Genomic DNA, 56,746 nt, shown 5'->3' with positions numbered 1-56,746 from the left:
AACGCAAGTGGCTGGGTCTGGACGTGATGCAGGTTTGGGACCGCAACGCACCCCTGCCGATGGAAGACACGCGCATCGTTAACTGGGCCGAAGCCGAAAAAACGGTGATGGACGCCTATAACGCGTTTGACCCGCGCATGGGTGAGATTGCAGCACCGTTCTTCTCAAAAGGCTGGATCGATGCCGCCGTGAAACCGGGCAAAGCCCCCGGCGCATTTGCGCATCCAACCGTCACCGAGGTGCATCCTTACGTAATGCTCAACTATCTGGGCAAACCGCGAGATGTGATGACTCTGGCGCACGAACTGGGCCATGGCGTACATCAGGTGCTGGCCGCAGGTCAGGGCGAAATGCTTTCGTCAACACCTCTGACCCTGGCCGAGACCGCTTCGGTGTTCGGTGAGATGCTGACCTTCCGCAAGATGCTGGATCAGGCCGAAACGCCAGAACAGCGCAAGGTGCTGCTGGCCGGTAAGGTCGAGGACATGATCAACACCGTCGTCCGCCAGATCGCCTTCTACGACTTCGAATGCAAACTGCATGCCGCCCGCCGCGAGGGCGAACTGACACCGGACGACATCAACGCCCTTTGGATGAGCGTTCAGGCCGAAAGCCTTGGGCCTGCGTTCGAATTCATGGATGGGTACGAGACCTTCTGGGCCTATATCCCACACTTCGTCCACTCGCCCTTCTACGTCTATGCATATGCGTTCGGCGACGGTTTGGTGAATGCTCTTTATTCCGTTTACGCCAGCGGCTCGGAAGGGTTCGAAGACAAGTATTTCGAGATGCTGCGCGCCGGCGGATCGAAGCACCACAAGGAACTGCTTGCACCGTTTGGCCTTGATGCCAGCGATCCCAAGTTCTGGGACAAGGGCCTCTCCATGATCTCTGGCTTCATTGACGAACTTGAGGCGATGGAGGGGTGAGCACCCAATCCAAAGGGCGTTGGGCCGCTTTGAAGGCGCGCCTACGCCCTGCCATGAACCGAATTCGCCGAACCGTGCCACGCGGCTGGCGGATCATCGTGGGCATCTTGCTGATACTCGGCGGTGTTCTTGGGTTTCTTCCCATTCTGGGCTTCTGGATGATCCCGTTGGGCATCATGGTGGCAGCAATGGACATCAACCTGTATCGGCGATGGCGTCGCAAATCTCGCTAGGTTTTTCCCTAGTCTTTCTCATTTGATTTGGTCGTGAGGAATATGGCCAGGACGATCAGCGCAGCGCCTATTGCAGCCAGCGGTGTGATGGCCGCCCCCAGAAACAGTGCTGAGTTGATGAAGGTGAACACCACAGAAGCGGCGAACATCAAAGTGGCGGTGAGGGTCGAAACCCGCGCTGCCGCTTCGTACCAAAGGTAGTAAGCCAACGCCGTTGGCAACACACCAAGAAGTACCAGAAAAACTGCATCGCTTGCTGTCGGCATCTGAATTCCGAACAGGGAAAGCGGCAACAGAATAACGCCGGAACAGATGAATATCCCAAACAGGAAATTCAAACGTTCGGGCGTGGATTCAGAGGCTCTCATAGCCCGGCTGCTGGAAATCAGGAACACGGCCCAGCTTAGGCCAGCACCGATTTCCATCACATCGCCAAGCAGAGGCTCTCCGCCACCTTTGAAATCCTGGTAGACCGTCAGAAACACGCCAAAGATCGCCAATACCGTCGCGAGGACTTCGGTCCGGCCAACTGGTGTGTCCGCGAAAAAGTAGAGAAACACCAGAACGAAGAAGGGCGCTGTGTTTTCCAGCACCATCGCGTTGGCCGCGCCTGTATGCTCCAATCCGATGTGGAACAGAATGTAGTTCACCACCGTCGACAACACAGCCAGACGGAAATTCCAGTCCCCAAACCGGATCGAAACTGACGCCCCCATCGCACGCAACATGCAGTAGATTGCGAACGCGGCGATGAACAACCGCGTCGTGGCGATCTGCATTCCACCCAGATCACTAGTCAGATAGCGAACGATAACGCTGTGTGTGCCCCACAAGAACGCAGCCAAAAAGCCAAGGACCAGACCGTTTTGTAGGAGGGATACGTGCTTGGCAGAGTTGTCTTGCAAGGGGCCGCTCCGCTGGAACCTACTTCAGCTGACTGTCTTTCGACCCGCGCCGATTGATGCCGCTGCGGGTTTTGAACGCCCCGTCACGTTCCTGCTGACAGTCCAGGCACAGTTTCACCCCCGGGATCGCATTGCGCCGTTTCTCGGGAATTGGCTCTTCGCATTCGGCACAATGGGTCAGGCTTTCACCCAAAGGGCGTTTTTGCGCCTGCATCCGTGCAAGCTCATCGGATATTGACGCCTCAATCTGTTCACTTACCGCGCCATCGCGCGCCCAACCACCAGCCATAGGGCACCTCCTGAATGGGTACCCGACAGGCTAACCGAGGCTCGCCATGGTAGGCAAGTGGGTGGATCAGAGTGGTACGGCCAGACTGAAAACCTGATCGATCATTTCTTGCGTTCCCCGCGAGAACTCAAGCGGGCATGGGTAGTCAGCCCCTTCCCGAACAGACCGGCAGAACGCTTCGACCTGGAGTTTGTAGTGATCATCCGCCGGGAAACGCGTGACCTGCACTTCCAGCCCCGGGCGATGCAATTCGACACGGGCCTCGCCAAAGACCCGGGCGTTGAATGGCGCTGTCAGCCGGATCACGCCGCCTTCGCCATGAAATACCATCTCCTGATGCGGGTGCATGCGGATCGAAACATAGCTGGAATATGTAAAGTCAGGGAATTGCGCCCGGATTTCCGTAAACGTGTCGATACCGTCCTGCCAGCGAATTGCCGATTGTACCGAGACAGGCTCTTGCCCCGTCGCAAAACGTGCGCCGCCGATAACGTAGACGCCAATGTCCCGCAATCCACCACCCCCCGTTTCCGCGCGATTACGGATGTTCGTCGTGTCCGCCCGGTTGTCGAAGCTGAAGGCCCCGGTCACATGTGACAGCTTTCCGATCGCCCCGTCGGCAATCAACCTTTTCGTGAACTGCCACTGAGGGTGGTGCACGATCATATAAGCTTCGGCTGCTAACAAACCGGTCTGATTCCGTTTTCCGATCAGGGCGTCGAATTCTTCGCCCTTCATGGTCATCGGCTTTTCGCACAACACATGTTTTCCGGCATCAAGGGCTTTCAGGCTCCATTCGACATGCAGGTGATTGGGCAGCGGGATGTATACCGCGCCAATCTCAGGATCCGAGAGAAGCGCAACGTAGCTGTCATAGACCGCCAGATCCGGGCAGAACTGCTGAAACGGCTCAGCTTTGGCAGGGTCTGAGGTTGCCAGCCCCGACAGTCTTGCCCCGTCTGCGGCATGAATGGCAGGTGCCATAAACTGCCGTGCGAATTTGGCGGCACCCAGAATGCCCCATTGAACCGGCTTTTGCATCGTGAACTCCGAATACTGTCCTGCTGAAATGTTGCAGCCTCGTCGCAAGGCTGGGTTCAGCCTGTGTCGGTGTACCTTTAGCAGTGAATCACACCCAAGTCAGGCAAATCCAGCCATTTTCTAAGCTGCAGAATTCGAAACCGGGGCCTGCAGCGCGGGCACGAAAAAACCGGCCGGAAAATTCCGGCCGGTCCGCTAAGGCTGTCCGGTCAGCTGTAGCTGTTTCCAAGCATGCCCTTTTCACGGGCCAGCTCGCGCATCTTTTTCTGCAGCTTCTCAAACGCCCGGACTTCGATCTGGCGAATGCGTTCGCGGCTGACATTGTACTGCGTGCTCAACTCTTCCAGAGTCACGGCCTGATCCATCAGGCGCCGCTGGGTCAGGATGTCCTTCTCACGATCATTCAGCACGTCCAGCGCAGCGCCCAGCAACTCGCGGCGCGCTTCCAACTCGTCGCGGGCTTCGTAGTCACCGGCCTGGTCGGCATCTTCATCCTCAAGCCAGTCCTGCCACTGCATGGTACCTTCGCCTTCGGACCCAACGGTCGCATTCAGCGAGGCATCCCCACCGGACATGCGGCGGTTCATGCTGATGACTTCCTCCTCGGTCACGCCCAGATCGTTGGCGATCTGCGCAACATTTTCAGGACGCAGGTCGCCTTCTTCCAGCGCACCAATGCGGGCCTTCGCCTTGCGCAGGTTGAAAAACAGCTTTTTCTGCGCCGAGGTGGTGCCCAGTTTCACCAGCGACCAGGACCGCAGGATATATTCCTGGATCGAGGCGCGGATCCACCACATCGCATAGGTCGCCAGACGGAATCCTTTTTCCGGATCAAAACGTTTCACGGCCTGCATAAGGCCCACATTCGCCTCGGAAATCACCTCGGCCTGCGGTAGGCCATAGCCGCGATAGCCCATGGCGATCTTGGCCGCCAGACGCAGATGCGATGTCACCATCTTATGCGCCGACTCGGTATCCTGTTCTTCCACCCAGCGCTTGGCCAGCATGTATTCTTCTTCCGGCTCAAGCAGGGGAAACTTGCGAATTTCCTGCATATAGCGGTTCAGGCCACCCTCAGGCGTCGGCGCGGGGAGATTTGCGTAATTTGCCATGTTCATGTCCCTCCGACAAATGTTTAAGTATTTAACATAGGATATGGGTAAGGAACCCTGCCCATTCAAGAGGTGCTGCTAACAGTTTGAGATTAAACTTTGATAAAGGAAAGATAAGAAACTCTTACTCACAGGGGTTTGCTTATTGTGTCAGCGGCGCGCGCAGCCGTTCTATCAGGCTTTCCATATCATTCGGCAAGGCCGCTTCGAACCGCAGGTTTTCGCCACTGACCGGGTGTTCAAACCCCAAAACCGCGGCATGCAGTGCCTGACGCGGAAAAGCGCGGACAGCCTCGGCCGTCGCCGGATCAAACGCGCGGGCGGCCAGTTTGCGCTTACCGCCATAGACCGGATCGCCGACCAACCCGTGGCCCGCATGTGCCATATGCACGCGAATCTGATGTGTACGACCGGTTTCCAACCAACACTCGACCAGGGACAGAGACGCGGGCGCGCCAAATGTTTCGACGACCCGGGCGCGCGTGACGGCGTGGCGGCCGCCGTGAAAGTACACGGCCTGCTTTTGCCGGTCCGTCTTGTGCCGGGCCAGTTGCGTGGTCAGGCGCATGACATTGCCCGGTTCGAAACTGACACCTTTGACGCCGCGCAGGCGTGGATCGTTGGCGTCCGGCACTCCGTAACAGATCGCGCGATAATAGCGCTCGACACTGTGCGCTTCGAACTGCGCCGCCAGACCGTGATGCGCCGCATCCGATTTGGCGACGACCAGCAACCCGCTGGTTTCCTTATCGATGCGATGCACAATGCCCGGCCGCCTGACACCGCCGACACCGGAAAGATCAGTGCCGCAATGAAATAGAAGCGCGTTCACCAACGTACCACTGGGCGAACCCGGTGCCGGGTGAACGACCATGCCCGCAGGTTTGTTGATCACGACCAGATCAGCGTCCTCGTAGATGATGTCCAGCGGGATGTCTTCGGGGCCGATATGACTGTCTTCGGCTTGGGCAACGGTTACAACAACCTGCGCGCCTTCCGTGACTTTTGCCTTGGGATCGGCCACCACGACACCATCGACCTGCACCGCCCCCTCGTCGATCAGACGCCCCAGGCGTGTACGGGACAGGTTTTCTTCCGCTGGCACATCCCGCGCAAGCGCCTTATCAAGACGTGGCGGCGGAGCGGCCGCGATCTGAAACTCAATCTGCCGGGTGCCCATGGCTGTCCCTTCCGAACCCCAAGAACCGCAGGAAACGCCCCAGCTTAAGCTGCTGCGGCGCATGGTCATGTTGCTGACCGTGGTGATGATTGGCGGGGTTCTAGTGACATTCGCGCTGATTGTCATCCGGCTATCAGACCGCACCCCCACCCTGCCCGACCAGATCGAACTGCCGGACGGCGCCAAAGCGCAGGCCGTGACCATCGGAAACAACTGGTACGCGGTTGTAACGGATGACAACCGGATATTGATATTCGACAAGACAACCGGGCGGCAGAGGCAGGAAATCGTTGTCGAATAGGCGCGATCACTCTTCAAGCGCCATTCGGAAAACAATCTCTGACGCCAACCGCAGTGCTTCATATTCTTCGGGCGAGTCGCGGCGGAACTGTAAATCGGCGTCACTCAATTGCACGGGCGGGAACAACTGATCGCGGTCCGGGAAAAATTCCTGCTGAAAATCAGTGTCCTGTGCGGCCAGATGTTCGTCCAGCCACAAACGCTCTTTCGGTTCCAGCACGTCATTTCGCCGGATCATTACCGGATCGTCGACAACGAGCCGCCGCAGTTGTCGGGTTCGCTGGCGTCCGATGGACCGGGCCAGAATCCCGAAAGCCTCGCTTGCCGCGCGGGACTGTGAAGGATTGGACGGCAGATTTGCCGTGCTACCCTTGGGAAGCGTGACACCAATGCGTGACATGAAATCGTCCACGACATTCCCGTTGGCCATTACAGACCGATCATACAGGAAAGGCGCGACCGTCACGCCGGGAAACGCGCTTCGGATTCGGGTCAGCATGGCGCTGTAACTCAGCCGCTCGGGGTTTTCGGCGATCTCGTCCAGACGAGCGCGGATGTATTGCGTTCCGCCAGCGGGCAAGCGACCATTCTTTGCCCGCTGCTTATAGTCCGCCTCCCAAAAGTCGGAATATCGCCGACAGTAGAAGGTAATGCGCATCTGCCGAGCCGGAATATCGGAAAAAATCTGCGCCAGCCGGTCCAGATCTACCGAATAAAGCATCTCGGACGAGACCAGGCAGGTTTTATCCTTGTGCGCCTCGTATTCCAGAGCCATGGCTTCGCGGAACCCGTCTGTCGGCTGCTGCGTCTGGTTTATGTGGAAGGCGATGATATTGTGGCTGATCGTCAGCCGGCTGTTTTCGTGGCGCCGGCGACCGGTTTCCATGTATCGCAGCCCGGCCTTTTCCAGCATTCCGCCGTTCGTGCGAACAAAACCCTGCAAGGCGGTTGTGCCGGTCTTGGGCATCCCGATATGAAGCCAAAGCATCAGGCGCCTCCGCAAACCTGAAAAAGAACCGTCATCACACCTTCCCGGCTACGGCACCGTCAGTCATCTGCTGCATCAGATCCTGCATCTCGGGGACTTCCCGCAGCTGCGCGATTTGCTGACGGTGAAGATCACAGGTCAGGTGATGCAGTCGGGCGGTTTCAGGGTCAGAAAGCATGTCGTAATAGAATTCGCGTTTGCGGTCAGCGACGACGTCGATCGCGCTGTCCGTCTCGGCATTCTGGTTCATCATGTTCCAGTATTCCATCCCCAGGCTTTCACCCAGATGATGAGCGCGACCGCGCATCTTCTTGACCAGATAGCTTTCGCAGGACTTCAGCGCGTAATGGTTGACCTGAACGAACTCGTACCCGACGGAATCGCGGGCGGACCGCCAGCTTCTTTCGTAATACCGATCGGGCATCAACTGACCCGATCCGTTGTACCAGTGGCATTCCGCCATGGTTTCGACCGTCGGGCGCTTGGGCCGGTGAACCCCCAACCCGTCCCAGAGTTCGCGCTGAAACATGGTCTTGAATCCCCACGCCTGAAACGGCCGGATGGTCATTTCGCGCGCGGCCTGTCTGAACTGATCCGACAGGAACCGATCCTCGTAGCGCACAACACCCGCATTTCCGAACAACCGCCATGTCATCGAAATCGTGCGGGCGTCCGGAATAGCCTCGGTCAGGGCGCGCAGGGTGTGATCTCCGGTCTTGACCACGATCTGTTCATCCGCGTCGATCACGACAACCCAGTCTTGCGGGCGGGCAACTTCCATTTTCAGGAACGTGTTATAGGCCCGTTTCTGCGGGCTGGTCTTCCGGCGTGAATTGTTGTCGACATGGGTCAGAATACCACGCTCGTCCAACCTTTGCAGCAAAGCGTCCGTCCCGTCGGTACAGTCATTGGTCATAACCACTTGATGATCGACACCAATGGCCCGGTTATGCGCCACCCATTCCAGAACAAACGGCCCTTCGTTCTTCATCGGGGTCACGCTGACAAAGCGTGGGTCCTGTTCATTCATGACTGACTGCCCTTTGTTGGTTTTATTGTCCCGGTTTCGGCGGATACATCACCTGTTAGTCCTACACGAGTTTTCACATATTTGAACCTGCCTTCAAGCCGCCCAAACGCTGTCATCCTCCCGCCCGGTCAGGTTTCTGTTCGTTTTAGTTGATTGGCGAACCGCTTGTATGGCGGGCAGAGGTCCCTTGCCTTGCGCAGATATCCGGCGGCTTTTTTCTTGTCCCCCCGCCTCAGCAACAACTGACCGGCCGCTCCCTGAATCGCCGCTGTATTGTCATCCAGATCTGCCGCCTCGAGGATCTGGTTTTGCCCCTGCTCGGACGCGCCAATCCGTTCCAGCAAGCCACCCATGGCAAACACCAGAAATGGATTTCCCGGATCATTTCCAACAGCCTCAGCCATCTTGAGCCGCGCCTGAGAATAGTCTCCATCTGCCTCATAAAGTTCAGCCAAACGTTTGAGATACAGCGTGTTTTCAGGGCGAAGGCTTGATACGCTCCGGGAAACATCAATTGCTTTTTCCAAAGGCAGATCATCCAGCCGGTACCGAAGGATTGTAGAAAAGCTCTGGTACTCCGGGCTATCCAGCGGCACCTGCATCTTCTCCGACAGGTTTTGCATGTTGCCCAGCCAATCCTGCAACATAACCAACCTGTCCCTGCTCGAATTCAGCCGGCGCGCCTTTTGGTCGAGTGCGAGATCGCTCCAGTCCAGCAAGATCACATCAAAGTTGCAGGGAAGGCGTGATAATACCCGACGCTGAGCGACATGGGCATTGAAGTTGAACCAGGATCTGCGGACCGCTTTTTGAATGGTCCAGTCCACAGGCGGCATCGCCCGATAAGAAACCTGATCCCGAAACACAAGTCGCGATCCAAATATGATGACGTCGGGCCTCAACGGTTTTGCCCAGAAGGCCCGAGTGAAAGCCTGTGCTGCAAGCCACCGCTTTTTCTGACTGCCCAGAATTGCGGCCTGCAATGCGCAGGCAACGGCGTGATCCTCGGGCCAGATATGGGGGTTTGCCAAGGCTTGTTCTGTCAGCTTCAACGCCTCTTTCCAGCGGCGCAGGTAAAAGCAGTTCAGCGCATTCAACAAAGGCAGGAACGCGTTGTCCGCCCCGGCTTCAAGCAAAGACTCCGCAAACTGGCGTGACTCTTCTGCCCGGTCTTCAGCCTGGAGCGAGAACAAGTGGAAGGTCGCCTTGGCGTAGATATGTGCAGCCTCTGACGTGTTGATAAATCCGTTCGCCCCCTTGCGCAGCCGATCCACTGTCTTTTCGTTGGCCTCACTTATTTCCTGCGGGGACAAAACATCGCGAAACATCTTGTTCTCTTGCCCGGAAAGCCTGGCCGCCGCCATCGAAAATGCCGACACGGGGGGGGCAATCACTTGGTCCGCCCGGGACATTGCATAAAGCTCCAGAAAGTCCCGCTTGGCCCGGGTCTTCTCTGAAAGATCTGCGATGTCCGACATGCGCATCAGTTGCGGATAGCGCTTCTGAAACCTGGTGATCAGCTCCGGCTGATCCGAAAACATGATCGCTGGTTTGTCGGCGAACTTGTCCAGATGGGCTTCGTACAGCTCCTCGGTCTCAATCTTCGCGGGCCAGGTCGAGTGTTTCCACGGCAACCCGTTCAGAATGTCGCCCCGGCGGATGTGGTAGGCTGACACCCCCTGCCCCGACAACGCCTGGTCCGCACGGTCCATGATGGTGCGGATTTCGTTGGTGAACCCAATCCGGTGAATGAACTCTCGATAGCGGGGGCGGATCGTTTCAATGTCTTCCCAGGGGAACGCAAGAATCTGGAACCCCTCCTCGACCAGAACCGCACGCCCGGCATCCAGATGCTTGATCAGCCGGTCCGGTGTCTTGTCGTTCTGAAATTTCCAGATCGGTTGGGCTTTTTGTGACAGCGCCTCGAACGCGTCGGTATCCAGGAAATGGTCCGCCATCCACGCTTGGGAAAACAGTTCTTGTGGATGTTCCAACTCGGGTGCATCCGCGCCTTTCGGGAACCAGTTCACCCGCAAATCAGTATCGAAATCCTCGGCCAGGCGGATACATGTCAACAACATCAACAGGCGCGCGCCCATCCTGTCCTTGCGTTGACCGATAAAGACCCCCCTGCCTGGGGTCATGAGGTTGCCTGGGCAGTGTCGGCAGCCGCTTGCCTGCGAAGTGCACGAAATCTCTGACGTGCTGCGTGTGCCAGTTTCGGATGCCGGTCACGGCTCATCTCTTCCAGTCTGTTCATGTAGACCGGCAAACGCTTGCGCGCCCGGATCATCCGAAAAAAATCTGCGGCCTCAAGCGAGCCGTCCATCGCCCCCAGCATAACCGGTTTGAGCAAATCGAGCTTTCGCAGCATCGGGGCCGCGAAATGGTTCGAACACCAGGTCTTCAGCGGGATGACATTTCCCCCCTGCAAGCGCGCCGCCTGCTGCCGGTCCAGATCGAAAAAGGGATCAAAGGCCACATAAACCCGTTTCGCGGTTTTTATGGTTTCGGCAGTATCGCTGAGCGGCAGATTCCAGTCCTGAACCCGACCGAAGCGGTATCGGGTTTCCCACGGTACCAGCCGTTCGTCCAACGTTGTCTGCGGGTTGAAGGCAATCACCGTCGACCCAGGCACCAAAGCGGAAAACGCCAGTGCGCCGTAGCCCCCCATGGATGCACCGGCAAAAACCACCTGATCGAACTGGGCAAAAAAACCTTCGCGGGCCTTTCCTTCCAGATACGAAATGATTTCCGTGTCGCGATACCAGGCCTTGGTCCGGGCAAACACCCCAAGATGAGACCACCCTTCGTCCCTGAAAAACTTCCAGCCCCATGGTTCGCGCGCAAAGGACAGGTCGTTGGCGTTGGCGATGTTGTCAAAGCTTACAATCAGGCGAGAGGTCGATCGGTGGTGAAACAGAAACGCGTGGCGTTCAAGTTTCTGCAGAAAGCCCCTGCCTTCGCCGCCCGGATACAGTTCCACAAACCATGGCGGTGCGGGGTCGGTCAGGATGCGTTCGTACCCTGTCTTGCGGTCAGGGTGTTCGGGCTTCAGTTGCTCTTTGGACAGGTCGGTCATGATGCTCAAACAAGATTGTCCGCAAGCCAGGACCGGAAGTCCACCCAGTCCTTGCGCATTTTGATTTCCTGAACTTTCGCCGTGTGCCAGTTGCAAGCCTGTTCGTGCAGGCGGGCCAATTCCTCATCCGCCTTCAACTCGGTCAGCAAGGGCGCGGCGCGGCGGGCCGCCGGCAGGATGGACTGATCCATCTCTTTGTTGGCATTCATATCCATCCAGTAGGATTGCCCCTGATCCACCTTGATGTGATTGGTTCTTCCCCGATCCCGCTTGATCAAAAAACCGTCCATCGACCGGACCGAGTAGTGGTGAATCCGACCAAAGCTGTGATCGAAGTTTCGCCAGGCTCGCCAGCCGACCTTCGCCGCAGGGAACAGATTGCCGCTGGCATCCGACCAGGCAATGTCGTCCTCTTTTCCTGCTTCGATGCCTTTTGGTCTGTGTGGACCGAACCGGGTGAATTTTCCGTTATTGCGAAACAGCGTCTTCAAGCCGAAAGCACGGCTGGAGTGATACGGGAATTCCATATCCGCCATCACAAATGCCTCGGTCACGGGCCGGTCTTCAAAGCTGATGTTTCCGGCGCTGCCAAACAGCTTCCACGCGAACGAGATTGCATCCACTGGCTGCCCCGCGCGCTGTTCCACCTGGGAAATCAGCGCGCCAAAGCTGTTGTCACCGCAACGGATGTTCCAGAATTCATCGACATCCAGACACAATAACCAGTCAGACTCCTTGACTTTGGGCTGGCGCCGCGCCCGCCGCAACATCTGGTGCTGAGGGTTTCCCCCTTCTTTCACCTCGTTCGACACATGTGTCGCAAGCCCCAGATCCTGCAACCTGCGGGCCATTTCGTCAGTACCGTCCTCACAATCGTTGGTGAATATCACGAAGTGGTCGATGCCCAGACTCCGATGAAAAGCCACCCATTCAAGCATATAGGGGCCTTCGTTTTTCATCGTCGTAAAGATGGTAATGGTCTGTGACATTCAAGCCGTTCCCAATCTGAATTGCCCACTGTCTTACACAAGCACGCAGAACGGGGCGAGACGGGAATCGAGCAAACCGGCAATCCCGAACAAACTGATGCACCTTCGCACTCGCCTTTGAAAGGGATTGGGTGCCAAAAGAATCCCAAGCAGCCACCAGATCCATAAGATCTGCACTCAGCCAAAAACAGCACCAAACGTTCATCAAATCGACAAGGTGAAAGCCTTCAGATTGTTGCTCGGTGTACTTTGCTCTAACGCACGCCTTGAACCGAAGTCTCAATGCCGCGTGGGGATTGGTGTGTCTGACCCGGCACCAGCAAAGCCGCCACATTGCGCCCGAATTCGCGGGTTCGCGATTCAACGGTATTAAAACTGAATTCGATGATCAATCCAAACGGAGCAACGCAAAGCACGACCAGAACCGCGATAGGAACGGAAAAATTGCTTTCAACGCCGGGGTAAATTTCAACCCACATCGCTTTGACCAGCGAGAATATCAAGATGTGCCACAAGTAAATAGTATAGGATCGGGACCCCATATAGTTCACTGCCCGGACTGGCCACCCGGTGAATTGCAAAGCTCGCTCATTAATTATTGCCGTGAACACGCACAGCGCGCACCCGATGCTTGTGAGCGTGCTGGCAAATGGTCCGGCTCCGAATACAGCAGGGCCACCCAGGGCCATTAGCAAACCCAGTCCCGTGGTTAGAACAGCCACGACCCTGTTGCGCGGGATTTGGTAGCGTGCCTTTAGCACAGGGACTGTGAAATAGAGAAAGCATCCCCAGATCACGCCGTCCAACCGAAACCACCATGCCAAATCGTAAACATCCGTCCGCTGTAAAAAGGAAAATACGGCCAGAAAAATCGCACACCCAAAAACCAGACGTTGCTTGCGCAGCACCACAACAACCAATATGGGCCAAAAAAAGTAGAACTGTTCCTCCAGCGACAAGCTCCAAAAATGCGCAAGCAGAGAGATTGGTTGCCCATTTTCAATCTGCACAAACCCCCAAAGGTTCAGCCATTGGGTCAAGGCGGCAAAAGCCGCGTATCCTGTATGCTCGATGCCGCCATACTGTGTGTAGAAGTCTGACCCGGACAAAAGAACAACCGAGGCGAATGTCACCAAAACGACGATTGCCGCCGCAGGAATTAGGCGGAAAAACCTTCTGATCCAAAACCGAAGCAACAACTCCTTGGCCGAGTATTTTCCGGTTTCCAGTTCTTTAAAAATGGAAAGTGAGATTACGTACCCGCTGATTACGAAAAACAGATCAACGCCAGCACCGAACTGCAGTCGAGAGGTATAGTCATAGGTAAGCTGCGTCCAAGGCATCAGAAAGGGCAGGTGCGCGATCAGGACCAAAAATATCGAAATCCCTCGAAGGGTCTCGATATCAATGTTCTTTTGAACGGAGTGCTCCATTTTCGCCTCAGTAAGTACTGCTTGGTTTGTAGGTTTCGCGATGCCCGTTGCCCATAACCGACAGTTGCAGTCAACACCAGTCTTTCAGGCTTCCGGATACACATCATTTCGCGAGTGCGACGAAGTCTCTTTGATCGTCGCACCAGAACACAGAGAAGGCTCCTATTTGACCAGATTGCCTGTCAAATAAAGCCTAAACCGGGTATTTTTCAGATGGAGAAACTGTAGGGTGGCTACAGGTTGGTCCGCAACAGCGCAAATGAACGTTAGTTATTGTAACTTATCTATTTTCGTTGAAAAAGTGGTGCGATCGAGAGGCACCATGTTACCCCCGCTAAATGTTGCAAGTAACCCTTACCACTTTGCTGCGGTGTGTTTTGCGGATGCCGACCGTCTCGGATTGGGTCAACATGTAGCAACCAACCTCCCACAAGATGGGGGCCTGGATGGCATAGCAATCAGCAGCACATATCAAGAACACGAAGAACGGCACGATACTACAGAACGGTGACGGCCTGTTGTGCTTGAAGGGCCAGAGCAATAGCAAGCGGGGACACGGGCAACCTCTCGACGGTAGCGGATCAAAATCGGGCTGGGTCCTCACCCCAAAGTCTCACTTACGAAAGCCCAAGAACAAAATGCAATGGGCCGGCGTCCTTGCCATGGGCAATAGATCGCACATCAGAGCGTGAATGGATGCGCGAAGAAGCCGAGGCCAACAGAAACGACGCAGCATTTGAAAACCGGGCCTGACGGTACTCTAGGCCAGACCGGAACGTCTGTACGACGACAGGGCAGCCTTACGCTATCGCTCCACGTCATCGACAATTAAGGAAAGCGCCGGGTCCCTCGTCACTCACATGACCCGATTTGAGTTCAGTTCACCATCACGTAAAAGGGTTTGTTTCTTCGGGCAAAAGTCTGAGCAATTCACACGCCGACCCCTCTTTCGTCAGCCAAGACGCTTCGAACACCTGTAACAAGCTTGCCTTGTCAACAAGCAAAACCCTTGAGCTTTCCTCCAGCTTGGGCGTTCCGATTTAACAGGTGCAATAGTTCGACCTGATTGGACGTTCCGGTTTTTGAGAATATTGAACTGAGGTGTGAACGAACAGTTGCGGGGCCAACCGAAAGAGTTTCCGAGATTAGCTTTACCGTCATTCCTTCCCTCATCATCGCACAAACCCGGAACTCGCATCTGCTGAGCGCCGCCGGGTTCTGAGGATCAAGGATCGGGACATAGTCACCGCCGCTGTCTTCGGACAGACGATGGCTGCGGGGCTGCTCGGACTTTGCAGAAATCGCACCGGGCAAACGGTTCTTCCATCCAGACGAAAGAGTTGAAGTCAAAACAGCTAACAAATCCAGATCGGGTCCCAGAGGGCTGACACTGTAGTGCAATTCAATGTAGTCGATATGTGACGCGGTTGTCTCAAGCGGAACCACAATGACTTCGACCAACCCTTCAGGTTTATGATATTGATAGCGAGACATTGGTGCCGCACCGGATAGCATCATGTCCGTTAATTTCCAGATAGATCCCGGCTTTGCATTTGAGATGCAATCCCCGAAAACCAATTCCGCTTGGGTTTGAGGTTGCGACGGCCATATCTTCCCTTGTTGGATGCAACACCGTGCAATGTGCTTAACTTTCCAACCAGCTTTCGAAACCCTGACAATTAAAAGCGCATCCGCATTTAGCAGACGCATTAAAAAATTTGCTGCATTTAGAATAGAGCCATTGTTATTTACGGCCCGCGTCCACTCCATCACGAAGTTAAAACTGTCCCTCGCGTGGGTGCTCTTAACAAAACTGACACTCATACCCCACAACCCAACTAGAAAAAAAATCTTCGAACCAAACACGTCCGAACCTGGACGACAAATTTGTTCTACACGTAATCCATGAGCAACCGATTTCACCGCGCAGGGCGCACATCCGCGTTCAAACGGGCCACAAGCAGATTACTATAACTCATTCATATTTATCAATTTTTTTCAAATATCTGCATATTCTCAACTACCAAGCTCCCTCCAGAGAAAAATTTCCACACCCCAAAACTGGCTATCAAATTGATTACAATTGAAGCCTTGGCCGAGCCATTGTTGACAGCCGAGATGATTCTTTCGCGCTTTAACACCCTGTTAATGCTGGGTTAATTCTTTTAATCCTTTAAGTGATAGCAACATACAACTTACATCCTTTGCGTGTAATATATTTACCTTTGAGGGAAGGATGCTGTTTCCCACGCCCCTATTCTGATTCCAAGCTAAAGCATTTTTTGCCTGGCTTGCGCTGCATTACTGTGGAGCGTTGAAACTAACTTAACCTTTTGGGGGAAATAATGATCAAATTTGTGAAGAAGTTTGCCAAGAACGAAAGCGGTGCGGCAATTGTTGAGTACGGACTGGCCCTTTTGGTGGTCGCCTCGATTGCAGTCGGTGCATTTTCGTATCTGGGCACTACCACCAATACAAACGTGACTGGTGCCTGTGCTGCTTTGGGCAGTGCAACCTGCTGACCGAAACCAGGTCAGAACATCAAAGAATTCTGCGCCCTCACTCAAGTTTGGCGGCGCAGAATTTACCGCCAGGAATTTCGCAAAAACAGGAAAACCGAAGTTCCGTATTTGAGTGCGAGACTTTTGGAGAGAGATATGCGTATCAGACCAATCATTTCTACGCTGTTTGGAATTGCGATAGCTTCCGGTTCCGTTTACCTGGCGAAAGACCATATTCAGTTCAAGGCCAACACGGCAAGCGTATCGCCTGATGCTGATTTGGTCGAAATTTATGTGGCCCGATCGGAGATCGCATTTGGCCAAACGATCGAAGCTCACAACGTTACGATCCACCCCTGGCCGCGCGAAGCACTTCCGGCCGGAGTTTTCACGGAAATCGACGTTCTTGTTCCCGACAACCGCCGCCAGTTGCGCCGCGCCAAAGGGCGGTTCTACCCTGGCGAAGTGATGCTGCTTTCAAAGGTTTCGAACTTTGGTGAAAAAGTCACGCTGGTTCAGAAACTTGGAGAAAACACGCGCGCCATGGCGATCGAGGTCGATGCCGTGACTGCGGTTGGCGGATTTGTTACGCCGGGCGATCATGTAGACATCGTCCTGACACAAGGTGCGAAGCAGGAACTTCGCGCGGTGACCATCTTGCAGAACATCCGCGTGATTGGCGTGGATCAGCAGTCAGAGGAACTCAGCGATCAACCTGAGATCGCCCGGACGATAACCGTTGAGGTCACCCCACAGCAGGGACAACGTCTGGCGCTGGCTCAAAAGGCCGGAACACTGAGTCTGACGCTCAGAACACTGGATAATGTTGAAGATGAACCCATGGAAATGGTTCGCCTGCGCGATCTTCTGCAGGAAGAAGGCCCGGTGGAGAAAGTCGAAGCTCAACCAACTGTAACTGTCCGTCGCGGAACCGAGACCGAGGTTGTAACCATCCAAAGGCAGCTCAACGAAGCGGAAGAGAGAACAGACGTCGAGCCTGTCACCGAACTGGAAACGACCCCCCAGAAAGATGCTCAGCTTGCCCCGGCGGTCGCGACGCCGCAGGTCAAACCTCGCGCTCGAACGATAAAAATCAGTCAGGCACCCAGCCAGTAAGCCCGGCCATGCGAGTAGCTGCTTTCATATCCGATTTCATCAAGGATGACCGTGGTACGGTAGCAATCCTGTGGGGCACCGCCTTGGTCGCTTTCCTCGGCTTCTTTGCGATCACTCTGGATGTTGGCCGGTTGAACTCTACCCATGCCGAGCTTCAGTCGTTTGCGGACAATGTGGCCCTGGCTGCGGCCGCTGAGCTGGACGGACAACCTAATGCGATTTCGCGGGCCACAAATGCGGCGGCAAATCTGATTAGTGACAGTCAGACATTTGCGAATGGCAGCGCCGCGCTTTCAGGTTCATCTGACTATACCCTCTCGTTCCACTCCGCGCTTCCTGCTTCAGATCTTACGCCGCTCGGCGCGGACCTCACGACAGACCCGCGTCAAGCAAAGTTCGCGCACGTCGTGTTAACACCGAAATCGCTGAGCATGAGCCTTGCTTCCGCACTGGACAAAATGCTTGGAGGGAGCGGTTTCTCGGCGGCCAGCGTTTCGGCCGAAGCGGTGGCCGGATACTCGAAAGCCGCGTGCGATATTTCACCTCTGATGTTCTGCCTTCCCCCGAATTGGGAGTCCACTCTGACAGTCGGCGATCAAATCCTGCTTCGCAGTGGCGGCAACGGTACTGCCTGGGGGCCCGGTAATTTTGGCTTCATCGATCTGGCAAACTTCCAAGACACCTCGGGTGTGTGCGCAGACGAAGGTGGCAACAAACTGGCGTGCCTTATCGCGGCGCAAAGCCAGATCACCCAGTGCATTCTCACCAACGGGCTGGACACGGAACCAGGGCAGAAAGTCGGCATCACAAACGCGGCATTCAACGTGCGTTTTGACATCTACCGCTCTGTTCTCAATGGCGAGAAAAACAACATAGATTTCGCGCCGGCGCCGAACGTGATCAAGGGCATTGAAAAGAACGGTGGCGGCGCTTGCATTCAAGGCAACGAACAACCGACACCCGACACAACCGGCCTTGGTCGCGACCTGTGCATGGCGGCGGGCACCTGCGGCGGAAACAACCGTTTCGGCGATGGCAACTGGGATCGGGCCGGCTACCTGAACCAGAACCACGATCTGGCCGATGGGCTGGCAGACGGTGTTGGCAGTGACGCTCACCTGCCCCTGTTGTCAGGGTCGAATTCAGTATTCGCGGGCACGCGATACGGGATGTATCTTCGGGAAATTGCCTACGGAAATACAAACCCTTACGCAGCGCCAAACGCAAACGCCATCCTTGATCCTTCGCTTGCCGAAACCGGCCGCCCAATGTGTTCAAGCCATATGTCGAATGACCCGGCGCGGCGCGTTGTAACAGCGGCCGGCGTTGATTGCGCACAAAACCCTGTTTCCGGTTCGACAACCGGGGTTCCCGTAACAAAATTCGTTGCCGTCTTCCTGACGGAACCGGTGGGCGATGATGGCAGCTCGCCACCCAGTTTTGACATTCACGGTGAGGTCGTCGGCTTCCCGGATGTCACCGGTGTTGGAAGCGGCGGTAATGGCTTCGGTGGCATCTTCCGCGACGTCGTACAGTTGTATCGTTAAAGGCGTACGTTCATGAGTATGAGGCACAGATTTCCTTTCAAACGTTTCGCCAGGAACGACGACGGCGCAATCCTTGTCGAGTTCGGCCTTGTTATGCCGGTCATGTTGCTTCTATTGGCCGTAACTCTGGAGTCGGCGCGCCTTATGTGGTCGTACCAGTCGGTCATTGCCGGTGTGCGCGATGCCAGCCGCTACCTATCCCGAGTTACACCCGCGGATATCTGCACATCCGGTGGCTCTGTTGCGGGGCTGACCACGACTTTGAAAAACATTGTTGAGCAGGACATCAACGGAAATAACCTGTTTCCGTCCAGCGTGACGGTCAATTCCGTGACGCCAAGCCTGTCTTGCGTGTCCGGCACCTATCGAATGAACCCGGCCCCTGTTGGCCAGGTGAGTGCCAATATCACCATTCAGTTTCCGCTGGGCGGCATCCTGACGCTGTTCGGCAGCGGTGCGACATCAGTGACCACGGACGTCGCTGATACATCGCGGATTTTTGGCCAATGAGACGCCTGCTGAATATCCACGCGCGTTTGCGACAGAGCGGACGCTCATTCCTGCAAGAGCAGCATGGTGGCGTTCTGGTCGAATTTGCTCTGGTCGTGTCGTTGTTTTCTTTTCTGTTCCTTGCACTGTTGGATTTTGGCAGGCTTTCGTACAGTGGAGTGAACGCACAAAAAGCAGCGCAGTTGGCCGCTCGTATCGCCGTGGTACGTCCACCTGCGTGTGCTGGCGTTCCGCAAACCCACACGCGAGGGGCATCCACACTCCAACCCCGTTTCGGCACCTCATGCAGTGCCTCGGTCGGCATATGCGCCGATCCCATGACCCCTACGTGTTCGGGTATCGCCACCAACGCCACTGCGTCGGAAATCTGGGATCGCGTCAGTCCGCTTCTGCCACCGGGCACAACCATCAGCGCACTGCAATTTTCCTATGATTTCAATTCCAATCTGGGTTTCCTGGGCGGCCCTTACACACCCATGGTCACTGTTGAACTGAACCTGAGTGATTTTCAGTTCGTGTCGCCTCTGGCCGCTTTGGCCAACGCCGCGGGTGCGACAAGCAGCACAATCTCTTCGACAGCCGGCTATTCCAATTTCAGCGTCTCGCTGCCTGCTGAAGACCTTGCATTAGGAGAGTCAGGGTAATGAGTAACCACGTTTCAGATCTCAAGTCACAATCGGTCATGCTTCTGTCAGCAGGAGAAACAATCGCGCAGGCGGTCGCAAACGCGTTTCCCGCTGTAAGAGAAAACAAAGTTTCTGAATTGGCTGGCTCGTTCAAAACACTGAACGGAACCGCCCGCGAAATGGCGTTCAAGCATGACGTGGTGATATTTGAAATCGACCCGGATGACTCGGGCGAGGTACAAGCCGTCGAAGAACTGCTGACGCATCGCGATGATGACACCTTGTTCGTGGCGCTGACGCAGAATGATCTTTCGATCACCAAAGCCCGTGAACTGCGGAAAATTGGTATCGACGAAGTGCTTCCCTTGTCGATCGATGGCGAGGGATTGAAAGCTGCGGTCAGTGAAAGAACCATATCGCGCACCGTTCCGCAGCTTCCGACCAGGAACGGTCTGTCTGCTCTGGGTCGGGTTATCCCGGTTGCAAAATCCCGTGGCGGTATCGGCGCGTCTACTGTTGCGGTGAACCTTGCGTGCTCGCTGGTGGGCAGCAAGGGCTCCTTGTTTCGGAAGACCGAGAAAAAACGCGTCGCACTTTTGGACTTCGATCTGCAATTCGGAAACGCAAACGTGTTCCTGGATCTCGAAGACAACGGAGGGTGCCTTCAGTTCATCGAAAACTCGGATGAGCCCGATGACCATTTCCTGTCATCGATCCTTCAGAGCCACAAACTCGGTATCGACGTGCTTTGCGCGCCTGCCCCTTTGGTTCCGCTTCAGTCGATACACGCGAACCTTCTCGAAGGTATGCTCGATCTGCTTCAGCGTCGTTACGACTATATTGTCATCGACCTGCCCTGTGCCGTTGTCGAATGGGTCGAACCCATTTTCAAGCGTGCGACCCAGCTTGCGCTGGTTACTGACACAACCGTGCCATGCGTGCGCCAAGCGCGACGTTTGATTGATTTCTACCGCGAAGCCAATGTCTCTCTTCCGGTCGAGGTTATTGTGAACCGCGAACCTAAGACTCTGCTCAAGCCGGGGCACGTTCGCGAGGCAGAGAAAGTCCTGAAAACCAAGCTGAAACACTGGCTGCCCGAGAACCACAAGGTCGCCCGCAACTCAGTCGATCTTGGGCGTCCCATCGTGGACATGAAGCCGGGATCCGACCTTGGCAAAGCCCTGACAAAACTTGCTGGCGCGATGTCTGAAGACGTTCGGCCCGTGGCAACAAAAACGACTTAAAAAGGAGATCACCGTGTTCAATGAGTATAGATCACGCAAGGCTGCATCCAATTCGAATGTCTTGGTCCTTGAGCAGCCAATCGAAGTACCCAGGCCCAAGGTGACTCCGGAACCCGTGGACGTTGATCTGCAAGCGCATCTGGAGCTCAAAAGCCGCTTGCACGGCGAACTTCTTGACCGGCTAAACTTGTCCGTGATCGACAAGGTTGAGCGGTCGGAGCTGAAACGTCAGATCGCATCGTTGGTGACAGGCCTGATCGAGGCGGAAAACCTTCATTTGCGGTCCGAGGCTTTCACATCACTGGTCGACGAGTTGATTCACGAAGTGATGGGGCTGGGTCCGCTGGAACCACTTCTGGAAGACCCGACGGTCAACGACATTCTGGTCAACTCATATGATCAAGTCTACGTGGAACGCTTTGGTTTGTTAGAAGAATCGACGGCACGCTTTCGCGATGAACGCCATCTGCTTCGGATAATTGACAAGATCGTCAGCAAAGTCGGTCGTCGCATTGATGAATCCCAGCCATGGGTCGATGCGCGCCTGGAAGACGGCAGCCGTGTCAACGCAATCATTCGCCCGTGTTCCGTGGACGGGCCTGCGCTGTCGATCCGCAAATTCTCGCGCAATCCTTTGACGATCGACAAGCTCGTTCAGCGAGAAAGCATGAACGGCCAAGCTGCCAAGCTTCTGGAGGCGCTGGTCGAAGCAAGGTTGAACATCCTGATTTCCGGTGGCACCGGTTCCGGCAAAACAACGATGCTGAACGCCGTTTCATCCTTTATCGACGGCAATCAGCGTATCGTAACAATCGAGGACGCCGCCGAACTTCAGCTGCAACAAAGCCATGTGGTTCGTCTGGAAACCCGCCCCCCAAACTCGGAGGGCCAGGGCGTGATCACTCAACGCGATCTGGTGCGCAATGCGCTCAGGATGCGGCCGGATCGCATCATTGTCGGGGAAGTTCGTGGGGCTGAATGTTTTGACATGCTTCAGGCCATGAACACCGGCCATGACGGGTCGATGACGACCGTTCACGCAAACTCAGCGCGTGATGCGCTCAGTCGGGTGGAACAGATGGTGACTATGTTGGGGGCAGAATTGCCCATCAAGACCATCCGGTCTCAAATCGCTTCGGCCATCCAAATCGTGTTGCAACTGAGCCGCCTCAGCGATGGCACACGCAGGGTCGTCAGCATTTCGGAAATCACCGGCATGGAGGACGACACGATCACCATGCAGGACATCTTTGTCTTCAAACGTCGCGGCAAGTCTGAAAACGGGGATGTATTGGGAGAGTTCCTGCCGACCGGCATTCGCCCAAAATGCTTCGACCAACTGGTTGCCGCGGGCATTGATGTGGATAGCGATATGTTTATTCGCGGGGCAATGACGTCATGATTGATCTGCAACCAAATACACTGAACATTCTGATCTACATCGCGATTTTTCTGGGCATTCTGCTGGTTTACGAGGGTCTGCACCAGCTTCTGCTTCGCAGGGAAACCCAAAGCGAAGCCAGGAACCGGCGCATGAAGATGATTCAGGACGGAGCCTCAAGTGATCAAGTACTGCAAGTCCTTCGGGATCCCGCGATGCTCGCCGCCGGAGAAAAAGCCGGTCCAATAGTTCGTTTTCGCCGTTTGCTCGTTCAAGCGGGGTTAACGATCAGTCCGATATGGGCTGCCCTCGCAGTCGTGTTCTTGGCCTTGTTGACATTCGCAGGCGCGTCCCGGTTTCTCGTCCAGGAATTGGCAGCCCTTCTGAGCGCGGTTCTCGGTCTCGCTGGGCCGTTCATCGTGCTGGTCGCCATGAAGAACGCTCGATCGAAGAAGCTGACAAAACAACTGCCGGACGCTCTGGATTTGATGGCCCGGGGATTGAAGGTTGGTCATCCGGTTGCTGTTACGGTTGGAAACGTCGCAACGGACTTGCCGGATCCAATCGGCACGGAATTTGGCATCATCAAAGACCAGATCAATTACGGCGATGATGTCGCGACTGCCTTTCACGACTTTGCGCAACGCGTTGGCACCGAGGACGCAAAGTACCTTGCCGTAAGTATTGGCATTCAGCATGGAACCGGCGGCAACCTTGCGCGGGTTCTGACCATCCTGTCCCAGACCATCAGGGACCGGCACACCATGCAGAAAAAGATCAAGGCGATTTCCGCTGAAGGGCGTCTGAGCAGCCTGATCCTCACGATCTTGCCGATAATTATCTACCTATCGATCGAAATTTCCACGCCTACCTTCTACGGCGACGTTCGCAATGACCCACTGTTTCCCTATTTCGCCTGCGTGATTGTAGGCCTGACAATTGCGCAGGGGCTCATCTTGAACCGCTTGGTTAAGTTCAAGTTCTAAAAAAGGGGCTGATGATATGGATATTATTCAAGAGTTTCTGAGTGAGCAAAGCCTCTCGCCGCAGTTCTTTTTGCTCGTAGGAATTGCCCTTAGCGTGTTCTTTGTTGTCATGGGCCTGTCCGGGTTAACCGAGGCCGACAATACGGCGGCGCAGCGCATGCGTGGAGGGTCAGTTTCAAGTGGGCACGGTCAGGATTTTGACCTCATACAAGGCGACAACAGTGATCCGCACGGGCTTCTCAAGGCGTTCGTTCCGTCGTCGAAGAACGAACGTTCCAAGATTGGCAAGCTCCTAAGACAGGCTGGCATTCAACGAAAGCACGCCATTCGCACATACTACACCTGCCGTGTAATTTTGGGATTTGTCCTGCCGGCCACGTTTGTCGCAGCCATGGCGCTGCCAATAGAAACCCAGGTTCAATTGGGGATCGCCGGCATATTGCAGGGTGTTACTTGGATGAACACATTGCAGATTGTAACGGTGTTGATGGTATCCGGCTTCTATGGGCCCGCAATCTGGTTGCGCTATCGCATAAAGAAGCGCCGCCAGGCAATTGAACACAGCCTGCCAAACGCACTCGATCTGCTGCAGGTGGCAATTGAGGCCGGTCTGGGTTTTGATGCAGCGATGATCCGTGTGTCACATGAGATGGCAAGTGCGGCGCCCGAGATTTCGCAGGAGTTCTCAATTCTTCAGCTGGAATTGCAGGCGGGCAAGGAACGACAGGCCGCCTTTCTTGACATGGCCGACCGGGTCGGAATCGACGAGTTGAGTTCATTTGCCAACGCGTTTTTGCAATCCAACCAGTATGGCACCAGCATATCCGCATCGTTGCGCAGGTTTGCGACTGACATGAGGCTTGATCGCGAACTACGTGCTCAGGAAAAGGCAAACCGCCTTCCAGTGCAAATGTCCGCCGTTATGGCCATGTGCATGATGCCCGTTTTGTTGTTGATTTGCCTTGCGCCAATGCTGATCCGCTGGGTGAACATGTTTGGGTGATGCAAAGCTGGTGGTAATGAGATCTTCGATTGAGCGGTCATTCGGTGGTGACTTTAGCCACATCCAGAATTCGGATATGCTCAGGTGACCTTCGGCTTGCGAAAAACTGCCTCAACGATCCGCCAGATCAGTTATTTCACAGACGTAAGGCGGTACATGGCCAGCAAGCATATTTTGCCAAGCGCCGGACGCAATCTTAGGCAGCCTAAATCCGCCTCACTTTCAGGGTAATTTTACACTACTTTAAAAGGATTTTTGGTGCGGTCGAGAAGCATCTAGCACAATCGAACTAGCGCTCATGACCCCTTATTTAAATGGGCGAAACACCCTAGGGCAGCCTTCAGGTTTCCCCAAATGTGTGCTGTCCTAGGTGGTATTGTGTGTTGTCGGCAGTTGTCAACCCGCCCCCACATTGGTTTCACTATCACTGAATCGATGCTCAGCCTAAATCTCTAGATCGGACAAAGCTCTTCTTTGGGTTGGCGAAGATATTTGCATTTGGATGTTACTTTGGAGTTCCACCGACCTAACGCGCAACCTCCGCCATTGTCTCAAGACTATGCTTCTGCAATCAATTGAAGAGCGCGAGGTCGGAACTAAGCATATTCGAAATCTCTGAAAGCGAATTGAACACTATGAAAACAAAATTGTATTGTGCGCTAACAACGATAGCGACCATCATCTGTAGTCCAGCGGTCTCAAAGCCAGTAGACCTCACAGGCTTGTCTTGTGTTCGCATGACAAATTTCGGTCCTAATACATGGGAGTTTTACGGCGACATCGCCGTACGGATGTATGCCGATGGTCAAGGACGCCCTCAGCGTTTCGTCCGCGTTGGTGAAGGAGCCTACGAGCGATACAGCAGACTTGATGGAGAATGGGATGCTGTCTTCTATTTTTTTGACGTAGGCAACGGGGTCCAAATGCGTATTTTTTCGCGACCGGGCCTTGCTGTAAGAGAGGAAAACCCAAGGGCTTCTTGGGATGACGGTACGTTTCCTTTTAACGCTGAATGCGTAAATTTGTGGGAACTAAGTGGACCCTGATTTTCAGAAATGGCAGAGATGACTTAGGGCGACGCGCCCTCTTGTGTCACCTGATGAGTTGGTGACGATTTGGACGTGCGTCTCGTTACTAGCCTTCAAACTGAGGAACACCTGCCTTCAACAGGACAAGGTAAGAACGGTTTAGCTCATCGCGGGCTGCAGCCTTAACGCGCTCGGCAACGTCGAAGTTGGCTTTAGCCTCGACGTACTCCAGAGCCGCCAATTTGGCGTCGGTCTCGGAACCGTCGAACTCAGCCATGCGGTGTGCTACAGCTTCAAGCGCAGCGCGGGCATTGGACGCCCTCACGTCAGCCTCTCGGAGTTCTTTATGGGCTGCGCCCAAGGCGGTAACTATGTAAGTGTATTTCATTGGATTTCTCATTGTTGCCACCTGAAATGCAAAGGCCCCAAACAACCACAACGGGGTAAACCGCAGTAGCTGCTCAGGGCCTCATCAGGGGCGTGTTAAGGGTCAGTTGATGGTGTTAGGTCGGGAGGGATGTGTCGTCCGCGTCCTCAGGGAACTCTGGCATGCCTTCGAGTGCTTCTTCTAGGGCGTTACCGCGCCGAACCTTCTCTTTGGCTTCAGCCTCTTCCGCCTCACGTTTCTTATCCTCTGAATTGAGGAACCTGTGAGCTTCTGCCAGCCAGCTAGCCTTAGGTTCAGAGCGCGAGACAACCTCACCAGAGGCAGGGTCAATCTCAGGGACACCATTCGTCAGGCCGTCGAGGAACTTCTCTCTCAACAGAACCCTGATTTGTTCGATGCCCCCATAGTGGTCTTCACGTTCGCTCATTTGGAACCATACGCTTTCCGCTTGGACTTAGCTGTCAGGGATGCAACCTGCGCCTCAAGCTCTGCAATCCGTTCCGCGTCGGTCTTCGTAACGTCCATGCCCTTGGACGTGTCCACATACTGAACGGCTACCTGTCGAGCCATCGCAGCACGAAACTCATTCAACTCGCGGTCCTTGGCTTTCTTGGCTGCCGTTACGGCCTCAGCCACGGGGTCAACTGGGGGTTCAACCTCAGCGTATGAATAACCGAAGTTAGGGTTGTTCTCACATCCGGCTGGAATTGGGCCAGACGCCCGCAGGACCACATTGCCACGGCGTTCGAAGTGAAACTCGATTTCCTCAGGCTTACGGGTAACATACACAGCCTTACGAGCCGCCTCTTCGGCATCCTTTGCGCGTTGGTTCACGAGTTCCTTAAAGGCGTCCATAGCCAAGGCCTCGTTGCCTCCTGCGCGCAGACGCTCTTGTTTCAGCCGTTCAGCCGTGGCTTCAGCTTCCCTAGCCATGATTTCGGAAAGCTCTTTAGCAGCGACGTCATAGGCTTCGCGCTGGGCTTCTGCCTGAATGTCATATGAGCGTATACCTTGGGGCAGGAATTGGTCTTGTTCATTCATGTTTAGTTTGTCCTTTTTGGGGTTGGTTTAGGAGGTGGCTTTGTCCAGCACGGCTTTAACGCCTGTCATGGAGCCATCAGTGAGAAATTGGCCAAATGCGGCCTTTGCTTGCACGTAGAGTTCGGGGTCGTTGGCCACGACATGCTCAAGCATGTTCAAGTCGTAACCAGCGGCGGTGATTTGCTCAGCGAGATAATCCCGACCGTCGTCGATATAGTCGGCAACGTCGTTCACTGCAGCTTCCACTTGATCAGCGCCCGCATCACCTAACGCGGCGCGTATGGCGTCCACGTCAATCAGCCCATCTTCCATTATGGCCTGTCCAACGATTTCAGCAGAGCCTTCTTCACCTAGAGCATCAATCAGATCGTGGGTAAGCTCCGTGTTCTCCTCACCCAGCAGTTCATCCAAGTCTTGGGGACCCAATGCATAGCTAAGGTCACCTTCATCATCGCCATCAGAGGCATCGTTAGTGACTTCCTGTGGAGTTGCCTGAAGTTGCTCTTTGGTGATCAGACCAGCGGCCAGAGCTGCCTCAATGGAAGTGCGGCTAGCTGGGTTGCCGGGTTCGACTTCCACGGTTGGGATGCCGCCAAAGCTATGGATGGTCGCGGCGATGTTGGTGGGTGCCGTAGGTGCTGCGTTTGTGAACTCGCTGCCACCTGTAACGCTACCTTCAGCTTTGATGCCTTGGGTAACAGCGTCCAAGTTTGAGACGTCAATGATATCTGAACACATATCCATGTTCGTATCCTTGCTCTGTTGGATTATGCCCGTGCTTTTTCTCGGGCGATGCGGTTGAAGTTCTGGCGTTTGCGCTTGTTGACGTCCTGCTTGATTTGCTCGACTTGTTCAGGAGCGATCTTGCCAGCCGCCAGTTCAGCGTTCAGGCGCTCATCTAGGGAAGGCCCAGAGTTGGGCGCTTTGAGACCTGTGAAGTGGCCCTTGGCGTTGCCGTAGATGGTCCTCAAAAGGGCGTTGCTGATGTCCCCCCGAAGGTCCACTTGCTCGGCAACCTCGCCAGCCTCAGTGGCGAAGTGAACGCGGACACGATTGTAGAGCGTGATCGGGTCAACGTGGCTTACAATCACTTTCCATGGCGCTTGCTTGTGGTCGCGCCACTCAAAGGAAAACAGGTCTGCATCCTGCGCCTTGGTGATTTTCCAGAAGCCGTCACCGCTGTAGTCGGTGGTTGGCGCTTGTTTGCTGCTGGGTCTGTTTGCCACAACAATACGCTTGGTGTTCATGGTCTTATCCTTTTGTTGGGAGTGTGTCGCTGAATACGTCGTCTTCAGAGGCGGCGATGGCCTCTAAGCCCTTCGCCAAGAGACCGGCGACAATCTCTTGGTTTCCAAGCTCAAATGGGATTTCAGGGTGTGCTTCAGCGAAGCGCTCACGAATGATGTCCAGCAAGACATACGTGGTTGGCTTCAACCTCACGGGCACGTTCACGGGCAGCTTGTAGCCCCCGTAACCAAGTGCCGAACGGCGATCTCGCATCTTGTCCAGCATGCGACCCACTTCGACGTCCCCGAACAAGTCCCTGAGGGCGTTCTCTAAGCGGGTCGTTTGGATGCGCCTTATGGGGTGACTGGCAGACCTCAGAGACTTGCGTTCAGCTTCGGCTTTCTGCATCGGCGTCATGTACCGCTCGCGGGCAAACTCGGTTCTTGCCTTGCGGCCTTTGAGTTTGCCGGGGACTAGCACGCGCTTTTTCGGTCCCGTCCTTGGGGGCACCATAGGTTTCGGCATGGGGTTATCCTTTCGAAATAGAAAAGGCCCCACCTTCGGTCAGGAAGGCAGGGCCAGGAATTGGGATGTGATGGTGAACCTGACGGGTAATGTTTAGGCAGCTATCGGCAGGCGTTTTGGTTGGGATGAGTTGAGCCAATCGGTCAGGATGCGTCGCATCCGATCAGATGGGACATAGACAGTGACGGGTTCCCCGATGCGAACGCGGGAACGATAGAGCCACTGCACCAACTCGGTCAGGGCATATTGTTCGCCCCACTTGTCCGCGTCCTTCTTCAAGTAGCTGCACAGAACGGGATTGGGGTGCTGATCGTAGAGATAGAACGCGTGTGAACAGTTGATGTAGTCATTGATACCTCGGGTCTGGTTGGCAACCCATTGCAGACCACCTTTCACTTTCCAATGCCCGTCTGTCTCAGACCAGCGCCCATATAGCCCTGTGCTGTTCATCATCGCACTCGCCTTCCTGCGTTTGTCTGCACCACCATCAAAGTAAAGGTTGGCCGCGCAGGTGATCATGATGTTCTCCTTCGGGGTGCCCCTGAGGGGGCCGTCAAAGTACATCTTGCGGAGTTTGCTACCCAGCGTCTTAGCAACACCGGAAGGCAGGCCCTTGGTCTGCGCGCTATGGGTCAGCTTCATGGGTTTCCCTTTGACAACCGGCAGGTCCATTGCCTCAACGGTGATCAGGTCGCGCTGGGCACGTATCCAATCTGCCTCACCTTCCCACTTCTGGACGTCGTAGGAGGCACCAATCCGGTCAAGATAAGCGGCGATCATGCTGCCCTCAGTGAGGTAGGTCAGGATTGTCAGGCTAGAGGGGGCTGTTAGGAGTGCCGTAGGGATTGCCAGAACGATAGGTCGGCCATCTTCAGCAACAAAGAGGCGACCCCTTGAGGCTTCCTGCAATAGCCGACCTAGGGTGCCTGTTAGTCCCGTGTTGGTCATTTGTTGTAGCCATAGCGGGTTCGGCGTGACTTTTCGTGTGAACGTGTCAACGGTGGCAAAGCCTGTGTCCAGCACCTGCTCCTGAAAGTTCCGCTTGCTGATGGCAGGACCAATCTCAAGGGGCGTCGGGCATTCGTCGACTACCAGACGATAGCGGTCAAGAAGACCATCCAGCGCGAGACGCTCAAGGCGTATATAAAGGGCGTGCGTACAAACGACGTTCAGGCCAGCCTTAAGCAGCCCCTCAATGTCTACCGTCTTGTTGTTGCCTTCAGGGACCGTAAGCATGGCCTCCGGGGCACCTGATACTATCCTCTGGACCTCAGACAATCGCGGGGTCACCACAAGTACAGGCATATGCGTGTCTGGGTTCCATTGTTTCAATTCGTCGATCAGTTCGGTGGTTTTTCCAGTTCCGCAAGGGCGGTCAATGAAAGTGATCTTGGTCATGTCTTCCTTTCGGTGACAGGTGATTGTGCGAGATGGGGGATTGGTTGGGAAAAGCGGCGGGCATCCCGAAGCACACCTAAGAGACGCCCGCCAAGGTCCCCTTACGGCCAAAGGATAAGAAATGTCGCAAGGGGGGAATAAAACTATCAGGTGTTATTCATGTAGTAGGTGTTGTCGATAAGCCGCTGTTTTCAGGCAGCTTTCGTGTCGATTCTAGTGCAACGCGCTGTCTCGCCTATCGAACTCAGCTATCAGCCCGGTCTCCACTGCCGACGCATCCAAACCAGCGGCCATTTCCCGCGCCTTGAGTGCCGCCCAGCTCATCTGCTCAAACCAATCAGGGTTCTCTTCGTGGGGTAGCACCTCGGCTTTCAGTTCGGCTTCAAACTCGGCTGCCCGATGTTGTCGCCACTCGGCAACCTTCATGGTCACCCATTCGCGGCGGCGTCCGGCAAGCGCATTGACAGCCTTCTGTTCTGCCCAAACCTCTTTCATGCTCTCGCTTCGCTCTTGGTTAGTAGCGGCTTGCTTGGTTTCACGCACAATCTGAGGTTTGGTCAGGGGCTTCCTGTTCTTCGCGTGTTCTTTCTGTTGCTTCCGCGTTTGCTTTGGCATCAGGGCACGGCACAGGGCTACTCTCGACTTGCTCGTGTAAACCTTCTGACAAAGTTCCACTCGCTCTGCTCTGGGCTTGTGCTTCATCTTTTTGGCTTTCCAGAGATTGGCGAAGGCGTCTTGCTGGGGGCGAGTCATTGGTTTGCATCCCATGCTCTGGGGCGTGGGCATAGTCCATGTACTTGTCATGGTATCCTTTGAGTTATGTTGGGGAGGCTGGAAGCAGAAAGGGGCGCGTGGGGCTGCCGGTATTTGGTCCTTAGCGGTGATCACTGCGGTTCTGTGTGTGCATGTATGGGGGTTTTCACGATGTGCGCCGTCAGAAACTCAGTAAGCATATGGCTACAATAAAAAATTCCGAAAAAATCGACGGCGAGACTGATGCGGGCTTCAAATGGCGTTTTGACCAACTTGCAGAACTATGCTGTCCTGCGACCGTTAAGCATTTCGATTTTCTTTTAGGACCGCGACCAACTTGTTAAGTTTGGCTTCGTCATTGCCGTAGGTTTCTAGGAGTGCGTGCTGAATGAGGTAACAACCTCAGCCGCCTCTAGCGCTAGCTTGTTATGTACTACTTTCCGCTTAGCCTCTCGAATGGAAGGCTCAACCTGCCCGATCTCTTTTTGGATGGTGTCTAGTTTTTTTGCGCCGCCCTCTTCTCCCCTCCCTTGGCCGCTGGGTTGTGCCGTAGGACACGTTCACTATCGACCTTACGGAGATTATCAAAGGTGATCGCTTCGGTCTCAGGCCTTGGGGCCTACTTGAAATGGATGACTTCGTCCTTGGACGTACCGAAGAGGAAACGCAAAAGTTTGTGACTTTTCGCCTTAACGACCCGCCCAAACTTAACAGCGGCTGTTTAAATGAACTTGCAGTGCTCAGTGCAGAGCCCAACGCCGTCATTTCTGTGCCAACTGCGTGGTGCGGGTGCATTCGGCAGGTAGCAGCCCTAAGTTGCCCATTGATTTGGGTATCAAAGGTCGGGACATCGGAGCAACCCTACTTAGTGCAAGCGTGGCTAGCCGCAAACAAAACCGTCGTCGAACTTCCTAGTCGCGCTGGATAATCCCAGTGATGGCAGCCGCGCCCAGCGCGGTGATTACCCAGCCCATGACCAACATAATGCCTTTGAGCCCCCACAGAAGCGAGCCCCAAGGGCCACGAGTCGTCGAGGGAGCCCAAGCGCTTGTTTGGCCGAAGTCGATGATTGGGATGACCATGTCAACGGCATAGAGATAGCGGTTAAAGGTCTCCCAATCCCTGCCTGGCGCGATGTCTTGCCAACGAATGATTTCACTGTCTGCTGGGGACCAGTCAATCGGCTCGGCTGCTCCGCTCCAGACTTTTGCCGGATTGTTTTCTAACGAGTGAAGAGACAGCCACCCTCGGGAACTCAAAATGGGGCCAGAATTAGGCGCGAAAGAACCTTCTTTCCACGCGTAGTGTGCCGGCACAATTGCAATACAGATTAGTACGAACAGCCAACCGAGGCTGCGAAATGGATGGTTGCCGTAGCCGACTACCCCACGCAATATAACATCATAGGCCCAAAACGCAGCATTTCTAAAGTCGCGCCACAGGCTTTTAAAGGCCACGTCGATGTCACCATTGGGCGTGATCCGCGCATTCCGGCGGATTTGTCTGTAGGTCAACTGCTCTCGCCTTGATAGAATTTTGCGCGCAGCATTGTCATCGCCCATATTGCGCAAAACTTTTGCGAATTGAGTGAAGGGCTGCGGATAGAACGCTCTTTCGCCGAAGCTGCCGTATTCGAGCCACTCAATGCGCTGCTTGACATTTGTAAGTGTGGAGAGGCGATCATAGGTGAAACCAACTAATGATGGGCTCGTTTCGTCCGGCCAAAACGTAAGGTCATCTGCAAGAAATCTCGCATAAGCATTGGCAAGGTTTACCGGGCGGGAACCTTTCTCGCGGAATCCAATAAAAAGACCGCCTTCGATCCGGGCGCCTTCCGCATCGAGGGAATAACCTTCCCTCGCTTGCAACTGCGCTCGTTCGATTGCGACGTTCCTGCCGATTTTTGCGCCGAAGAGCCGGATGGTGGATTTTGCGATGGCGTCGCGCAATAGGACGCTGCCTTCAATCTGCGCTCCTTCCGCAGTGAGGGCATAACCTTTTGCCGCTTCCAACTGTGCTCTGTCGCTTTCGAGGCTGCCACCGATCTTCGCGCCAAAGAGCCGGATGGTGGATTTTGCGACAGCTTCGCGCAGAAGGACGCTACCTTCAATCTGCGCGCGTTCCGCAGTGAGGGCATAACCTTTTGCCGCTTCCAACTGTGCTCTGTCGCTTTCGAGGCTGCCACCGATCTTCGCGCCAAAGAGGTAGATCGTGGACTTTGCAGTGATATCACACAGAATGACGCTCCCTTCAATCTGCGCCTCCTCCGTATTGAGGGCAAAACCTTCCCTCGCTTCCAACTGCGCTCGGTTGGCTATGAGGCTACCACCGATCTTCGCGCGAAGAAGTTGGATGGTGGATTTTGCGATGGCGTCGCGAAGAAGGACGTCCCCGTCAATCTGAGCGCCCTTCGCTATGAGTGCAAAACCTGCCCTCGCTTCCAACTTCGCTCGGTCGCTCTCGAGGTTGCCACCAATCTTCGCGCCGAAGAGCCGGATGGTGGATTTTGCGATGGCTTCGCGCATAAGGACGCTCCCATCAATCTGCGCGCCTTCCGCACTGAGGGCACTACCTACCGTCGCATCCAACTGCGCATGGTCGAATTCGAGATTGCCGCCGATCTTCGCGTAAAAAAGGCGGATGGTGGATTTTGCGATGGCGTGGCGCAGTAATACGCTCCCTCCAATCTGCGCGCTACCCGCATCGAACGCATTACCTACCGTCGCTTCCAACTGCGCACCGTCGGTTGAGATGCTGCCACCGATCTTCGCGCCACAGAGCCGGATGGTGGATTTTGCGATGGTGTCGCGAAGAAGGACGTCGGTATCAATCTGCGCGACTTCCGCATCAAGGGCACAACCTTCCGTTTCTTCCAACTGCGCACGGTCGGTTGAGAGGCCGCCACCGATCTTCGCGCCGTAGAGCCGGATGGTGGATTTTGCCATGGCGTCGCGAAGAAGGACGTTCCCGCCAATCTGAACGCCTTCCGCATTCAGGGCATAACCTTCTGCCGCTTCCAACTGCGCTTGGTCGAAATCGAGGTTGCCACCGATCTTCGCCCCAAAGAGCCGGATGGTGGATTTCGCCATGGCGTCGCGAAGAAGGACGTTCCCGCCAATCTGAGCGTCTTCCGCAGTGAGGGCATAACCTTCTTCCGCTTCCAACTGCGCTTGGTCGAAAACGAGGTTGCCGGCGATATTCGCGCGAAAAAGGTGGATGGTGGATTTTGCGATGGCGTCCCGCAGAAGGACGCTGCCTTCAATCTGCGCGCCTTCCACATTGAGGGCATCACCTAGCGTCGCTTCCAACTGCGCTCGGTCGGTTGAGAGGCTGCCACCGATCTTCGCGCCGAAGAGCCGGATGGTGGATTTTGCGATGGCGTCGCGCAATAGGACGCTGCCTTCAATCTGCGCGCCTTCCGCAGTGAGGGCATCACCTTCCGTTGCTTCCAACTGCGCACGGTCGCCTTCGAGGCTGCCACCGATCTTCGCGCCAAAGAGGTAGATCGTGGACTTAGCAGTGATATCACTTAGAAAGACGCTGCCTTCGATCTGCGAACCCGACGCATTAAGCCCAGCGAGATGGCTACCTGAAAGACAAATAAGTCCAAATGAGCCCATTCGCGCCTCAATGGGTGAATCTATTCTGCATGACCTAAGCTCTGTAATGCCCCGAGCCTTGGCAAAATTCAGGTCAAGCGTACCAGTGACATACCCACCCTTTATTGCAATGCCTAAATCGGCAACTTCGCAGTCTTTGCAGCCACCAGTGATAAGATAGCGTAAAACGTGGGCCCGAATGTTGCGGTTTGGAGGAGGTGCGCCTTCGGGCGGGACCTCTTCCCCGAGGATGCAAGCCTCGCCTGCGACGCAAGCGGCGATCACTTTTTCCTCGGCTGGAGTAAGGCCGTCTGGCAAGTTTCCAATGTCAGCGTAGGTTCGGATCAAGCTCATGGAGTCTTTTGGAATTCATTCCTTGCTAAGGCTTGTCATTGCCCCAAGAAGTGAGACATCAACGCATAAAAAACTGCACCATTCTCATTGTACTGTAAAGCGGCCAGATATACTTGTAATTTTGGTGGCTAACCCTGTATTTTCAGGCACATGCATTTTGTTTCGTAGCTAAGACTCTCTGGCTAGAATTCACTAAGCCAGTGCGAACCTTATGAGTGTGTTTTACTAACCACTTTGAGACAGCCGAATAAGATGAACGGAGGAGACGGTCAGACTATTCAAAGTCCGCTTCCTGCTGAGATTAGTAAAAAACTCCAGTTTTGGCCAAAACCTGCGAAAAAATTACCCATTGAGTGGCGGTTGAAGTTTTTTGGCTAGGGGGTCAGCCTCAGCATTGGTTCCGCAATGTGGGAGGCTGTCATGGCCTGCTCTGGGCAAGTGGCGTCAACATTGCTGACGCGATCGAAATCCGCGAAGAAGCGAGTGGGCCGAATTCTCGAGTTATTCAACATTATTTGCTTAAACCCGCCATTGGGTTCAACCGTTCTGCGAACGCAGCGAACGGCAACTGCGTGGCTAATGTGCGTGCGCAGATGGGCCACTATGGCCTCCCTCCCGGGTGTAGTTAGGATTCGCTAAGGTGCTTCTCTGGTCATGCTATCGGGTTCTGACGGTGCTTTCCGGTACTGCTGCTTGCGTTGATCGCATGCCCTATGCCTAGAGATGCGATGCCGAATGCCAGCACCGAATAGAAGTTGATGGGTTGCCCCCGAAAAACCTCGCAACGTGATTCCAAAAGGTGTTATATTTCAGCTACCTGAGAGTTGCCTGAGGTGGCGACTGAGGTACAGGTTAATGGTGTGCTGATCTGTACACCCTGTTACACAGACACCCAGCCGCTCAGGAAAAAGATTGTGGCAGTTTGGTGCGCTGTCTGCGCCTCTAGTGGTGCCTGACGACGCAAAAAGGATTGTATGTCCCCTGCATGTCCCTTGTTTTCTGCGCTCTGGTGGCCTGATGGTGCCCTGAACGGTGACATGAGGCCACCTTAGGTGTGCTGTTTGTGTGCTGTTAGCAGGTTCCACATGGGGGCACCGGGGGGTAAGCGCTGCATCTATATCTATCTCTGCCACTAACATTTTTTAGCCAAAAATAAGGAACGTGATGGCGGTAAAGACCATGAAAGAAATGAGCATTTAACCAACCCCACCAACACCTTAGCAGAACCTTTTGGGGTCCCTTCTACGGTCAACTTTTAGGTTCCGCAGGTCGATGGCCCTGAATGCTTCTAGATAAGGCAACCTGTAGGCTTGCTCAGGGGCTTCCTGATGAGTGTGTGATGGTGGGTTAAGGTTCGACCACTCTCATCAACCAACCAAAGCCGAGAGGCTCTAGGGTGCCCCTGATGGTTCGCCTGAATAATTCAGGTGCCCTATCAGGTGCTAACCTTAAGGTGCAGACTTACCTGTTCTTGCGAACATGGTGATGAAGTATCAGCCGGAAGTGATGGCAAGCTATCATCAATCCTCAATTGGTCTTTCGGAGCGAATGCGACCCTTGAGTGTCCCCTGATGGAGCCCCTTAAGAAGGGACTGAACTAAAACTTTTATCTAACGGAAATACTTCATTAACTTACTTATTTATAACAATAAAATTGCACCCTAGGAGAGCTCATCTCTCCTAACCTGCTTCGGTGTCATCTAGTTTCAAGCGTGAAAATTGGGTGCGAAGTCTCTCCCGATTTCCATAGCTGCGCTTTGAACTCTTCAATGACAGCAGGCTGCGTGAAGTATGGCATATATCGCTTCACTTCAGAGTGTTGCTCGCCAAAGTCTGAAGCGAGAAAATCCGCCCTTGTGCCGCGAAGAAAAGCCTCCCACGGGACCAGCAGCATGGTTGCGAAGCACTCAGCCTCAGCTTCTTCCATAGTATCCACCACCTGCTGAACCTCACCTTTTGTTCCAATCAACTGTGACGAGTTCTGAGCAAGTAGCTGAGGCTCGAAAACCAACTCCCCGTCGGAATTTAGTTGGTCCCTGTGAAGTACGTAATGGCCAATTTCATGCGCTATAACGTGCCTACAGAAATGGACGCCTTTTGTCAGTTTGGTGTATCGGTCTTCCTCACAATGAAGAGTAACGCCGTCGGTTTCACCAACAATAACTGCGAATGCGCCTTGGGCTGTTGCCGGTAATACTTCGGAAATTCGATAATCAAAGTCGTCATTTCTTACAGCCAACTCTTCAAGGGTTTTTTCCAAGTTCAATTTGTGAGTTTCCTCTGCGAAGTCTCGACGAAAACGGCTCGCCAAAATACAGACCTCAACGAACCTTTCGAGTTGCAGGTTCACCCGCTTCGTTTTTGACTTACGGCTTTTGGGGCCTTTTCTGCTTTGAAACATTAGCGCAGAGACACGCTCTCCCGTCTCTGCTTCGATGATCTGCTGGATTTCTGCGACTGCTTTGGGCGAAAGATCTTTACCGAATTGCCGCAGCAACGTCACCACACTCGGGTGCTCGGACTTTTGCGCCTGTTCTTTCCTCATCCCGTTGGAAAAGCTGGCAAGTTTTCGGAGGTTGTGCGCTTCCGCTCCGGTAGTATCGAGGACCCTTAAGTAAACCCGGAGTACATCGTCGCTGATAGCGGCGCGCTGATACTCGATATTGCTAATTCGCGAAAGCGACCATCCAGTTAGCTCTGCAAAAGCAGACTGCGTGATGCCACGCTCCGCGCGTATCTTTTGAACGGCTCTTCCAAATCCTGATCGCATGATTTCGCCCGCCTTAACTTTACCGATTTTGTGTGAAGTACGCTATATTGATCGGCAACACCCAGTCAATACCATATCTGGTTGGCTCAACTACGCCCCCCCAACCAATAACGTTAACCTTATTCGTGGCACCCGCTCGGTAGCAAAAGCCTGCATACCCGAGTAATTAAGCTACGACCTATCTATTAAGCTGGTCTAACCACATGAGCAGCAATCCTAGACGTTGATTGGTCATAGCTAAACTAGTTAGAAACCCGGCTGTTATCAGCCACCAGCGAAACTGTTCAACCTGTACGCAGCAGCAGAGTATACTCGCCTGTCAATCCGGGAATACTTGCCTAAGAAGTTGTCGATTTCCACTAGATCAGCATCGGCCAAGTGTGGATCGAATACTACTCATGACGTCTCAGAGATCGTTAAGAAGGCCACTATTCGACTAACTGAACTTCCTATCAATTTTGCTAGCCAGCGCAGCAGCGGCTTCTTGGAGTTCGCGCATCTTCAGCGTTTCGTCCTCCAATTCGGATGCTGCATCCCCCGGCTTGACTCTAGACCTGGCTTTAACAAGTTCACCGAGCGCTTCACGCCAAGCGTTACCTTTGTCCGCATAGGCGGTTATGTCGATGCCACTTGCAGTACAACGTACGCGGAATAAGGCCCGCCGACTGTCTACGGAGAACCAATCTAACTCGTACTTTTCGAGATCAACATCTGCTCCTGTTGATTTCACGTACAATGCGTGGGCATACTTTATGCCTGACGCCCGGAGTTCGACTGAAGCCGCAACTACGTCGTAGAGAAGTTCCAACAATTCTTCTCGGTTGCGTGCCTTACGATCATTTCTTGCGGTCATACTCGGCAATACGAAATCTCGAAGCACACTGATTAAACCCGTCGTCGCGCCAACCGTTGCGGCAATGCCAACCCAATCCATTGAAAAAATCACCTCACGTCATGTGGGTGGAATGTAAACGCCTTTTCGCTTTGACTGAAAGGACTTGGTTGGCTGATTTAAAGTCCAGCCTTCACGCCCCACCTAGCGAACTCTCTAAGCCGCGCCTCACGCCCACCGTAAGTATTCTCCGCAACCGACTGAGCGGAGTGCCCTAGGTACCCCTGACGCACCTCTACAGGTGCCCCTGCATCCCTTAGCTTGTCGCTTGCCCTATGCCGCAGCCCGTGGACCTTCATGCGCTTATCGTCGGTGTTCTTTCTCACCGCTTTCATCAGCGCTGCTGAGGCAGCCGTAGGGCCTCCGTCACGACCATAAGAAGGGAACAGTGGCTCCTCACCCTTTCGCCCCTCTATGCGCGCCCTGAGGGATTCCCTGAGGCTGTCTGAGGCTATCGGAACGTACCTGTCACTGTTGCTGTTCTTGATACCGTTGATTTCATTTGGGGTGACTAGGATGGATGGCGTTTCCCCGGTCAGGTCCACATCGCGTACGCGTAGACCACAGGCCTCGCCAAGCCGCATCCCAGTACCTTTAAGCACCCGCCACAGGTCAGGTAAGTCTTTGCTTCGTCCACCCTCAAGTGTCGCTTGCACGGCACCCACAACACTGTCAGGCAACGGCACACTCTTATCTAGTGAACTGACCTGCTCTTTGGGCCATGAAAGACGTTCGAAGGGGTCGCGCGCCGTTAGTATTTCCAATTCCCTAACGGCATGGCGATAAGCTGCGGCCACGATAATCATCTCACGTTGACACGATTTGAGCGCTAAAGGTTCGCCGTTGTTTTTCTTAAGCCCTAGTAGATAGTCCTTAAAGGCGCGCGCCGTCAGTCGGTCGATGCTCTCAATAGTCACGTCGTCCAGAGGTTTCCCTAAGGCGTCGCTTAGTCGGCCAAAGGTGCGGTCAATTCTGACCATCTCTTTCCGGTCATCAGCAAGCCCATTGTCTTTCGCATAAATGTCCCGCATGTCGGTCAGTGTCGGCTTCGGGGGTTCCTGATTGGGGTTCAGGACAGCAGCTACAACTTCGGGGGCTTCTCCACGGGCAGCCAGACTGTGCCCCACCACCCCACGGGTCCAGCTATCGTCGGGGTCCAACCCCTGAACACCTTCCATGTATTGCTCTGCTAGGCGCTGGGCGTCGATGAACTTCTGAGTGGCCGACCTAGTGTCAACCTCAGGGTGTCGTCTTAGGGTGTCCTCGACAATCGAGTCAAAACTCCCCAAGTGAAATTGGTACTCGCGCTGGAAAGCTGCCCCCTCACGCGCCTTAATGTGTTTCTGATAGGCGTCCTCACCGCGAATTTCACGCACTCGCTTGGGCCACCTTCTGCGGAAACGCCATTGAGTATCGCTGATAGGGTCGATGTACTTGATCTTCATTCTAAGGGCCATTGTGTGCTGTCCATGTGTGCTGTTTGCGTTATGCGACACACTCGGAAAAAGCTGAATACCCTTGTTTATATGGCCAAAAACTAACCGATCAAGCTAGTTCTGGTGCGGTCGAGAAGACTCGAACTTCCACGGGAGTTACCCCACAGCGACCTCAACGCTGCGCGTCTACCAATTCCGCCACGACCGCACTGCCAGTGACTTGGTAGGGGGCGTATAGACGCTGATGAAGACGTTGTGAAGAGGCAAAAGACACCTGTTTGAAATCCCCTGCCCTCTGCTTATCTAATCAACCAAACCGACTACAGGATTCCCGCGCAGGAGCTCTCGATGACAACATCCGATCCCCGTCCCGTTGTTCAGATCGACATCATTTCGGATGTGGTATGCCCATGGTGTATTGTGGGATTTCGTCAGCTTGATCTTGCTTTGCAACAAACAGGTGTGCTTGCCCGTCTTCGGTGGCATCCGTTTGAGCTGAACCCCGCCATGCCGCCGGAAGGTCAGAACCTGAGAGAGCATATTGTCGAAAAATACGGCTCGACACGTGAACAAAGCCAGCAGGTACGCGAACGGCTGACAGCGCTGGGGGCTGAGCTTGGGTTTACCTTCAACTTCAACGATGACAGCCGGATCGTGAATACCTTTGCCGCACACCAATTGCTGGATTGGGCAGAACATGAGGGGCGTCAGCATCCGCTGAAACTGGCTTTGTTTGATGCCTATTTCACGCAACAGCAGGATGTCTCGGACATTGATGTATTGATGCAGGTAGTGCGAGCGGCAGGTTTGAACCCTGACGCGGCACGGGACGCACTGGCTGGCGGCACCCACGCGGCTGCCGTGCGGGAAAAGCAGCAATTCTGGACAAGCCGGGGTATTTCAGGTGTTCCGGCTATGGTGTTTGGGGGCAAGTACCTGCTGACCGGCGCTCAGGGTCAGGACACGTATGCTCAGGTATTGCAGCGATGCCTGTCCGAAGCCGCCTGACCCCTTTTCCCTGACCCCTGCGCAGGATAAGAGGCCGGTATGGAATGGAAGATCACCGAAGGGCTGACCGAATACGAAGACGCCGTGGCCTTCATGGAGGCGCGCGTGGCCGCGATCGCCTCGGGCGACGCGCAGGAGTGTATCTGGTTGCTGGAACATCCCCCGCTTTACACGGCGGGGACATCCGCGCGTATTGAGGATCTGACCGATCCGGAACGGTTTCCTGTTTACCAAAGCAAACGCGGCGGCGAATACACCTATCACGGACCAGGCCAGCGTGTGGCCTATGTCATGCTGGATCTCAACGAACGTGGCCGGGATGTGCGCAGGTTTGTGAAACAGCTGGAAAACTGGGTGATTTCAGCACTTGCCGAATTCAACGTCCGTGGAGAGATCCGCGACGGTCGTGTCGGCGTCTGGGTGCGGCGGGATGACAAGCCGCTTACCGTTACGGGCCAGCCTGCCGAAGACAAAATTGCGGCCATTGGGCTACGCCTGCGGAAATGGGTCAGCTTTCATGGAATTTCGATCAATGTCGAACCTGATCTTGATCATTTTACGGGCATCGTTCCGTGCGGCATCACCGAATATGGGGTGACATCCCTTGTCGATCTGGGGCTGCCGGTGACACTGGCGGATGTGGATTCTGCCCTCCAGAGAACCTTTGACGACGCTTTTTCTGCGGGTGATTCCTGACGGATCGGTCGATGGCGCGGTACCGATTGCCCAACGTGAAGTAACAATCACCGACTCCTCTGGCATCTGTTTCCCGGTCAGTGGGTTCATTAACCATTATTACCCACATTTCCGGTGATATTTATGCAAAGTTTAATTCTGATCGATACAAAGAAGACGTTAACGAGTAGTATGAGTTCACCGTTCTAAAGTGAGTGGTATGTTAACCGGTGATCACGGGCTTGCCCGGAGAATCCGAATATGTGTTTGGTTACGAGTCTGCCGTTCCGACCCCAAATCGGAACGGCAATTCTCATTAAACGCATGTTTCACTGATGTCCAAAGCGGGAAGATGCGGGACAGAATTGGTCAGTTCGCTCCAACTCCAGCGTTGCGTGCGTAATCCCAAATCGGTCTTTCAGGCTCTGCCTGATCCTTGATCTGACGGCCCCGGCGTCGGACCAGGACACCTCGTCTACAATGACATGTGCGGTCAGCGCCGGTTCGCGCTCCTGCATGCTCCAGATATGCACGTGGTGTACGGCGGTTACGCCTTCGGCCTCTTCGATGGCCGTGGCAACCTGTTCCGGCTCCAGATCGGGGGGCGCCCCCAGCATGAGAACCCGGATCGTTTCACCGATCTCACCTTTGACATGCCAAAGGATGTAGACCGAGATCATGATCGTGACTGCGGGATCGACCCATGTCCAATCAAACACAATGACCGATGTTCCGGCGATAATCACGGCAACAGACCCCAGCGCGTCTGCCACGTTGTGCAGGAAGGCCGCCCGGATATTCATACTCTCCTTGGCCATTGAGTAGGTCAGTGCCGCAGTGATGAGGTCGACGACCAAAGCAATCCCGGCAATCCAGACGACAATCCAGCCATTGACCGGTTCCGGCTGGATGAACCGCGTGACACCTTCGTACATCAGGTAGACGGATAGCACGATCAGAGTTGTATAGTTGATCAACGCTGCCACGACCTCGGCCCGGCCGTATCCGAAACTCATGCGCGGGTCGGCGGGTCGCCGTGCGATCTTGCGGGCGAAAAAGGCGATGACCAGCGCTGCGGCATCCGACAGGTTGTGCAGCGCATCGGCGATCAGCGCGAGCGAGCCGGACAGAATGCCGCCCACAATCTGCGCCAGTGTAAGGAACAAATTGACGGCGATTGCCCAGGCGACACGGGCATCTCCGGCCTTTGGGTCGATGTGATGATGGTGGCTGTGACCAGAGTGCGAGTGCTGATGTGCCATGTAAAGAGCGCCTGTTGTTTCGGTCCTTAAAGCAATGTAATTCCTCTAGTAACTAGAGGTTCAAGTGACAGGCCAACAAAATGTACTCAATCGGTGATTTGTCCCGCCATACCGGGGTCAAGGTTCCCACCATCCGATTTTACGAAGAAAAAGGGCTGTTGCCCAAACCTGCGCGAACAGCCGGAAATCAGCGGCGTTATGATGCGGCTGCACTGCGGCGCTTGCAGTTCATCCGCCACACGCGCGATCTTGGGCTGCCCCTTGCCGAAGTCGAAGCTCTACTGACCCTGGAAGGCGCGCAAGGGGATGACCTGAACCGCGCGCATGACATCGCCGAGCGTCAACTGGCTGACATCCGCGACCGGATCGCACGTCTGGCCCGGCTGGAAAAAGAACTGGCCCGCATCACCAAAGCATGTGACGGGCATCATGATCATGTCTGTGCCGTTCTGCATGCATTCGGGGATCATGACACCTGCGATGGGGCGCATTAGAGTCATGTCAGAGATGCGCGAATTTTCTCGGCATGTTGGGCGATGAGGTCGAAATCACCCATATTTCCCGGCGGGCGCATCGAAACGCCCTCGTGCCGAGGCAGGACATGGAAATGCAGGTGGAAAACCTCCTGTCCGCCTGCGGCTTCGTTGAACTGCTGAATAGTGACGCCGTCCGCGTCAAAGGCCGCCTTTACCGCCCTCGCCATTTTCTGCACGGTCGCCATTGCAGCAGCCAGTTGCTCGGGTGAGGCATCCAGAACGTTTCGGCACGGTGTTTTGGGTATGACCAGAAGATGACCGTCCGAGCGTGGCATAATATCCATGAAGGCAAGCGTGTCATCGTCTTCGTAAACACGGGTCGCTGGGATTTCACCACGCAGGATCTTGGCGAAGATGTTGTCATTGTCGTAGCCCGTCATGGCATTTCTCCCGATTTGGTGCTGCTACCCGTTCTGCGACCCAACCCGCCGGGGGTCAAGCACGGAAACGGGAACCGGGCGTACCTCTTGAAAACCGTACTGCAATGGCCAAATAGCAGGCACCACCGGGTCAAAAATGTCGTGGAAGCCTCCTGCCCGCGACAATTAATCTTGATCCAGATCAAACTCGACCATTGAAGGTCGTCCCCTCGCAATCTAAAACCAGCAGGAATCCCGCGCGTTGGAGAGGTCCGACTGCGCGGTAGTGTTGTAACAGGAGGCACCTAAATGGCAGACGCAGCCATTCATGGTCACGAGCATGAAGACAATCGCGGTTTCTTTACCCGCTGGTTCATGTCGACCAACCACAAGGACATCGGGATTCTCTACCTGATCGTTTCGGCCCTGGCCGGTCTGATCTCGGTTCTGATGACCGTCTACATGCGGCTTGAACTGATGCACCCCGGTGTTCAGTACATGTGCCTGGAAGGCTTCATGGCCGACCCGTGCACACCCAACGGACACCTATGGAACGTGATGATCACCTATCACGGTGTTCTGATGATGTTCTTCGTGGTCATCCCCGCCCTGTTTGGCGGATTTGGCAACTATTTCATGCCGTTGCAGATCGGTGCACCGGACATGGCCTTCCCGCGGATGAACAACCTGTCCTTCTGGCTTTACGTCGCGGGTACCTCGCTCGGTGTGGCTTCGCTTCTGGCTCCGGGCGGCAACGATCAGGCCGGTTCGGGCGTGGGCTGGGTTCTGTATCCGCCGCTGTCGACGACCGAGGGCGGCATGTCCATGGACCTTGCGATCTTCGCCGTGCACGTATCGGGCGCCTCCTCGATCCTCGGCGCGATCAACATGATCACCACCTTCCTTAACATGCGCGCCCCGGGCATGACACTGTTCAAGGTGCCGCTGTTCAGCTGGTCGATATTCGTCACTGCATGGCTGATTCTGCTGTCGCTGCCGGTTCTGGCAGGCGCGATCACCATGTTGTTGATGGACCGCAACTTTGGCTTCACCTTCTTTGATCCGGCCGGTGGCGGTGACCCGATCCTGTATCAGCACATCCTGTGGTTCTTTGGGCACCCGGAAGTGTACATCGTGATCCTGCCTGGTTTTGGCATCATCAGTCATGTCATCGCGACCTTCTCGCGCAAACCGATCTTCGGCTACCTGCCGATGGTTTGGGCGATCATCGCGATTGGTGTTCTGGGTTTCGTCGTTTGGGCGCACCACATGTACACCGTTGGCATGTCGCTGCGTCAGCAGGCATACTTCATGCTTGCCACGATGGTCATCGCGGTTCCGACAGGCGTTAAGGTCTTCTCGTGGATTGCGACGATGTGGGGCGGTTCCATCGAATTCAAGACACCGATGCTGTTCGCCTTCGGCTTTCTGTTCCTGTTCACCGTCGGCGGTGTGACCGGCGTTGTACTGTCACAGGCGGGTGTGGACCGTGCCTATCACGACACCTACTACGTTGTGGCGCACTTCCACTATGTGATGTCGCTGGGTGCCGTGTTCGCGATCTTTGCCGGTGTCTACTTCTACTTCAGCAAGATGACGGGCCGTCAGTACTCCGAGTTCTGGGGTAAGGTTCACTTCTGGATGTTCTTCATTGGCGCCAACCTGACCTTCTTCCCGCAGCACTTCCTGGGCCGTCAGGGCATGCCGCGCCGCTACATCGACTACCCCGAGGCATTTGCCCAGTGGAACTTCGTATCGTCGATTGGCGCGTTCATCTCGTTCGCCTCGTTCCTGCTGTTCTTCGGCATTGTCATCTACGCCCTGCTGCGTGGCGCGAAAGAGACACGTCCGAACCCGTGGAACGAATACGCGGATACGCTGGAATGGACCCTGCCGACGCCGCCGCCCGAGCACACGTTCGAGCAGCTGCCCAAGCAGGAAGTCTGGGACAAGGGCCACGCCCACTAATCCCTGAAAGCACGACTTAGAAGCCCCGCCAATTTCGGCGGGGCTTTTCTTTTGAAACCTTCGGACATTTCGGGAATATCGCCAGAAGGCCAAAAATCGGCTATTCTGTTTGCGGTTGGTCATCCGGCAATCCGGAGGTACGCAATGCCCGAAATTGATTTCTGGTTCTCAATAGGTAGCACATACAGTTTTCTGACGGTGATGCGTCTGGATGAATGGTGTGCAGAACATGATGCGACGGTGCATTGGAAACCGTTCAACGTGCGAACCATCATGTCCGAACAACAAAACATTCCATTTGCCGGAAAACCCACAAAGTCAGCCTACATGTGGCGGGATATCGGACGGCGCGCGGCAAAGTACCGGCTTCATGCCAAGCTGCCTGCCCCTTACCCGATTTCCGATCTTGCCCTTGCCAATCAGGTCGCCCTTCTGGGCATGCGCGAGGGCTGGGGCAAGGACTTTACCCAGAACCTCTATCGCATCTGGTTTGAAGATGGCGTCGAAGCAGGCAGCGAAACTGCCCTGTCCGAGGCCCTGTTCAGATGTCAGCAGGATCCGCGCCTTGCACTGTCCCGCGCGCGCAGCCCGGAAATCTCGGAGGCGCTGGTATCCGAGACCGAGAACGCCACCCAGCTGGGCGTATTTGGCGCGCCGAGCCTCGTTGTGCGCGGTGAGGTGTTCTGGGGCGATGACCGGCTGGATGATGCATTGTCGTGGGCGCGTGTCGGCCACGTGATCTGATCTTTTGGCCATCGACTTCGGGTGTCGATGCGCTATTTTTTCACCATGCCTTATCAATGGACGCAGACATCAGACACAGAGCAGGAATTGCGCCTTTGGCCGCATAATTCGCTGCCACCCCGCTGGGCGATGCGGTTCATCCTGTTGGTGTTTGCCTTCGGGCTTATTCCGATGCTGGCGGTGCTGGGGTCGGTGCTGCTGTGGGGGCTGCTTCCTTTCATGCTACTCAGCGTTCTGGGCCTGTGGCTGGCCATTCAGACAAACTACCGCGCCCGCAGCGTCTTTGAGGTTCTGACGCTGAGCGGCAGCCAGGCCCGTCTGGTCCACCACCACCCCCGAACCGGTCGTAAGGAATGGAAGTGCAACCGATATTGGGCCCGGCCTGAAATGCACCAACGCGGCGGGCCTGTTCCACATTACGTCACCCTGACCGGCGACGGCCGCCAGGTGGAAATCGGCTCATTTCTGTCCGAGGAAGAGCGCATCGCGCTTTATGACGAGCTGATACAAAAACTGCGCGAACCTGTCGCGCAGCAATTGGCGCAGTAAACGTCGAAGTGACAGGTCAGCTGTTGCTGGCCGCGCAAAGCTGATCCTTGACCATCGGTCCGACCTTGCCGAAATCCATCTGGCCGGTATAGCGGGTTTTGAGTTCGCCCATCACCTTGCCCATATCACGGATCGAACCGGCGCCTGTCGCGGTGATCGCGGTCAGAATGGCCTGGTTCACTTCGTCATCATCCAGCTGCTTTGGAAGAAATTCCTCGATCACATCAACTTCGCGCAGTTCGCGTTCTGCCAGATCCAAGCGCCCGCCCTCTTCATAGGCGCGTGCGCTTTCCTTGCGCTGCTTGGTCATTTTACCAAGGATTTCAAGTACCTCGGCATCACCGCAACCTTTTGCTTCTTCGTTGTCCGAACCCCGTGTTGCGATGTCGCGGTCCTTGATCGCCGCGTTGATCAGCCGCAGCGTCGATAGACGCTCGGCCTCCTTGTCTTTCATTGCTTGCTTCAGGGCTGCATTCACCCTTGATCGCATATCCATCTGCTCAATCCATCCCCAAGATGAAGGAACCCCGACCATATCGAAACAAAAAGCGCGACACAACCGGGGTCGAATATATCTAAGTCATTGATATTAAACAATTGCCCAAAAATTGAACAGGCTTGACCCAGCGGCCCAACCCCCTTAGGAATGCGCCGATTTACCCTGCAGGAGAGTCGCGCCATGGCCCAGAACGCCCCGTCCAAGCCCACCGCATGTCTGGCATTGGCCGACGGAACACTGTTCTACGGCACAGGCTTTGGCGCCACCGGCCAGACCGAAGCCGAGCTGTGTTTTAACACCGCCATGACCGGTTATCAGGAAATCATGACCGACCCCTCATACGCGGGACAGATCGTGACCTTTACATTCCCTCATATTGGGAATGTAGGTGTGAACCCCGAGGATGACGAGACCGGCGATCCGGTTGCGGCAGGGATGGTGGTCAAATGGGACCCGACCGAGCCGTCGAACTGGCGTGCCGCAGACGAGCTTAAGACCTGGCTGACGCAACGCGGGCGAATTGCGATTGGCGGCATTGACACCCGGCGACTGACCCGTGCCATTCGGCAGCAAGGTGCGCCTCATGTGGCGCTGGCCCACGATCCGGACGGTAATTTCGATATCGAGGCTCTGGTCGCCGCAGCCCGTGGGTTTGCCGGTCTGGAGGGCATGGACCTGGCCAAGGATGTGACCTGCGCGCAAAGCTATCGCTGGGACGAAATGCGCTGGGCCTGGCCCGACGGTTACTCACGCCAGACAGCCCCCGTGCACAAAGTCGTGGCGCTGGACTATGGCGCCAAGCGCAACATCCTGCGGTGCCTGGCTTCGGCCGGATGTGACGTGACCGTTCTGCCCGCGACGGCAACCGCTGCCGAGGTTCTTGCACACGATCCGGATGGCGTCTTCTTGTCCAACGGTCCGGGCGATCCCGTCGCCACCGGCGAATACGCTGTTCCCATGATCAAAGAGGTACTTGAGACCACGGACCTGCCCATCTTTGGCATTTGTCTGGGCCATCAGATGCTGGCGCTGGCGCTTGGCGGCCAAACCGTCAAGATGAACCACGGTCATCATGGCGCAAACCACCCGGTCAAGGACATGGAAACCGGCAAGGTCGAAATCACCTCGATGAACCACGGTTTCGCCGTTGACGCTCAATCCCTGCCCGATGGCGTCATTGAAACCCACCGGTCGCTATTTGACGGTTCGAACTGCGGTATTCGCATGACGGACCGCCCGGTCTATTCAGTGCAGCATCACCCCGAAGCATCGCCGGGGCCGCAGGACAGTTTCTACCTGTTCGAACGCTTTGCGGATGCAATGGCCGCGCGAAAAGAAAAGGCTTAGCCGCCTGCCTTTGCCGGATTAACCGGCCATTAACTATGTTGAAGCAACCCTGACGTGCGTAATCGCGTCAGGGTTTATTAATGGTCGAACTGAACTTACAGCAACTTGCTCCGGCAGAACCGGTACCGGCACTGGGGCTGCGCAAACCTCTCGGCCTCTATTTGATGGAACGCGGCCTGATCACCCGCGCGCAACTGGATCACGCATTGCTGCTCCAATCACGACAGCAGGCCCCCTTGGGCGAGATATTGGTGAGCGAGGGCTGCGTCAGCCGGCAGGATGTCTTGCTGGCCTTGTCCAAACAAACAGGCCTGCAAATCGCGGATCTGGAAGAAACGCCGCCATCCCCTGATCTGGTCGATCTGAAACCTGCGTCCTTCTGGCTTAAGAACCATGTCATACCGTGGGTCAGACTGGGTCCGATCCTTCTGGTTGCCACTGCCCGGCCAGACCATTTCGATGCCATTGCAGCAGAATTTGAGGCAAGCCGATATACATTGATTCCCGTTCTGGCGGCACCAGATCAGGTTGGCACGGCGATATCCCGACTATTCTCCCAAGATCTGGCCCGGGCGGCCGAAACCCGTGTGGACCCGCTGCACAGTTGCCGCACCTGGACAGCCCGGGCACGCACCGGACCAGTCGCAGGCGCAATCGCCCTGTTGGCGACAATGATCGCAATCCCAACGATCGGTTGGTCCGTTCTGGTGTTTGCGGCGGTCTGCACGTTGTTCCTGTTCTGGGTCCTGAGATTGTCCGGGTTGCTGGCCTTCTTGACGTCAAAGACAGCTCGGACATCGGAACAGGAAGGACCCAGGGTGTCACGCACTCGCCAGCCCTATGTGTCGATCATGGTGCCTTTATACAAAGAAACCGAGATTGCCGACGCGCTGATCCAACGACTGCGGCGGCTGACATACCCCAAAGCACTGTTGGACGTTATTCTGGTGCTCGAAGAAGACGACGCCGTTACCCGCGAAACACTGTCACGCGTTGATCTGCCCAGTTGGATGCGCACCGTGGAAGTCCCGGAATTGAACGGCTTGACCACCAAACCCCGCGCGATGAACTACGCCCTAGATTTCTGCCGCGGCGATTTGATCGGGGTCTGGGATGCCGAGGACGCGCCGCAACCGGATCAGATCGAACGCGTGGTCGATCACTTTGAACATGCGCCGCCAGATGTCGTGTGTCTGCAGGGTGTGCTGGATTACTACAACCCGCGCACCAGTTGGAGATCACGGTGCTTTACAATCGAATACAACAGCTGGTTCAGGGTAATCCTGCCTGGTATTGCCCGATTGGGCCTTGTGGTCCCGCTGGGCGGCACCACCTTCTTTTTTCGCCGGGACAAATTGGAGGAGTTGGGCGCCTGGGACGCGCACAATGTCACCGAAGACGCCGATCTGGGTGTCCGGTTGTACCGCGCCGGGTATCGGACCGAGATGGTGGACACAACAACCTTTGAAGAGGCGAACTTTCGGACCTGGCCCTGGGTCAAACAACGCTCGCGCTGGCTCAAGGGTTTCATGGTGACCTATCTGGTCCACATGCGCACACCGGTTGGTTTGTTGCGGGATCTGGGATTGCTTCGCTTTTTGGGCGTTCAGGCGTTTTTTCTGGGAACTTTGGGGCAATTCCTTCTTGCCCCTGTCCTTTGGGTGTTCTGGCTGTTGGCGATGGGCATATCCGTACCGCTGCCGCAGGGGCTGACGCAAGAAGGTGTCACAGTCCTTTTCAGCCTGTTTCTTGCAGCCGAACTGACCAACGTCATGGTCGGACTTGTCGCCGTCGCAGCAAGGGAAAGGCGTTTCCTGCTGCCTTGGGTGCCGACGATGATCCTGTATTACCCGTTGGGCGTTCTGGCGGCCTACAAAGCGCTATGGGAGCTGATCTGGAACCCATTTTTTTGGGACAAGACCCAACACGGACAGGCGGCCGAGGAACAGCTGCCCTCCTGAATTCAGGACTCGCGCCGGACCGCATCCTGTTTGAGGCGGGTCATGAACGCGATCGAGATGTGTTCCCGCAACGCCTGACTTGCAGCATCTTCATCACGTGCCGCGATCGCTTCGACAATTCCCTTGTGTTCATTCTGGGCGATTTCACCCCGGCCCTGCACGGCAAGCGATGTCGTGGCCATCAGGGCCATCGTGCGATGCACCAGATCCAGTTGCTGAACCAGATATCGGTTGTGCGACGCCAAATGAATCTGTTCGTGAAACCGCCGGTTGGCACGCGACAGGGCCGTCGGATCATCGACCAGTTCGTCATCTGCCAGAACCATGTCCTGAAGAACTTTGATTTCCTCTTCCGTTGCGTGTTTGGCGGCTAGACGGGCTGCCAGCGCCTCGAGTTCGCGGCGCACGACGTACAATTCAGCCATCTGGTTGTGATCCAGCGATGCCACGATAAGTGATCGCCCGTCCCTTTCCAGCAGGGATTGTGTTTCCAGTCGCTGCAAGGCTTCGCGAATCGGGGTGCGCGACACGCCAAAACGTTCCGCCAGTTCGCTTTCGACAAGCCGATCGCCGGGCTTGTACACGCCAACATCAATGGCTTCGAGAATCAGGCTGTAGGCATCTTTGTTGGGTTGGCGGGTCTGGCTCATTTTGTCTTTCGTCTCCTCGTTCGGTCATGTCTATCCGCCACTTGGCCTTCCAATCAAGTGAAGCATTGAAATCCGCAGCACCGGACCCTAAACCATAACCATGGTCAAACCTGCATTTGCTCATGTCACCCAGTGGGTGTTCGATCTCGACAATACGCTGTATCCGCCCCATATGCGCCTGTTCGATCAGATCGAGGTGCTGATGACGGATTATGTCGTGCGCACTCTGGGTGTGGACCAGGCCGAGGCGGATCGTTTGCGATCAGAATACTGGCGCCGGTACGGCACTACGCTGGCCGGGTTGATGGCCGAGCACGACCTTGACCCTGATCCATATCTGCATGCGGTCCATCAGGTGGACATGAGCCATATGGATCCGGACGCGGAACTGGCCGCCCATATCCGCTCACTTCCCGGTCGCCGCATCGTCTATACCAATGGCAGCGCGCCCTATGCGGAACGCGTTTTGGCGGCACGCGGTCTGAGCGGGTTGTTTGATGCGGTCTATGGTGTCGAACACGCCGGATACCGCCCAAAACCGGAAAAAGCCGCTTTCGAGGCGATTTTCGCGCGAGACGGCATTCGCGCCGAACAGGCCGCGATGTTCGAGGACGACCCGCGCAATCTGGCAGCCCCGCACGAGATGGGAATGCGCACGGTCCATGTGGCACCTGAACCGCACACTGCGGAGCATATCCACCACCATACAGACGATCTGACCCAGTTTCTCGGACGCCTGGTCTGACAGGGCAACCTGCGACGATCTGCTCATTCTGCACCTGCATCATCGTTCCTATATCCGCCTTAGCGACGAACAGAACGGAGATCTCCAATGAGCGCGATCGAAATGTCCCCGCGCCTGCCTGTCTGGCAGCGCCTGTTGTTTGCCATTCCCTTGTTTGGATGGATGGCCCGCGATGTGAAAGACGGCGCGCCCGAGGATCTGGGCTATACCGCCGCCGCCATCGTCAGCATGTGGGGCTGTTCCATCCTTCTGTTCGGTCTTCCGGGGTTGTATCTGCCCGCACTTGCGATGGTGCCGGTGATGTTCCTGATCCTGTTGCTGATTTCGCGGGGTTAGGAACCGGGACAGGATGTCACTTGGCGCCCGGGCCGCAACACCACTAGGGTCTGCGGACAACGGAGAATTTCGCGATGACTGACAGTTGTGACATCCTGATATCAGGTGGCGGTATCGCCGGTCTGACCGCCGCCGCTGCCTTTGGGGCAGCCGGATTTGACGTAATCTGCGTCGACCCTGCCCCGCCCGTGACAGAGCGCGACGTTGAAGGGTCAGATCTTCGAACAACGGCGTTTCTGCAACCCGCTCGGGTTTTGCTGGAACAATGCGGGCTGTGGCAACGCCTGGATGCGCACGCCGCCCCTTTGCAGATCATGCGCATCGTGGATGCCGGCGGTGACGTGCCTGAACCGCGTGTCGTTCGCGACTTTGATGCCTCGGACATTTCCGACCAGCCTTTCGGCTGGAACCTTCCCAATTGGCTGCTGCGCAGGGAAATGGTGGCGCGGCTGGCCGAGTTGCCCAATGTGGATTTCAGGCCCGGAACCGGCACCACCAGTCTGTTTACCCGCACCGCCGAAGCCCGCGTCGGGCTTAGTGATGGCGCCCGGGTTCGCTGCCGTCTTGTGATCGCAGCAGACGGGCGCAATTCACCCATGCGAGAGGCCGCAGATATCGGCGTCCGAACAACACGCTATGGTCAGAAAGCGCTGGCTTTTGCGGTCACGCACCCGGTACCGCACGAAAACGTATCAACCGAAATCCACCGGTCCGGCGGGCCATTCACTCTGGTTCCGTTGCCCGACTGGCAGGGTCAGCCCTCCTCTGCGATTGTCTGGATGGAACGTGGTCCTCGTGCGGTCGAGCTCATGAACCTCGACGCCCCGGATTTCGAGGCAGCCATGACCCGGCGATCCTGCGAATTGTTCGGACCGCTCAAGTTAGCGTCGCGCCGCACGATCTGGCCGATCATCAGTCAAGCGGCCGAGCATCTGTCCGGTGAAAGACTTGCCCTGATGGCCGAGGCCGCACATGTGGTTCCGCCGATCGGGGCCCAAGGTCTGAACATGTCGCTGGGGGATCTGCGGTGCCTGCTGGATCTGGCGCAGGCGCGACCGGACGGGCTGGGTGATGCCCAGATGCTGGCGGCCTACCACAAAGCGCGCCACACCGAGATCGAATTGCGTGTCAAAGGAATCGACCTGCTGAACCGCGCCTCCATGATCGAAGCGCGCCCATTGCGTGACGCCCGCGCAATGAGCCTGAATGCCCTTTATTCACTGGCGCCGGTGCGCAAAACGCTTATGCAAATGGGCCTCGGCATGCGCTGAGGCCCGATTGCCGGCTCAAATCACCTGATCCAGAACCCGTTTCAGACGTTGGATGGTGCCGTCCACGTCATACAGCTTGTCCAGCCCAAACAGACCAAGGCGGAACGTGCTGAAGCCTTCAGGTTCGTCGCATTGCAGCGGCACGCCCGCCGCGATCTGCATACCCAGCGCTGCGAATTTCTTGCCGTTCTGAACATCGGGATCCGATGTATAACTGACGACAACACCGGGCGCGCCAAATCCGTCGGCGGCCACCGAGACAATTCCCTTGTCCTTCAGAATCGCCCGCACACCATTCCCCAGCGCCCATTGCGCATCGCGCAGCTTTTCGAAACCATAATCACGGGTTTCGATCATTGTTTCACGAAACGCACGAAGCGCATCCGTTGGCATCGTGGCGTGATAGGCGTGACCGCCATTTTCGTAAGCCTGCATGATCTGGCGCCACTTTTTCAGATCGATAGCAAAACTGTCCGACGTCGTTTGCTCAAGTCGCGCTTCGGCCTGTTCGGACAACATGACCAAACCGGCGCAGGGCGACGCGCTCCATCCCTTCTGTGGCGCGGAAATCAGAACATCAACACCGGTTGCCTTCATGTCGACCCAGGCGCACCCCGAAGCGATGCAGTCCAACACCATCAGCGCGCCGACTTCGTGCGCGGCTGCAGCCATGGCCGCCACATAGTCGTCAGGCAGAATCACACCTGCAGCGGTTTCCACATGCGGCGCGAACACGACATCCGGACGTTGTTCACGAATGGCCGACACGATCTCGTCAATCGGGGCCGGTGCAAAGGGCGACGGGCTGGTGTTTCCGGTCTGGCGTGCCTTCATCACGGTGGCCGAAGCCGTCAATCCACCGGTTTCGATGATCTGGCTCCAGCGGTACGAAAACCAACCATTGCGAACCACCAGAACATTGGCGTTCTGTGCAAACTGGCGGGCAACGGCCTCCATCGCATAGGTTCCGCCCCCAGGGATCACCGCAACACCGTCAGCGTTGTAGACCTGTTTCAACATATCCGAGATATCGCGCATCACCTGCTGAAAGGATGCCGACATGTGATTTAGGGACCGGTCCGTAAAAACCACCGAGAATTCTTCGAGACCGTTTGGGTCAACACTGTCCAACAACGCGGGCATGATTGTTCCTTTCCTGAGAGGTTCCTGAAGTTCTGAACCTTTTGGCGAATTTCGTAAAGCACCTTACGCACGTCACATGTTGACGCAACGGAACCTTTCTCTTCAGATCGTTTTTTGCGCCTCACACGGCCCGATCAAGGCACAAATGACGCCAATTAGGGTCACCCCTACTTTACACTTTGACGTGTTTCTGACCAGATACATACACTTTGTACAAGAAAGGTAATTTCGCAGGTGACAGGGCAAAAACGGATAAGTTTTCAGGTAGTTCGCGACGAAGTCAAAAGAAGGATCGAAGCCCGTATCTGGCCGCAGGGATCTTTGCTGCCGACCGAGACACAGCTGGCCGAAGAGTTCAATTGCGCCCGCGCGACCGTAAACCGGGCCCTTCGGGAACTGGCCGAACAAGGCTATGTCGAAAGAAAGCGGAAAAGCGGGACACGGGTCAAAAAAGAACCCAGCAAACATGCCAAGCTGGAAATCTCGCTCGCGCGCCAGACAGTGGAAAACCAGAATGCCACCTATCGCTACGCTTTGGTCGAACGAAACGTCGTACCCAGCCCTGGCTGGCTGGCATCGCAACTGAGCGTTTCATCGGACGCGCGCGTCCTTCATATCATCTGCATGCACTACGCGGACAACCGCCCCTTTCAGCTAGAAGAACGCTGGATCAATATCGAGGCCGTTCCGGATGTCGAACACGCCGATCTGAACCAAAACGGGCCGCATGAATGGTTGCTGAAGACCGCACCCTTTACCGAAGCCGAAATCGCGTTCTGTGCCGTTTCCGCTGACGGGCGACTGGCCGAATTCATGGGGACCACGACCGGCACCTCAATGATTCAGCTTGAGCGCACGACCTGGAAAGACGGAGAGCCGATGGCGTTTGCCCGCATGACGCATCACCCGGGTTTCTGCATCCGCTCAAAATACTGACTTATCCGATCGGGCCCGGAAGACGCTCTTCACTCAGCAGCACATTGGCCTCGACGTCACCGGCCCCAGGCAATGTCATGATGCGCCGCCGCAGGACGCGTTCAAAGTCCGACAGATCCCGCGCAACGACCCGAAGTCGGTAGTCATAAAGACCCAGCACATGCTCGACCGTCTGAACCTCGGGAATGGCGCTTACGGCACGTTCGAAATCCTCAAGGCTGACCTGCCCCTTGCGCGCCAGTTTCACACCCAGAAACACCGTCACCCCAAACCCCAACGCCTCGGCGTTCAACCGTAACCGGCGTCCCTTGATGATGCCTTCCTCCTCCAGCCTGCGGATACGCCGCCAGGTTGCCGGTTGCGAAAGGCCAAACCGTCGCCCCAGCGCGCCCGCGCTTTGCGACGCGTCCTGCGCCAACGCACGTAAGATCTTGCGGTCGGTTTCGTCTAGTTCCGTCATACCGGCAACACCTCGTCCCGTTTCACCCGGGCAATATGCATCAGCGCTTCGATGTCAGCGATGTGCGGCAGTGTCAGAATGCGGTCACGATACACCTGCTGGTAGTGGGACATATCCCGCGCCAAAACGGAAAGGCGCACGTCAACCCGCCCGAGAAAGGTCTGAATCTCGATCACTTCGGCCACTTTGCGTGCTGCGGCGGTGAACTCGTCAAAGGCACGTGGCTGGGTCTTGTCCAGCGTGATCCTCAGCGAAACCTCAACCGCATACCCAAGCGCGACCCAGTCGATCACGGCCTCCTGCCCCTGAATGATCCCTGCGGACTGCATCTTTTCAATCCGCCGCCAGCACACCCCTGCACTGATCCTGCACCGCTCGGCGAGTTCGGCTGTGGTCAGGCTCGGATCGGCCTGGAAATGACGCAGGATGCGACGGTCAGTATCGTCAAGCATGATTTTTTC

General features: G+C 55.6%; 55 protein-coding genes and 1 tRNA gene (1 of these 56 cut by a window edge). 24 read left to right on the top strand and 32 right to left on the bottom strand.

Annotation, left to right across the window (positions count from 1 at the left end):
- A protein-coding gene (locus tag ACR0J2_RS00855; protein WP_480811416.1) for a M3 family oligoendopeptidase crosses the window boundary here: on the top strand, window positions 1-929 show its 3' portion. Its footprint begins 892 nt before the window's first position; the window shows 929 of its 1,821 coding nt (coding positions 893-1,821); the start codon falls outside the window, past its left edge; it ends in the stop codon at window positions 927-929.
- Complete coding sequence (locus ACR0J2_RS00850) at window positions 926-1,162, top strand: hypothetical protein (protein WP_480811415.1); 237 nt, start codon at window positions 926-928, stop codon at window positions 1,160-1,162. Before ACR0J2_RS00855 ends, ACR0J2_RS00850 begins: the two co-directional genes overlap by 4 nt.
- A gap of 8 nt (window positions 1,163-1,170) precedes the next feature.
- On the opposite strand, the gene ACR0J2_RS00845 is transcribed toward ACR0J2_RS00850, so the two are convergent.
- The 5 genes from ACR0J2_RS00845 to ACR0J2_RS00825 form a co-directional block, all read right to left on the bottom strand.
- Complete coding sequence (locus tag ACR0J2_RS00845; RefSeq protein ID WP_480811414.1) at window positions 1,171-2,067, bottom strand: DMT family transporter; 897 nt, start codon at window positions 2,065-2,067, stop codon at window positions 1,171-1,173.
- A 19-nt stretch (window positions 2,068-2,086) separates the two neighbouring features.
- Complete coding sequence (locus ACR0J2_RS00840) at window positions 2,087-2,356, bottom strand: DksA/TraR family C4-type zinc finger protein (protein ID WP_170616113.1); 270 nt, start codon at window positions 2,354-2,356, stop codon at window positions 2,087-2,089.
- Between the two features lie 66 nt (window positions 2,357-2,422).
- Window positions 2,423-3,397, bottom strand: a complete 975-nt coding sequence (locus ACR0J2_RS00835; protein ID WP_480811413.1) for a Gfo/Idh/MocA family protein — start codon at window positions 3,395-3,397, stop codon at window positions 2,423-2,425.
- A gap of 209 nt (window positions 3,398-3,606) precedes the next feature.
- Window positions 3,607-4,509 (bottom strand): RNA polymerase sigma factor RpoH, encoded by a 903-nt coding sequence (gene rpoH / locus ACR0J2_RS00830; RefSeq protein ID WP_170676635.1) that lies wholly within the window; start codon window positions 4,507-4,509, stop codon window positions 3,607-3,609.
- A gap of 142 nt (window positions 4,510-4,651) precedes the next feature.
- A complete protein-coding gene (locus tag ACR0J2_RS00825) occupies window positions 4,652-5,689 on the bottom strand; it encodes an RluA family pseudouridine synthase (protein WP_480811412.1) in 1,038 nt (345 codons plus the stop codon).
- Here ACR0J2_RS00825 and ACR0J2_RS00820 point away from each other — a divergent pair.
- Entirely contained in the window at window positions 5,688-5,990 is a 303-nt protein-coding gene (locus ACR0J2_RS00820; RefSeq protein WP_480811411.1) for a DUF6476 family protein, read from the top strand. The two genes, ACR0J2_RS00825 and ACR0J2_RS00820, sit on opposite strands and share 2 nt — an antisense overlap.
- 6 nt (window positions 5,991-5,996) lie before the next feature.
- Here the strand turns inward: ACR0J2_RS00820 and ACR0J2_RS00815 are convergent, their stop codons facing one another.
- The 7 genes from ACR0J2_RS00815 to ACR0J2_RS00785 all read right to left on the bottom strand — a co-directional run bounded on the left by ACR0J2_RS00815 (window position 5,997) and on the right by ACR0J2_RS00785 (window position 15,335).
- Window positions 5,997-6,977: a hypothetical protein gene (locus ACR0J2_RS00815; protein ID WP_480811410.1), complete on the bottom strand. Its 981-nt coding sequence runs from the start codon at window positions 6,975-6,977 to the stop codon at window positions 5,997-5,999.
- A gap of 34 nt (window positions 6,978-7,011) precedes the next feature.
- Entirely contained in the window at window positions 7,012-8,007 is a 996-nt protein-coding gene (locus ACR0J2_RS00810) for a glycosyltransferase family 2 protein (RefSeq protein WP_480525935.1), read from the bottom strand.
- Between the two features lie 128 nt (window positions 8,008-8,135).
- Window positions 8,136-10,151, bottom strand: a complete 2,016-nt coding sequence (locus tag ACR0J2_RS00805; protein ID WP_480811409.1) for a hypothetical protein — start codon at window positions 10,149-10,151, stop codon at window positions 8,136-8,138.
- On the bottom strand, window positions 10,148-11,089 hold the full coding sequence (locus ACR0J2_RS00800) for a hypothetical protein (protein WP_480811408.1): 942 nt from the start codon (window positions 11,087-11,089) through the stop codon (window positions 10,148-10,150). The genes ACR0J2_RS00805 and ACR0J2_RS00800 overlap by 4 nt, the downstream gene beginning before the upstream one ends.
- 5 nt (window positions 11,090-11,094) lie before the next feature.
- A complete protein-coding gene (locus ACR0J2_RS00795) occupies window positions 11,095-12,078 on the bottom strand; it encodes a glycosyltransferase family 2 protein (protein ID WP_480811407.1) in 984 nt (327 codons plus the stop codon).
- A 254-nt stretch (window positions 12,079-12,332) separates the two neighbouring features.
- Entirely contained in the window at window positions 12,333-13,511 is a 1,179-nt protein-coding gene (locus tag ACR0J2_RS00790) for an acyltransferase family protein (RefSeq protein WP_480811406.1), read from the bottom strand.
- A 993-nt stretch (window positions 13,512-14,504) separates the two neighbouring features.
- Window positions 14,505-15,335 (bottom strand): helix-turn-helix transcriptional regulator, encoded by an 831-nt coding sequence (locus tag ACR0J2_RS00785; protein ID WP_480811405.1) that lies wholly within the window; start codon window positions 15,333-15,335, stop codon window positions 14,505-14,507.
- Window positions 15,336-15,856: 521 nt separating this feature from the next.
- On the opposite strand from ACR0J2_RS00785, the gene ACR0J2_RS00780 reads away from it, so the two are divergent.
- From ACR0J2_RS00780 to ACR0J2_RS00740, 9 genes are all read left to right on the top strand, one after another.
- On the top strand, window positions 15,857-16,033 hold the full coding sequence (locus ACR0J2_RS00780) for a Flp family type IVb pilin (RefSeq protein WP_170616089.1): 177 nt from the start codon (window positions 15,857-15,859) through the stop codon (window positions 16,031-16,033).
- A 135-nt stretch (window positions 16,034-16,168) separates the two neighbouring features.
- Window positions 16,169-17,128 carry a Flp pilus assembly protein CpaB gene (gene cpaB / locus ACR0J2_RS00775; protein ID WP_480811404.1) on the top strand — a complete coding sequence of 320 codons (960 nt, stop codon included), beginning with the start codon at window positions 16,169-16,171 and terminating at the stop codon, window positions 17,126-17,128.
- A gap of 8 nt (window positions 17,129-17,136) precedes the next feature.
- Window positions 17,137-18,675, top strand: a complete 1,539-nt coding sequence (locus ACR0J2_RS00770; RefSeq protein WP_480811403.1) for a TadE/TadG family type IV pilus assembly protein — start codon at window positions 17,137-17,139, stop codon at window positions 18,673-18,675.
- An 18-nt stretch (window positions 18,676-18,693) separates the two neighbouring features.
- Window positions 18,694-19,185 (top strand): TadE/TadG family type IV pilus assembly protein, encoded by a 492-nt coding sequence (locus tag ACR0J2_RS00765; protein ID WP_321253545.1) that lies wholly within the window; start codon window positions 18,694-18,696, stop codon window positions 19,183-19,185.
- Window positions 19,182-19,829, top strand: coding sequence for a TadE/TadG family type IV pilus assembly protein (locus ACR0J2_RS00760; RefSeq protein WP_480811402.1), 648 nt, complete (start codon window positions 19,182-19,184; stop codon window positions 19,827-19,829). The genes ACR0J2_RS00765 and ACR0J2_RS00760 overlap by 4 nt, the downstream gene beginning before the upstream one ends.
- Window positions 19,829-21,055, top strand: a complete 1,227-nt coding sequence (locus ACR0J2_RS00755; RefSeq protein ID WP_480811401.1) for a CpaE/TadZ family protein — start codon at window positions 19,829-19,831, stop codon at window positions 21,053-21,055. Before ACR0J2_RS00760 ends, ACR0J2_RS00755 begins: the two co-directional genes overlap by 1 nt.
- 13 nt (window positions 21,056-21,068) lie before the next feature.
- Window positions 21,069-22,457: a CpaF family protein gene (locus ACR0J2_RS00750; RefSeq protein ID WP_321253552.1), complete on the top strand. Its 1,389-nt coding sequence runs from the start codon at window positions 21,069-21,071 to the stop codon at window positions 22,455-22,457.
- Window positions 22,454-23,422 (top strand): type II secretion system F family protein, encoded by a 969-nt coding sequence (locus tag ACR0J2_RS00745; protein WP_480811400.1) that lies wholly within the window; start codon window positions 22,454-22,456, stop codon window positions 23,420-23,422. The genes ACR0J2_RS00750 and ACR0J2_RS00745 overlap by 4 nt, the downstream gene beginning before the upstream one ends.
- 16 nt (window positions 23,423-23,438) lie before the next feature.
- On the top strand, window positions 23,439-24,425 hold the full coding sequence (locus ACR0J2_RS00740) for a type II secretion system F family protein (RefSeq protein WP_480811399.1): 987 nt from the start codon (window positions 23,439-23,441) through the stop codon (window positions 24,423-24,425).
- Between the two features lie 1,134 nt (window positions 24,426-25,559).
- Here the strand turns inward: ACR0J2_RS00740 and ACR0J2_RS00735 are convergent.
- The 13 genes from ACR0J2_RS00735 to ACR0J2_RS00675 all read right to left on the bottom strand — a co-directional run bounded on the left by ACR0J2_RS00735 (window position 25,560) and on the right by ACR0J2_RS00675 (window position 40,044).
- Window positions 25,560-25,841, bottom strand: a complete 282-nt coding sequence (locus ACR0J2_RS00735) for a hypothetical protein (RefSeq protein ID WP_480811398.1) — start codon at window positions 25,839-25,841, stop codon at window positions 25,560-25,562.
- A gap of 115 nt (window positions 25,842-25,956) precedes the next feature.
- Window positions 25,957-26,268: a hypothetical protein gene (locus ACR0J2_RS00730; RefSeq protein ID WP_480811397.1), complete on the bottom strand. Its 312-nt coding sequence runs from the start codon at window positions 26,266-26,268 to the stop codon at window positions 25,957-25,959.
- Entirely contained in the window at window positions 26,265-26,882 is a 618-nt protein-coding gene (locus tag ACR0J2_RS00725) for a hypothetical protein (RefSeq protein WP_480811396.1), read from the bottom strand. Before ACR0J2_RS00725 ends, ACR0J2_RS00730 begins: the two co-directional genes overlap by 4 nt.
- A gap of 27 nt (window positions 26,883-26,909) precedes the next feature.
- Complete coding sequence (locus ACR0J2_RS00720) at window positions 26,910-27,626, bottom strand: hypothetical protein (RefSeq protein ID WP_480811395.1); 717 nt, start codon at window positions 27,624-27,626, stop codon at window positions 26,910-26,912.
- A gap of 23 nt (window positions 27,627-27,649) precedes the next feature.
- Window positions 27,650-28,129, bottom strand: a complete 480-nt coding sequence (locus ACR0J2_RS00715) for a hypothetical protein (RefSeq protein ID WP_480811394.1) — start codon at window positions 28,127-28,129, stop codon at window positions 27,650-27,652.
- A gap of 4 nt (window positions 28,130-28,133) precedes the next feature.
- Complete coding sequence (locus tag ACR0J2_RS00710; RefSeq protein ID WP_480811393.1) at window positions 28,134-28,634, bottom strand: hypothetical protein; 501 nt, start codon at window positions 28,632-28,634, stop codon at window positions 28,134-28,136.
- 93 nt (window positions 28,635-28,727) lie between these two features.
- Window positions 28,728-30,032, bottom strand: coding sequence for a P-loop NTPase family protein (locus tag ACR0J2_RS00705; protein ID WP_480811392.1), 1,305 nt, complete (start codon window positions 30,030-30,032; stop codon window positions 28,728-28,730).
- Between the two features lie 213 nt (window positions 30,033-30,245).
- Window positions 30,246-30,785 (bottom strand): hypothetical protein, encoded by a 540-nt coding sequence (locus tag ACR0J2_RS00700; protein ID WP_480811391.1) that lies wholly within the window; start codon window positions 30,783-30,785, stop codon window positions 30,246-30,248.
- A gap of 911 nt (window positions 30,786-31,696) precedes the next feature.
- On the bottom strand, window positions 31,697-34,738 hold the full coding sequence (locus tag ACR0J2_RS00695) for a hypothetical protein (protein WP_480811390.1): 3,042 nt from the start codon (window positions 34,736-34,738) through the stop codon (window positions 31,697-31,699).
- A gap of 1,696 nt (window positions 34,739-36,434) precedes the next feature.
- A complete protein-coding gene (locus tag ACR0J2_RS00690; RefSeq protein ID WP_480811389.1) occupies window positions 36,435-37,508 on the bottom strand; it encodes a helix-turn-helix domain-containing protein in 1,074 nt (357 codons plus the stop codon).
- Between the two features lie 436 nt (window positions 37,509-37,944).
- Window positions 37,945-38,442, bottom strand: a complete 498-nt coding sequence (locus ACR0J2_RS00685) for a hypothetical protein (protein ID WP_480811388.1) — start codon at window positions 38,440-38,442, stop codon at window positions 37,945-37,947.
- A 77-nt stretch (window positions 38,443-38,519) separates the two neighbouring features.
- Window positions 38,520-39,845, bottom strand: a complete 1,326-nt coding sequence (locus tag ACR0J2_RS00680) for a tyrosine-type recombinase/integrase (RefSeq protein WP_480811387.1) — start codon at window positions 39,843-39,845, stop codon at window positions 38,520-38,522.
- 112 nt (window positions 39,846-39,957) lie between these two features.
- Window positions 39,958-40,044: transfer RNA gene (locus ACR0J2_RS00675), tRNA-Leu, on the bottom strand.
- A 140-nt stretch (window positions 40,045-40,184) separates the two neighbouring features.
- Here ACR0J2_RS00675 and ACR0J2_RS00670 point away from each other — a divergent pair.
- Entirely contained in the window at window positions 40,185-40,844 is a 660-nt protein-coding gene (locus ACR0J2_RS00670; RefSeq protein WP_480811386.1) for a DsbA family oxidoreductase, read from the top strand.
- A 39-nt stretch (window positions 40,845-40,883) separates the two neighbouring features.
- Window positions 40,884-41,540, top strand: a complete 657-nt coding sequence (lipB, locus tag ACR0J2_RS00665; protein ID WP_480811385.1) for a lipoyl(octanoyl) transferase LipB — start codon at window positions 40,884-40,886, stop codon at window positions 41,538-41,540.
- A gap of 308 nt (window positions 41,541-41,848) precedes the next feature.
- On the opposite strand, the gene ACR0J2_RS00660 is transcribed toward lipB, so the two are convergent.
- Window positions 41,849-42,781 carry a cation diffusion facilitator family transporter gene (locus tag ACR0J2_RS00660; protein ID WP_480811384.1) on the bottom strand — a complete coding sequence of 311 codons (933 nt, stop codon included), beginning with the start codon at window positions 42,779-42,781 and terminating at the stop codon, window positions 41,849-41,851.
- Between the two features lie 80 nt (window positions 42,782-42,861).
- Between ACR0J2_RS00660 and ACR0J2_RS00655 the strand changes: the two genes are divergently transcribed.
- Window positions 42,862-43,275: a MerR family transcriptional regulator gene (locus ACR0J2_RS00655; protein WP_170616409.1), complete on the top strand. Its 414-nt coding sequence runs from the start codon at window positions 42,862-42,864 to the stop codon at window positions 43,273-43,275.
- Window positions 43,276-43,277: 2 nt separating this feature from the next.
- Here ACR0J2_RS00655 and ACR0J2_RS00650 read toward each other — a convergent pair whose 3' ends face one another.
- A complete protein-coding gene (locus tag ACR0J2_RS00650) occupies window positions 43,278-43,697 on the bottom strand; it encodes an HIT family protein (RefSeq protein ID WP_170616411.1) in 420 nt (139 codons plus the stop codon).
- A 288-nt stretch (window positions 43,698-43,985) separates the two neighbouring features.
- On the opposite strand from ACR0J2_RS00650, the gene ctaD reads away from it, so the two are divergent.
- The 3 genes from ctaD to ACR0J2_RS00635 all read left to right on the top strand — a co-directional run bounded on the left by ctaD (window position 43,986) and on the right by ACR0J2_RS00635 (window position 46,937).
- Window positions 43,986-45,644, top strand: coding sequence for a cytochrome c oxidase subunit I (gene ctaD / locus ACR0J2_RS00645; protein ID WP_170616413.1), 1,659 nt, complete (start codon window positions 43,986-43,988; stop codon window positions 45,642-45,644).
- Between the two features lie 144 nt (window positions 45,645-45,788).
- A complete protein-coding gene (locus ACR0J2_RS00640) occupies window positions 45,789-46,388 on the top strand; it encodes a DsbA family protein (protein ID WP_480811383.1) in 600 nt (199 codons plus the stop codon).
- Between the two features lie 45 nt (window positions 46,389-46,433).
- Entirely contained in the window at window positions 46,434-46,937 is a 504-nt protein-coding gene (locus tag ACR0J2_RS00635; RefSeq protein WP_480812017.1) for a DUF2244 domain-containing protein, read from the top strand.
- 16 nt (window positions 46,938-46,953) lie between these two features.
- On the opposite strand, the gene ACR0J2_RS00630 is transcribed toward ACR0J2_RS00635, so the two are convergent.
- On the bottom strand, window positions 46,954-47,433 hold the full coding sequence (locus tag ACR0J2_RS00630; RefSeq protein ID WP_170616417.1) for a GatB/YqeY domain-containing protein: 480 nt from the start codon (window positions 47,431-47,433) through the stop codon (window positions 46,954-46,956).
- Window positions 47,434-47,616: 183 nt separating this feature from the next.
- Between ACR0J2_RS00630 and carA the strand changes: the two genes are divergently transcribed.
- Entirely contained in the window at window positions 47,617-48,783 is a 1,167-nt protein-coding gene (gene carA, locus ACR0J2_RS00625) for a glutamine-hydrolyzing carbamoyl-phosphate synthase small subunit (RefSeq protein WP_480811382.1), read from the top strand.
- A gap of 80 nt (window positions 48,784-48,863) precedes the next feature.
- Window positions 48,864-50,744 carry a glycosyltransferase gene (locus ACR0J2_RS00620; protein WP_170676580.1) on the top strand — a complete coding sequence of 627 codons (1,881 nt, stop codon included), beginning with the start codon at window positions 48,864-48,866 and terminating at the stop codon, window positions 50,742-50,744.
- Between the two features lie 2 nt (window positions 50,745-50,746).
- Here the strand turns inward: ACR0J2_RS00620 and ACR0J2_RS00615 are convergent, their stop codons facing one another.
- Window positions 50,747-51,394 (bottom strand): GntR family transcriptional regulator, encoded by a 648-nt coding sequence (locus ACR0J2_RS00615; protein ID WP_170616423.1) that lies wholly within the window; start codon window positions 51,392-51,394, stop codon window positions 50,747-50,749.
- Between the two features lie 100 nt (window positions 51,395-51,494).
- Here ACR0J2_RS00615 and ACR0J2_RS00610 point away from each other — a divergent pair, with 100 nt between their 5' ends.
- From ACR0J2_RS00610 to ACR0J2_RS00600, 3 genes are all read left to right on the top strand, one after another.
- A complete protein-coding gene (locus ACR0J2_RS00610; protein WP_170616425.1) occupies window positions 51,495-52,139 on the top strand; it encodes a pyrimidine 5'-nucleotidase in 645 nt (214 codons plus the stop codon).
- 87 nt (window positions 52,140-52,226) lie between these two features.
- On the top strand, window positions 52,227-52,475 hold the full coding sequence (locus tag ACR0J2_RS00605) for a hypothetical protein (protein WP_170616427.1): 249 nt from the start codon (window positions 52,227-52,229) through the stop codon (window positions 52,473-52,475).
- Window positions 52,476-52,549: 74 nt separating this feature from the next.
- On the top strand, window positions 52,550-53,746 hold the full coding sequence (locus tag ACR0J2_RS00600) for a UbiH/UbiF family hydroxylase (RefSeq protein ID WP_480811381.1): 1,197 nt from the start codon (window positions 52,550-52,552) through the stop codon (window positions 53,744-53,746).
- Window positions 53,747-53,761: 15 nt separating this feature from the next.
- Here ACR0J2_RS00600 and ACR0J2_RS00595 read toward each other — a convergent pair whose 3' ends face one another.
- Window positions 53,762-54,889, bottom strand: a complete 1,128-nt coding sequence (locus ACR0J2_RS00595) for an aminotransferase class V-fold PLP-dependent enzyme (protein WP_480811380.1) — start codon at window positions 54,887-54,889, stop codon at window positions 53,762-53,764.
- Between the two features lie 234 nt (window positions 54,890-55,123).
- On the opposite strand from ACR0J2_RS00595, the gene ACR0J2_RS00590 reads away from it, so the two are divergent.
- Window positions 55,124-55,825: a GntR family transcriptional regulator gene (locus ACR0J2_RS00590; protein ID WP_480811379.1), complete on the top strand. Its 702-nt coding sequence runs from the start codon at window positions 55,124-55,126 to the stop codon at window positions 55,823-55,825.
- Between the two features lies 1 nt (window position 55,826).
- Here the strand turns inward: ACR0J2_RS00590 and ACR0J2_RS00585 are convergent, their stop codons facing one another.
- Both ACR0J2_RS00585 and ACR0J2_RS00580 read right to left on the bottom strand, forming a co-directional pair.
- Window positions 55,827-56,285 (bottom strand): Lrp/AsnC family transcriptional regulator, encoded by a 459-nt coding sequence (locus ACR0J2_RS00585; RefSeq protein WP_170676568.1) that lies wholly within the window; start codon window positions 56,283-56,285, stop codon window positions 55,827-55,829.
- Window positions 56,282-56,737: an Lrp/AsnC family transcriptional regulator gene (locus ACR0J2_RS00580; protein WP_480811378.1), complete on the bottom strand. Its 456-nt coding sequence runs from the start codon at window positions 56,735-56,737 to the stop codon at window positions 56,282-56,284. The genes ACR0J2_RS00585 and ACR0J2_RS00580 overlap by 4 nt, the downstream gene beginning before the upstream one ends.
- Window positions 56,738-56,746: the final 9 nt, after the last annotated feature.

This window comes from Ruegeria sp. CG4 (genome assembly GCF_056537185.1).
The sequence above is the reverse complement of the archived record's forward strand: the minus strand, read 5'-3'. Positions and strand labels throughout refer to the sequence as shown.

Excerpts from the sequence above, each read along its gene's own strand:
- ACR0J2_RS00840 (WP_170616113.1), bottom strand. The coding sequence starts at position 2,356 with ATGGCTGGTGGTTGGGCGCGCGATGGCGCGGTAAGTGAACAGATTGAG.
- ACR0J2_RS00835 (WP_480811413.1), bottom strand. The coding sequence starts at position 3,397 with ATGCAAAAGCCGGTTCAATGGGGCATTCTGGGTGCCGCCAAATTCGCA.
- rpoH (WP_170676635.1), bottom strand. The coding sequence starts at position 4,509 with ATGGCAAATTACGCAAATCTCCCCGCGCCGACGCCTGAGGGTGGCCTG.
- ACR0J2_RS00820 (WP_480811411.1), top strand. The coding sequence starts at position 5,688 with ATGGCTGTCCCTTCCGAACCCCAAGAACCGCAGGAAACGCCCCAGCTT.
- ACR0J2_RS00825 (WP_480811412.1), bottom strand. The coding sequence starts at position 5,689 with ATGGGCACCCGGCAGATTGAGTTTCAGATCGCGGCCGCTCCGCCGCCA.
- ACR0J2_RS00815 (WP_480811410.1), bottom strand. The coding sequence starts at position 6,977 with ATGCTTTGGCTTCATATCGGGATGCCCAAGACCGGCACAACCGCCTTG.
- ACR0J2_RS00810 (WP_480525935.1), bottom strand. The coding sequence starts at position 8,007 with ATGAATGAACAGGACCCACGCTTTGTCAGCGTGACCCCGATGAAGAAC.
- ACR0J2_RS00805 (WP_480811409.1), bottom strand. The coding sequence starts at position 10,151 with ATGACCCCAGGCAGGGGGGTCTTTATCGGTCAACGCAAGGACAGGATG.
- ACR0J2_RS00800 (WP_480811408.1), bottom strand. The coding sequence starts at position 11,089 with ATGACCGACCTGTCCAAAGAGCAACTGAAGCCCGAACACCCTGACCGC.
- ACR0J2_RS00795 (WP_480811407.1), bottom strand. The coding sequence starts at position 12,078 with ATGTCACAGACCATTACCATCTTTACGACGATGAAAAACGAAGGCCCC.
- ACR0J2_RS00790 (WP_480811406.1), bottom strand. The coding sequence starts at position 13,511 with ATGGAGCACTCCGTTCAAAAGAACATTGATATCGAGACCCTTCGAGGG.
- ACR0J2_RS00785 (WP_480811405.1), bottom strand. The coding sequence starts at position 15,335 with ATGAGTGTCAGTTTTGTTAAGAGCACCCACGCGAGGGACAGTTTTAAC.
- ACR0J2_RS00780 (WP_170616089.1), top strand. The coding sequence starts at position 15,857 with ATGATCAAATTTGTGAAGAAGTTTGCCAAGAACGAAAGCGGTGCGGCA.
- cpaB (WP_480811404.1), top strand. The coding sequence starts at position 16,169 with ATGCGTATCAGACCAATCATTTCTACGCTGTTTGGAATTGCGATAGCT.
- ACR0J2_RS00770 (WP_480811403.1), top strand. The coding sequence starts at position 17,137 with ATGCGAGTAGCTGCTTTCATATCCGATTTCATCAAGGATGACCGTGGT.
- ACR0J2_RS00765 (WP_321253545.1), top strand. The coding sequence starts at position 18,694 with ATGAGGCACAGATTTCCTTTCAAACGTTTCGCCAGGAACGACGACGGC.
- ACR0J2_RS00760 (WP_480811402.1), top strand. The coding sequence starts at position 19,182 with ATGAGACGCCTGCTGAATATCCACGCGCGTTTGCGACAGAGCGGACGC.
- ACR0J2_RS00755 (WP_480811401.1), top strand. The coding sequence starts at position 19,829 with ATGAGTAACCACGTTTCAGATCTCAAGTCACAATCGGTCATGCTTCTG.
- ACR0J2_RS00745 (WP_480811400.1), top strand. The coding sequence starts at position 22,454 with ATGATTGATCTGCAACCAAATACACTGAACATTCTGATCTACATCGCG.
- ACR0J2_RS00740 (WP_480811399.1), top strand. The coding sequence starts at position 23,439 with ATGGATATTATTCAAGAGTTTCTGAGTGAGCAAAGCCTCTCGCCGCAG.
- ACR0J2_RS00735 (WP_480811398.1), bottom strand. The coding sequence starts at position 25,841 with ATGAAATACACTTACATAGTTACCGCCTTGGGCGCAGCCCATAAAGAA.
- ACR0J2_RS00730 (WP_480811397.1), bottom strand. The coding sequence starts at position 26,268 with ATGAGCGAACGTGAAGACCACTATGGGGGCATCGAACAAATCAGGGTT.
- ACR0J2_RS00725 (WP_480811396.1), bottom strand. The coding sequence starts at position 26,882 with ATGAATGAACAAGACCAATTCCTGCCCCAAGGTATACGCTCATATGAC.
- ACR0J2_RS00720 (WP_480811395.1), bottom strand. The coding sequence starts at position 27,626 with ATGGATATGTGTTCAGATATCATTGACGTCTCAAACTTGGACGCTGTT.
- ACR0J2_RS00715 (WP_480811394.1), bottom strand. The coding sequence starts at position 28,129 with ATGAACACCAAGCGTATTGTTGTGGCAAACAGACCCAGCAGCAAACAA.
- ACR0J2_RS00710 (WP_480811393.1), bottom strand. The coding sequence starts at position 28,634 with ATGCCGAAACCTATGGTGCCCCCAAGGACGGGACCGAAAAAGCGCGTG.
- ACR0J2_RS00705 (WP_480811392.1), bottom strand. The coding sequence starts at position 30,032 with ATGACCAAGATCACTTTCATTGACCGCCCTTGCGGAACTGGAAAAACC.
- ACR0J2_RS00700 (WP_480811391.1), bottom strand. The coding sequence starts at position 30,785 with ATGACTCGCCCCCAGCAAGACGCCTTCGCCAATCTCTGGAAAGCCAAA.
- ACR0J2_RS00695 (WP_480811390.1), bottom strand. The coding sequence starts at position 34,738 with ATGAGCTTGATCCGAACCTACGCTGACATTGGAAACTTGCCAGACGGC.
- ACR0J2_RS00690 (WP_480811389.1), bottom strand. The coding sequence starts at position 37,508 with ATGCGATCAGGATTTGGAAGAGCCGTTCAAAAGATACGCGCGGAGCGT.
- ACR0J2_RS00685 (WP_480811388.1), bottom strand. The coding sequence starts at position 38,442 with ATGGATTGGGTTGGCATTGCCGCAACGGTTGGCGCGACGACGGGTTTA.
- ACR0J2_RS00680 (WP_480811387.1), bottom strand. The coding sequence starts at position 39,845 with ATGAAGATCAAGTACATCGACCCTATCAGCGATACTCAATGGCGTTTC.
- ACR0J2_RS00670 (WP_480811386.1), top strand. The coding sequence starts at position 40,185 with ATGACAACATCCGATCCCCGTCCCGTTGTTCAGATCGACATCATTTCG.
- lipB (WP_480811385.1), top strand. The coding sequence starts at position 40,884 with ATGGAATGGAAGATCACCGAAGGGCTGACCGAATACGAAGACGCCGTG.
- ACR0J2_RS00660 (WP_480811384.1), bottom strand. The coding sequence starts at position 42,781 with ATGGCACATCAGCACTCGCACTCTGGTCACAGCCACCATCATCACATC.
- ACR0J2_RS00655 (WP_170616409.1), top strand. The coding sequence starts at position 42,862 with ATGTACTCAATCGGTGATTTGTCCCGCCATACCGGGGTCAAGGTTCCC.
- ACR0J2_RS00650 (WP_170616411.1), bottom strand. The coding sequence starts at position 43,697 with ATGACGGGCTACGACAATGACAACATCTTCGCCAAGATCCTGCGTGGT.
- ctaD (WP_170616413.1), top strand. The coding sequence starts at position 43,986 with ATGGCAGACGCAGCCATTCATGGTCACGAGCATGAAGACAATCGCGGT.
- ACR0J2_RS00640 (WP_480811383.1), top strand. The coding sequence starts at position 45,789 with ATGCCCGAAATTGATTTCTGGTTCTCAATAGGTAGCACATACAGTTTT.
- ACR0J2_RS00635 (WP_480812017.1), top strand. The coding sequence starts at position 46,434 with ATGCCTTATCAATGGACGCAGACATCAGACACAGAGCAGGAATTGCGC.
- ACR0J2_RS00630 (WP_170616417.1), bottom strand. The coding sequence starts at position 47,433 with ATGGATATGCGATCAAGGGTGAATGCAGCCCTGAAGCAAGCAATGAAA.
- carA (WP_480811382.1), top strand. The coding sequence starts at position 47,617 with ATGGCCCAGAACGCCCCGTCCAAGCCCACCGCATGTCTGGCATTGGCC.
- ACR0J2_RS00620 (WP_170676580.1), top strand. The coding sequence starts at position 48,864 with ATGGTCGAACTGAACTTACAGCAACTTGCTCCGGCAGAACCGGTACCG.
- ACR0J2_RS00615 (WP_170616423.1), bottom strand. The coding sequence starts at position 51,394 with ATGAGCCAGACCCGCCAACCCAACAAAGATGCCTACAGCCTGATTCTC.
- ACR0J2_RS00610 (WP_170616425.1), top strand. The coding sequence starts at position 51,495 with ATGGTCAAACCTGCATTTGCTCATGTCACCCAGTGGGTGTTCGATCTC.
- ACR0J2_RS00605 (WP_170616427.1), top strand. The coding sequence starts at position 52,227 with ATGAGCGCGATCGAAATGTCCCCGCGCCTGCCTGTCTGGCAGCGCCTG.
- ACR0J2_RS00600 (WP_480811381.1), top strand. The coding sequence starts at position 52,550 with ATGACTGACAGTTGTGACATCCTGATATCAGGTGGCGGTATCGCCGGT.
- ACR0J2_RS00595 (WP_480811380.1), bottom strand. The coding sequence starts at position 54,889 with ATGCCCGCGTTGTTGGACAGTGTTGACCCAAACGGTCTCGAAGAATTC.
- ACR0J2_RS00585 (WP_170676568.1), bottom strand. The coding sequence starts at position 56,285 with ATGACGGAACTAGACGAAACCGACCGCAAGATCTTACGTGCGTTGGCG.
- ACR0J2_RS00580 (WP_480811378.1), bottom strand. The coding sequence starts at position 56,737 with ATGCTTGACGATACTGACCGTCGCATCCTGCGTCATTTCCAGGCCGAT.